The organism is Gammaproteobacteria bacterium (assembly GCA_013003425.1).
In the GTDB taxonomy this organism is placed as follows: domain Bacteria; phylum Pseudomonadota; class Gammaproteobacteria; order Steroidobacterales; family JABDKV01; genus JABDJB01.
The window spans coordinates 115,343-156,960 of the sequence record JABDJB010000078.1 but is presented as its reverse complement, the minus strand read 5'-3'; the positions used below and the strand labels follow the sequence as shown (position 1 = coordinate 156,960).

The window sequence follows — 41,618 nt, the reverse complement described above, 5'->3', positions numbered from 1 at the left end:
GCCGTCGATGGCCTGAATCCCACTGCCGTCGATGGCCTGAATCCCACTGCCGTCGATGGCCTGAATCCCACTGCCGTCGATGGCCTGAATCCCGCTACCGTCGATGGCCTGAATGCCAAAAGCCTGTTGCGAAATAGCAGCGAGCAACAAAACGCCAATTTGTCGAGCTCTCACTCGTGTTTGCATGTTGAATCCCCCAGGAAATCATGCAGTGCCGAGGTTCCTTGATTTAGCTATTCATCAGGCTCCATCGGCTCATCGAAAAAATAAAGTCCTACGCCAGTCTTGGTAAGTGTGTTTCTTCCTTGCTCCGTAGACTCACGTCCCGTCAACCAATCATCCAGCTTTTCCAAAAACTTTTGGCCTTCAGATGCAACGAAAAGTTGAAATTCCTCTGCATCGTGCTTCTCTATGCCCTGTGTTGTGTAAACCCGCCGTTCAAACTTTGCGCTCTTATCTCGCTTTGGATCCAAGTTAAAAGCAATTGTTGCTCCAAGGTCATGTAGCGTCATACCAAGTCGTTCTACGCTTTCCCTGTCGAGTTCGAAGGGAATATAGACGCGACTCAAAACAGTGAATGCTCCATCCTCATCTTCTCTTACGGCGGCAACTCTAAGAAGTTCCTCAAGCATTGCGCGGGCGGGCATATCGCCGCTATAACGTCGAACAAGCTCCGTGAACGATGGCGAGGTCTTACTCTCAAACGGCAGTTGTAATGGCGCGCCTTCTTGGCTTGTAAACCGCGGATCGCTATACCACCCTGCTAAGACTCGTCCTGCTCTACTGAGATTACTTCGAGTGCTCGGTTGTCCTTTTGTTGCCTGATCGATGAGCCGCTTTACCTCTTTCCGGGTCAGCCCGGTGAGAATCGCTATTCGCGATCCGGAAGACTTACGCCCGGGTAGGGCAAAATCTTCCGCAGCGGTCTCGACGAATACAGTCTTGGCTACCTCCGCAAATTCTCCGTATGCAATGCCGTGCCGGATCAGGATCCGTACCAACGGCCGTAACAAACGCCGAAACGCAGCCAGGAGGCCTTGCTTGAGTCCTCGATCCGTTCCCGGATCTTGTGCCTGAGCGGGTTTCACTGACTGCTACCCTTGCTTAACCCTTGGAATTCTTTGGGAAATATATCCCATCGATCCTGAGGGTCAAGCCAGTTGACATAAGTAGTATCCGATAACTGGCAGAAAAGGAAGTGCAGTCCTTTAACTAGCTCACCTAAGTAACCGGGTACCCGACTGTTCCGGGTCATTTGCGGCTCTCCCAATTGCTCGAAAAACCACCAAAATCCCACCTTCCCTGGCATGGGCAGGGTGACATAATGCAATGAATCTCTTGTCATTTTCGCATATTAAGTCAAGTTATCCGACTTGTGTCCTGGCCATTACAGGACCGGGCTGAGCTACGGGCGTCCGGTCGGAAGATCTTTATGGCCACTTTGGCCAGATAGGCGCCTTGATCCTGAGCGTCTGCGCAAATCTGGCGGACAAAAAAAAGCCGGCTTCCGTGCCGGCTTAAAATGCCTCATCGTTGGGGGATTCTGAGGTTGGTGAGTCAGGCTTCGAGACGGAAGCCAAGACTCGGGACTCAGGGTAATGAGATCACCCCAACTGATCTGTGACGCGTGTCACGTAATGCGTAATCAGACGTGTCAATTCGTCAATTATTGGTAAGTCCGTACCTTGGCCGACTCCCGTAATCCCTCAACCAGGCTCTGGATTTCCTGCTGCTGTAGCTCGCGCTCCAGTTCCTGACCGACGGCCCCAAGCTGTGGCGGAGGGGTCTCACGCTGGCCTTCCTTAAAAATAATGTGCCAACCGTATTGTGTCTGCACCGGTGCCGCGGAGTGGGCGCCATCGTTCAACGCTACAACTGCATCGGCAAATTCAGGCACCATCTGCTGCCGGGTAAACCAACCCAGATCGCCGCCGCTGTTTGCTGACGGGCCGGTCGAATATTTCGCAGCCAGTGTTACAAAATCGCCACCGGCTTCCAGTTCGCTGATTACCTGCCGTGCGGTGTTGGGAGAGTCCACCAGGATGTGTCGGGCTTTGTATTCAGTCATGGGCTTGTTGCCATACCTGGTGTCATACAACGCCTGCAACTTGTCAGGTGATACCGGTTGGTCTTCCAGATGTTTCTGCAGGTAAGTCTGCGCCAGGAAAGAAAGCTCCTGCAGCTGCAATTTTGCCGCCACCTCCGGATCTGACTGCACTTTTTTGCGACGAGCCTCTGTGCCAACGGCGACGAGCTTTATCAACTCCTCAGTGAGCAGCTCGCGATCCTGATCAGTCAACTCTGCGACCGGCTTCTGGGTGCGGCTGCTCACAAAGGCCGTAAACATCTCCTCGGTAATCTCGACGTTGTTTACCTTTGCCATCGGCCGCGCCTCGGCGGTAGCAGCAACAGTCAACAGGGCGGCGAAACTGGCAATTAAAAAAGATTTCATTAGTTGTCCTCATCAGGGCCGGCTTCGGCCGGCGTCAGCGTGCTGATACTCAAAGCGTGGATCTCGCTTTGCATTAAACTTCCAAGAGCTTGATAGACCATGCGGTGGCGGCTTAGTTTCGATTCATCGGCAAAACAATCTGCAACAATTCGAACCCGGAAGTGTCCGCGTCCGTCTCTGGCGCCGGGATGGCCCTCGTGGAGATGTGAGTCGTCCTCGATTTCCACGCATACCGGGTGCAATGATTGCAGCCGCTCGCGAATCTGCTCAACCCGCACGTTCATTCGGCCGAATTATTATCAGACGAATCGGTCAGTTCTTCCGGCGGCATCTTGCGCGCGATCCAGAAGCCCTGTAACAGGGCAAATGCCACTGTCAGCCCCAGCATGCCAAACAGCTTGAAATTGACCCAGGCATCCTCGGAAAAGTTATACACGACGAATACATTGACGATGCCGAGAAAAATGAAAAACAACGCCCACATCGTATTGAGCGTGCGCCAGTGTTTTGCCTCGAGGTCTACGCTGGCGTCAAGCATGCGCTGGATAATCGGCTTTTCGCCAATGTACTGGCTGGCAAGGAAGACCAGGCCAAAAAGCACATTGAGGACAGTGGGTTTCCACTGGATAAATATCTCGTTGCGCAGCGCCAGCGTGATGCCTCCGAATACGAGCACCAGAGCCGCACTGATCGAGTGCATGCGGCTGATGGTGCGGGTGCGCAGCCAATGGATGAGCACCTGCAGCAGCACGGCAACGATGATTACGCCGGTAGCGACGTAGATGTCGTACAGTTTGTAGGCGGCAAAGAACGCGATCACCGGAAAGAAGTCGTAGAATATCTGCATATCTAATTGTCGGGCAGGAGCCTTTGAGCCAGTTTCTTCAAATTCATCCGCGTAATCCGCAACCACGGCTAATCAGTCGTGTTGTTGACATAATCAGGGGCGGCGGCGTAATCGTCTATCCAACCGATTCCTGCTACGCGCTCGGCTGCCATGTTGGCAACAAAGCGGCAATGGAGCGCGTGCGCAGGATCCGCCAGGCCGGACGAGACCATAATTTTACTCTGGTCTGCAACAATTTGGCAGAAATTTCGTCCTATGCCCGGGTCGATAATGCCACCTACCGGTTGCTTCGGTCGCTTACGCCCGGCCCGTATACCTTTATTTTGCAGGCGACACGGGAAGTACCCAAGCGGCTGCAGAACCCGAAGCGAAAGACCATCGGCATACGCATCCCGGATCATCCGGTTGCGCTGGCGCTGCTCGAAAGCCTCGGCCAGCCCATCATGAGTTCGACCTTATTGTTGCCCGGAGATGATATGCCGCTGAACGATACGGATGAATTTGAAGAGCGCCTGGGTAACCTGGTCGACGCGGTTGTCGACAGCGGTAATTGCGGGATCGAGCCAACCACGGTTATTGACCTTGTCGGCAGCCAGCCCGAAATTGTCAGGGTCGGTAAGGGCAGTGTCGAAGCGGTTGCGCGTTGAGCTGTCGCGCCAGCGTATAATCCGGTCATGCAGAGCTTCACACTGGTCCAGAAAATCGTTCTCTTTGCGCCGCCAATGTTACTGGCGATAACGCTGCACGAGGTTGCGCACGGTGCAGTGGCGCGTTACTTCGGCGACCGCACTGCCGAGATGCTGGGCCGGCTCACAATCAATCCGCTAAAACATATAGACCCTATGGGCACGGTGGCTGTGCCACTGGCGATGATTGTCATGGGCGTACCGTTTATTTTCGGCTGGGCGAAGCCGGTGCCGGTGGCGACGCGCAATCTGCGCAATCCGCGTCGGGATATGATGTTTGTTGCGGCCGCAGGCCCTGCCGCAAACCTGCTTATGGCATTAGGCTGGGCGGTGATACTGAAGCTGGGCTTCGTCCTGCAGGTGGCTGCCACACCGGGCTTCCGGGCTGTTGCTGTGATGGCAACTTTCGGTATCACTATCAACGTGTTCCTTGCAGTCCTTAATATGCTTCCGATACCGCCGCTGGATGGTGGGCGCGTCGCCAGCGGGCTATTACCGCCGCGCCTGTCAGATACTCTCGATCGCGTTGAGCCGTACGGGTTCCTGATTCTGCTCGGGCTCATGTTCGCCGGCGTCCTCTGGCCGATTATGATGCCGTTGGTCAATGGCACCACCGGTCTGATTGAGTTACTTGCAGGGCTCTGATTGATTTATGGGTTCAGATAAAGAAGCGGCCGGCGGCCGCATCCTCTCCGGCATGCGTTCGTCGGGCAGCATGCACCTCGGGCACTACCACGGCGTGCTCAAAAACTGGCTCCAGCTGCAGCACAAATACGAGTGCTACTTCTTTGTGGCCGACTGGCACGCACTGACCACCCACTATGACGACACATCGGGGCTGGAAGATCAGATGTGGAACATGGTCGTCGACTGGCTCGCAGTTGGCATCAACCCGAAGATAGCTACTCTCTTTGTCCAGTCCAAAGTGCCGGAGCACGCTGAGCTGTTTCTGTTGTTGTCCATGATTACGCCCCTTGGCTGGCTCGAGCGCGTTCCGACCTACAAGGAACAGCAGGAGAAGCTGAAGGAAAAAGATCTCGCCACCTACGGCTTCCTGGGTTATCCGCTGCTGCAGTCAGCCGACATTCTCATGTACAAGGCAGACGCGGTGCCGGTCGGCGAAGACCAGGTAGTGCATGTGGAACTTACTCGCGAGATTGCCCGTCGCTTTAACCACGTGTTTGGTCGTGAGCCGGAATTTGAAGCGAAAGCTGGCCGGGCAGTCACCAAGCTTGGCGGCAAGAAGCGCAGAATTTATGAGGATGCCCGGCTGCGCTACCAGGAGCAGGGCGACACCGAAGCGCTGGCCGCCGGGCGCGAGGTAGTCGAATCACACCCGAATCTTACGGTTGCCGACAAGGAACGGCTGCTTGGTTACATCGAGGGTAGTGGCCGGATAATACTGAACGAGCCGCAGGCCTTATTGACCGAGGTGCCCAAGCTGCCGGGACTCGACGGGCAGAAAATGTCCAAGTCATACGGCAACACAATCCCGCTGCGTGAAGAAACCGATGTGGTGGCAAAGAAAATTCGCCAGATGCCCACTGACCCGGCGCGCGTAAGACGTACGGACCCGGGCGAGCCGGAGAAGTGCCCGGTTTGGGAGTTTCACAAGATCTATTCGGATGACCAGCGCCAGGAGTGGGTGCAGGAAGGCTGCCGCTCAGCCGGGATCGGCTGCATCGAATGTAAACAACCGATAATCGATGCGGTGGTCGCCGAGCTGGAGCCAATCCAGCAGCGCGGCGCCGAATTCGAGGCCAATCCGGACATGGTGCGCGGTATCATTAAGGAAGGCAGCGAACGCGCGCGCGATACTGCGCGGGAAACTATGGACGAAGTCCGTCACGCCATGGGGCTGAATTACCGCTGAGCATGAGTACAGAAACAGAAAATCAGCCGGCCGGCAGCGAGACTGCACAAGCCAATCGCCCGGTGCAGGCCGAAATGCCGTTTGCCGTGGTCGAGGGGGAGCCTGTTACCCAGCTGCCGGTTGATCTTTATATACCGCCGCAGGCGCTGGAAGTGTTCCTGGAGGCCTTTGAGGGCCCACTCGACCTGCTGCTCTACCTGATCAAGCGGCAGAATCTCGACGTCCTCGATATTCCGATTGCGGAGATAACCCGGCAATACACCCGTTACATCGACATGATGCAGGAACTGCAGCTGGAGCTGGCGGGTGAGTACCTGGTCATGGCGGCCATGCTCGCCGAGATCAAATCGCGCATGCTGTTGCCGCGGCCGATCGAAGCAGACGACGACGAAGACGATCCGCGTGCCGAGCTGGTACGACGACTGCAGGAATACGAACGATTCAAGAATGCGGCACAGGATATTGATTCGCTGCCGCGGCTCGAGCGCGACGTTGTGGTTGCCGAAGGACACGTGGTCGAGCGCAAAGTAGTACAGAAACTGCCGGATGTTGCACTGAAAGAAGTGCTGCTTGCGTTCCGCGACGTTATGCAGCGTGCCGAAATGTATGCACATCACCACGTGCAGCGCGAAGCGCTGTCGGTACGTCAGCGGATGACGGAGATTCTCACCAGCCTCCAGGATGTCGAGTTCCGTGAGTTTACGGCGCTGTTTGATCCGCGCGAAGGACGTATCGGGGTGGTCGTTACTTTTATTGCGATCCTCGAGCTTATCCGCGAATCGATACTCGAAATCGTGCAGGCTGAGTCCTTTGGCCCGATTCATGTAAAGGCGACCGGACGCAGTACGCAGTCGGCATTCGAACAACCAGAACAACCAGAAGACGAAACCAGCGAAACAAATGAACAATGATCTGCTGAAAAATATAATCGAGTCAGCGCTGCTGGCCTCCGGGCGCCCGCTGTCGCTGGGCGAGTTACGAGACCTGTTTGCTTTCAGGAAGCGGCCGGAGCGAGCCGAGATCCGCAAAGCGATAAAGGCGCTGCAGGCGGACTACGAAGATCGCGGCATCGAGCTGATCGAAGTCGCTACCGGTTTTCGCATCCAGGTGCGGCCAAAAATGACCGAGTGGCTGACGAAGTTGTGGGAAGAGCGCCCCCCGCGCTATTCGCGCGCGTTGTTGGAGACACTGGCGCTTATTGCCTATCGTCAGCCGATAACACGCGGCGATATCGAGGACGTGCGTGGTGTGGCGGTCAGTACCAACATCATGAGGACGCTGCTGGAACGTAGCTGGATAAAGGTTGTAGGTCACCGCGAGGTGCCGGGGCGACCGGCACTCTATGCAACCACCCCGCAGTTCCTGGAATACTTCAGCCTGAAGAAACTGGAAGACCTCCCGCCGCTGCAGGATATTGCTGACATCGATTCGGTTGTTCCGCAGCTGGAGCTGGAGATGGCGGAAGAGGTCGGGACCTCTCTGCGGGTAGTGGCGGGCAGCGATCATGACGCCCAGGAAATCGCAGCCGACGAGTCAACGGATGATGATCCGGCTGACGAAATCGCGCAGGCAGAACACGAAGACGGCAGCGAAGAGCGCCACGCTACCGCAGTCGACGAGTCAACAGATGACGATGCGGCTGACGAAGTCGCGCAGGCAGAATACGAGGACGGCAGCAAAGACCTCCGCGCTACCGCAGCCGACGAGTCAACAGATGACGATGCGGCTGACGAAGTCGCGCATACACAATATGAAGATGGCAGCGAAGACCTCGACGCCACCGCGGCAGAGCAGGATCCCGAAGAGGCCATTACAGAACAGGAAGCCGAGGATACCGCCGCTGTGACGGCGCGTACGGTTGACTGAGCCACCGCAGCGGCTGCAAAAAGCCCTTGCCGCTACCGGTGTGGCGTCACGACGCAAGATAGAAAGCTGGATCAGCGCGGGCAGGATTACCGTCAATGGCGAGGTGGCCGTGCTGGGCAGCAAGGTCACGCGCGCCGACCGTATTGCCATCGATGGCAAGCCGGTAGAACTTGCTGCTGCAGCCCGTCCCCGTGTCCTGGCATATCACAAACCCGTCGGACAAATCTGCTCACGTGATGATCCTGAAGGACGGACAACCGTCTTTTCCCGTCTGCCACGGCCTGCATCAGGGCGCTGGATCAATGTCGGGCGCCTGGATATCAACAGCTCCGGGCTCTTGTTGTTTACTACGGATGGCGCGCTGGCCAATGCCCTGATGCGACCGGCCAGTGAGGTCGCGCGCGAGTACCGGGTGCGGGTACTTGGCGAGGTAAGCGAGCAGAAACTGCGGCAACTGCGCCGCGGTGTTCAGCTCGATGATGGCAAGGCGCGATTCACCGCCGTAACGCGACAGGAAAGTGCCGGCGGTGCCAACACCTGGTTCCTCTGCCGCCTGGCGGAAGGTCGCAATCGCGAAGTGCGCCGGCTGTGGGAGGCAGTTGGCTGCAAGGTCAACCGGCTCATTCGCACGCGTTACGGCAGTGTCACATTGCAGCGCAATCTGGCGGCCGGCGAACACCGTGAGCTTGATGGCCGGGAGCTGACGCGTCTTTACCGCTGTTGCGGTTTGGCGGCACCGGCGCCCTGAGCGTCGAATGACCGGCCGCTGATGCCGGCACTGTCAGGACCCAGCAGGTACAGGTAGGCATTCACCAGTGTTTCCGGTTCGGCCGGGTTCTTTGGGTCTTCACCAGGGAAGGCGGCGGCGCGCATGGACGTTCGAGTCGGGCCAGGATTGATGCAGTTGATGCGCATGCCCGTCATCTCGTCGGCCAGCACCTGCATAAAGCCTTCGGTTGCGAACTTGGAAACTGCGTAGGCGCCCCAGAAGGCGCGACCGCTGCGTCCGACGCCACTTGAGGTAAACAAAATCGCCGGATCAGGTGATTGTTTGAGCAAATCGAGCGTTGCGCGCGTCAGCAGGAATGCAGCGCCAACGTTTACGTGCATCACGCGATGCCAGGTCATCGGGTCGTAGTGTTCGATGGGCGCCCGATCGCCCAGAATGCTTGCGTTGTGCAGTAGCCCGTCAAGCCGGCCGAATTCGTTTTTCAACGCTTCGGCCAGTGCCAGGTATTCGTCCCAGGTCAGTTTCTCCAGATCCGCTTCGAGTATTGCCGGCTGCGGTGCTCCGCTGCTTACAATTTCGTCGCTGACTTTTGCAAGTTTGTCGCCGGTGCGACCCAACAGGACAACCGTTGCGCCCTGATGCGCCAGTGCCAGAGACACCGCGCGGCCAATGCCGTCGCCGGCGCCGGTAATCAGCACGGTTCGATCGTGCATCAGTTGCGGTGCAGGTGAATAGTCAATTGTCTCAATCATGGTCGCAGCAGCTTACGGGCTTCGCGCCAGCTGTGCCACAACAGCGCCAGCGGTGACAGGGCCGCTTTATCCGCGTTGTATCCGGCGGCCTCAAGTCGTCGCAGCTGTCGTCGGTATAACGCGCCCTGCAGGTAGACAGGCATCGCTTCGTGTCGGAGCGACAGATCGGCTGCGGAAAAATGCTCATGCGCCAGCCGCGGGAGGTCACGCACATCCGGAGGCCCGGCACCGTGATCACGAACGAAGCGGGCCAGCGCAATGCCGGTACCGAGACTGCCCGCCGCATCGATACTCGTTTTGCCTGATGTGGGCATCACTGCCGCGAGCAGCGCCTGCTGGGTTGCCGCCCGGTGGGCAGCGGGGAGCAATTCCTGCAGGGCAGTGGCCGGCGGCTGGGCGGCTTCGGTCATCATGGCTTGGACCAGTTCCCGCATCGACTCAGGCCAGCGTTCATGCGGACACAGTCGAAGCAGTTCCGCCGTCAGTGGATGACGCGGGGTACCGGCGATCACCATTTCGACCTCTTGTGCGAACCAGTGCAGCTTCAGCTGTCGAATTTGTGGTTCGCCCGGCTGCATTGCGACGTTGCGTATCACTTTCGCCAGAGCGATGCCGGTCCTGGTCAGCTCACGCAGCCGGGCCGGCGTCATTAACGCTACGTAGTAGTCGATAGATCCGGGCGGGATCGCAGCGCTGATGTAAGTGGCGGCAGGCGTAGCCGGCTCAGCCGGCATCTTTTGGCACCGGTTTGGCTACCGGCTCGGCCTGGGCGGCCGGCTCGCGCGCAGACTTGTCTATCGGTTCGACGCTGGCAAGTTTTTTGCGCTCGGTAATTCCCAATTCGGTAAAACGCCGGGCGCTCGGCAATACCTGGCGCTCCAGTGAACCAACCGCGCGGTTGTAGGTGTCTACGCTCTTGCCCAGCGAACTGCCCAGGGCTGCAATATGCTCACTGAAGCCGGCCAGCCGTTTGTAAAGCTCTTCTGCCAGGTCACGGATCTTCTCGGCGTTGTCGGTCAATACTGACTGGCGCCAGCCGTAGGCAATAGATTTGAGCAGCGCAATCAGGCTTGTTGGTGTAACCAGCAAGATGCGTTGCTTCAACGCATCTTCGAGTAGCGCGGGATCGTGATTGAGGGCCGCGCCGAGGAACTGGTCACCAGGGATGAACATCACAACGAAGTCAGGGCTGTTCCTGAACTGGCTCCAGTAATTTTTCGCCGCCAGCTCGCGCACGCGGCGCCGCAGGTTCCTGGCGTGACGCTGCAAGGCTTCCTTGCGTGCCACATCATCGGTGGCATGTGCGGCAGCCAGATAGCCCTCCAGTGGCGTCTTTGCATCGACAATGATTTCGCCGCGGTCGGGTAGCCGCACCACCAGGTCAGGCCTTAGTTGGCCGGTGTCGGTATTGACCGAGCCTTGCTCGACAAAATCGCAGTGCTCGACCATTCCGGCCAGCTCTACCAGGCGGCGCAGGGTAATCTCGCCCCACTGGCCGCCGACATCAGGACGTTGCAGCGCATTGACAAGCTTGTTGGTTTCCAGCTGCAGCATATCGTGCGACGAGCGCACACTTTTCAGTTGTTCGTCGATCGCTCCAAACGCGGCCTGGCGTTCCCGCTCGGCCCGATGCAGTTCCTTTTGTGTGGTCGAGAGGGTGTCGGCAATCGGTTTGACGATTTCACTGATTGCCTGCTGGCGTGCGGTGAGATCGGCACTGGCCTTCGTCTGGAACTGGCCGAGCTTTTCCTGTGCCAGTAGCAGAAAGGTCTCGCTGTTGCTGCTAAGGCTCTCGCGTGCAAGTTCATCGAAAGCAAGTCGCAGGCCGCGGGTGGCATCTTCGAGAGCACCGGCACGTTCCTGCGCCAGCTGTTCTTCATTTTTGAAACTGGCACGCAACACCTCGCGCTCGGCTTCCAGGCGGGCAAGCCGGCGCAGGTACAGCACCATGCTGGCCAGGCCGCCCAGAACGATACCCAGCAGCAGGCTGGCGCCGGCGACGATCAGTAATTCAGTGCTAACGGGCAGTTGCAACGGTCAGCCACTCCTTCAGGTCCTGCAGACGGGACAGGCTGCCGTCAGCATTCCATGTTTCCGGTGTCTCGTGCGACTCGATATAGCCATAGCTTGCCACCAGGGTGACCATGCCTGCGGCACGGCCTGCCTGTATATCCCGTTCGGCATCGCCAACGTAGATACAGTTCCGTGGATCCTGGCCGAGCAACTTAGCTGCGTGGTGTAACGGGGCGGGGTGCGGCTTGCGCTGTTCCAGCGTGTCGCCGGATACCACGCAACCGGCACGCTGCTGCAGTTCAAGAGCCTCCAGCACCGGTTGCGTCAGCCAGCCGGGTTTGTTGGTGACAATTCCCCAGGGAGTGCCGGCATTCTCAAGCGCGTCGAGCACTTCTGCAGCACCTTCAAACGGTGTTGTATTTACCGCCAGCGCGCCGGCGTAGATCTCCAGGAAGCGTTGGGTCAGACCGGGTAATTGTTCCGGGTCCAGGTCGGCGCCAAAGCCTGCCCGGAGCAGGCCAAGCGAACCGTGCGAAACAACCGGGCGTAATCGTTCGAAGGGCAGTTCAGCTCGGTCTTGCTCCAGCAACAGCCGGTTGAGCGCTGCCGCCATGTCGGGTGCGGTATCGAGCAATGTGCCGTCGAGATCGAACAGAACGGCGTCGATTTGGTGCCTGGCTGTCACCGGGAGGGGGAGGCGGGCTTGTGCAGGTGCATCAGATAGTTGACGTCTACGTTGCTGCCAAGAGTATACCGTCGGGTCAACGGGTTGTAATGCAGCCCGGTAATATCGCGCAGTTCAAGCCCCGCGGCGCGTGCCCACGCTTCGAGCTCTGACGGGCGGATAAAGCGCGTGTAGTCATGGGTTCCACGCGGAATCATATTCAGTACGTATTCGGCGCCAACGACTGCAAGCAACCAGGCTTTGGGATTGCGGTTAATGGTCGAGAAAAAAACATTCCCGCCGGGCTTTGCCAGCGTTACACACGCCTGAACGATTCCCGCCGGATCAGGGACGTGCTCGAGCATCTCCAGACAGGTCACCACGTCATAGCCTGATGGCTGTTCGGCCGCCGCCTGTTCGGCGGTTGTTTCCTGATAATCGATTGTCAGCCCGCCGGCGGCAGCATGCTGCCTGGCCACTGCCAGGGCGGTGCCGGACATATCGATACCGGTTGCGATCGCGCCAAGCCGGCTGACCGATTCGCACAACAGCCCGCCGCCACAGCCGATATCGATCAGGCGTGAGCCGGCCAGCTCCGCGCGCTCGGCGATGTAACCGGTGCGTAGCGGATTAATCGCGTGGAGCGGGGCGAATTCGCCCTCGGGTTCCCACCATCGGCCCGCGACCTGTTCGAAGTTGGAGATTTCCTGTGGATCGACGTTCATTGAGTTTGCCAGTGAGCTGCCGGCTTTCCCGGCCCACCGACATGATGCATTCAGGCGCTGGCAGTGACCAGTACTGACCCTTGTGGGGAGTGAAAAAGGTCCTCGAAACCGGCCCTCTGTGGTATCCTTTGGGGATAGTTTTACGCCCTCGGGCGGCAGCAAAAACACAGGGGATTTGGCGTCCTTCCAGCACTGGGGAACGGCCCGGCGCAACACGACGAGCAGCAAGGGATTGCACCCTCGGTCGGCGGTTGCAGCAGCGGGCAAATTCAGCGAATAAACAGGCACTCAGCGTGAACCCGGCCGGGCTCACGAGGGGGAGAGATTGATCGATGACTGATGCAGCACGCGAATTACTGCAGGTAAATCTCGAAGACGAGATGAAGCAGTCCTACCTCGATTACGCGATGAGCGTGATCGTGGGGCGGGCTTTGCCGGACGTTCGTGACGGTCTCAAGCCGGTACATCGCCGCATCCTGTTCTCCATGCATGAGAACAACAATGCCTGGAACCGTCCTTACGTGAAGTGCGCTCGCGTCGTCGGTGACGTCCTGGGTAAATACCATCCGCACGGAGACGGCGCCACGTACGATGCGCTGGTGCGCATGGCGCAGGACTTTTCGATGCGTTACACGCTGATCGACGGCCAGGGCAACTTCGGCTCGATCGATGGCGATCCGCCGGCAGCCTATCGCTATACCGAATGCCGGATGACCAGGCTGGCCTCGGAACTGCTGGCCGACATCGACAAGGAAACAGTCGACTTTGTCCCCAATTACGATGCCAGGGAGCAGGAACCGACAGTTCTGCCCACCCGTATCCCCAGCCTGCTGGTCAATGGCTCATCGGGCATCGCAGTTGGCATGGCCACCAACGTCCCGCCGCACAATCTGCGGGAAGTCATCGATGCGACGCTGGCGCTGCTGGAGAACCCGGACATCGGCCTGCCCGAACTGATGCAGCACCTGCCGGGTCCGGATTTTCCAACCGCCGGCATCATTAACGGCGCGCGTGGCATCGTCGAGGCATACAAGACCGGGCGCGGCCGCATCTACGTCCGGGCACGGACGGAAATCGAAGAGCGCAAGAACAACCGTCAGGCAATCATTGTCAACGAGCTGCCGTACCAGGTTAACAAAGCCCGGTTGCTGGAGAAGATTGCCGAGCTGGTGCGCGAGAAGCGACTCGATGGTATTTCTGACCTGCGCGACGAGTCGGACAAGGACGGCATGCGCATGGTGATCGAGCTCAAGCGTGGCGAGGTTGCCGATGTCGTACTGAACAACCTGTACAAGCAGACGATGATGCAGAGCGTATTCGGCATCAACATCGTAGCGCTGAGTCATGGGCAGCCACGACTGCTAAATCTGAAAGAAGTGCTCGATGCGTTTCTGCAGCACCGTCGTGAGGTGGTCACCCGGCGTACCATTTATGACCTGCGCAAGGCGCGCGATCGCGCCCACGTGCTGGAGGGGCTGGCGGTAGCGCTGGCCAATATCGACCCGGTCATCGCTTTGATCAAGAAGTCGAAGACACCGGCCGATGCCAGGGTAGCGCTGGTTGCCGCCAGCTGGCAGCCGGGTGTAGTAACGGACATGCTCAAGCGTGCGGGCCAGGAGCTCACGCGACCGGAAAATTCAGTCGGCGACTGGGGGCTGCAGGGCGACCAGTACAAGCTTTCCGAGACTCAGGCCCAGGCGATCCTGGAATTGCGACTGCACCGGCTGACCGGCCTTGAGCAGAACAAGCTGGTCGAAGAGTATCGCAACATTATCGCCACGATCGAGAACCTGACTGACATTCTCGACAGCCCGGATCGGCTTACCAGCGTGATAAGCGAGGAGTTAGCGGAAGCGCGCGAGAGCTACTCGGACGAGCGTCGTACCGAAATCGTCGAAACACAATCGGACCTGACCATTGAGGATCTGATCACCGAGGAAGACGTGGTGGTAACGCTGTCGCATGCCGGCTATGCCAAGGCGCAGCCGCTTGGGACCTACCAGGCCCAGCGACGTGGCGGTCGTGGCAAAGCAGCGACGCAGGTCAAGGATGAGGATTTTGTCGACAAGCTGTTCGTTGCCAACACCCACGACACGTTGTTGTGTTTTTCGACGCGTGGAAAGTTGTACTGGCTGAAGGTTTACCAGGTGCCGCAGGCCAGCCGGGGCGCACGCGGTCGTCCGATAGTGAATCTGTTGCCACTGGAAGCCGATGAACGAATCACCGCGGTGCTGCCGATTCGCGATTATGAGCCAGACCGCTTTATCACGATGGCGACCAGCAAGGGCACGGTCAAGAAAACCGAGTTGCAGGCATTCTCGCGACCGCGAACCAACGGAATTATTGCCGTGGCATTGCGCGAAGACGATGCGCTGGTCGATGTCGAAATTACCGAGGGCAATCAGCAGATCATGCTTTTTGCCAGCAACGGCAAGGCGATCAGGTTTGATGCTGGCGATGTGCGACCAATGGGCCGTAATGCTGCTGGTGTGCGCGGCATACGTCTCGACGGCGATGATCGGGTAATTTCGCTGATTGTTGTCGAGCCGGACGCTGACGAGGGCGAGATACTTATCGCCACGGCAAAAGGCTACGGAAAACGCACGCTTGTTACCGATTTTCCGTCACACCGCCGCGGCGGTCAGGGCGTGATTGCGATCCAGACAACGGAGCGCAACGGGGTTCTGGTCGGTGCAGTGCATGTGAGCGATGACGATGAAGTGATGCTGATCAGCGCAGGCGGCACCCTCGTGCGGACCGAGGTGGCCGGTATTTCCCGCATGGGTCGCAACACACAGGGCGTGCGCCTGATCCGGGTGCAGGGTGACGATGCCCTCGTTGGCATGGAGCGTATCGACGGGCTGAATGGCGACAGCATAGAGCCCGCCACTAACGATTCGACCCAGGAATAATCGGAGGGCTGGATGGCTCGAGTTTTTAATTTCAGTGCCGGGCCGTCAGCGCTGCCGCTGGCGGTTTTGCAGCAAGTGCGTGACGATCTCACTGACTGGCAGGGTGGCGGAATGTCGGTGATGGAAATGAGTCATCGCAGTGCCGGCTTCAGCGAGATCGCGCAACAGGCGGAAGCCGACCTGCGTGAGCTGCTGGCCATCCCCGACAATTACAAGGTGCTCTTCCTGCAGGGTGGTGCAACCTTGCAGTTTGCCGCAGTGCCTCTGAATCTTTCCGCGCCCGGCCAGCGTCTCGATTACGTAATTACGGGCAGCTGGGGCAAGAAAGCGCACAAGGAAGGCGGACGATATGGCGCTGCAGTCGCCGTGGCCGATGCAGCCGGCACCAATTACACCTCGATACCGGACGAGAGCGCCTGGGCGGTCGCAGCCGATGCAGCTTTCCTGCACTACACGCCAAACGAAACGATTGGCGGTGTCGAGTTTCACAACATTCCGGACAGCGGCGGCGTGCCGCTGGTTGCCGATATGTCATCGACAATTTTGTCGCGCCCGGTTGATATCAGCCGTTTTGGTGTGATTTACGCTGGCGCCCAGAAAAACATCGGCCCGGCGGGGCTGACGGTCGTTATTGTTCGCGATGACCTGATTGGGCATGCCCGGCCCGAAACACCTGCCATGTTGAACTACCAGGTCCATGCTGACAGTGGTTCGATGTCAAATACGCCGGCTACATTTTCCTGGTATGTCGCCGGGCTGGTTTTCAAGTGGCTCAGGAGCCTGGGTGGCCTGCCGGCAATCGCGGAAATCAACCGGCGCAAGAAGGACAAGCTTTACGGCTTTATTGACGCCTCCGGTTTTTATGCCAATCCGGTCGACCCGGACTGCCGGTCCTGGATGAACATCCCCTTCACGCTGGCAGACCCGGCGCTTGACCCGGTATTTCTCAAGACTGCAACGGCAGCCGGCCTGGCCAACCTCAAAGGCCATCGCTCGGTAGGCGGGATGCGTGCAAGCATCTACAACGCAATGCCCGAGGAGGGCGTCGATGCGCTAATCGACGTCATGCGCGATTTTGAAAAGAAACACGGTTAAAAACACATGAGCTTCAAAGTTCTGACACTGAACAATATTTCACTGGTTGGCCTGGAACGCCTGCCACGCGACCGGTTTGAAGTGGCGTCTGAAATTGGTCACCCGGACGCGATTCTGCTGCGTTCACACAAGATGCATGACATGGAGCTGCCGGATTCGGTCAAAGTAATCGGCCGTGCGGGCGCCGGGGTAAACAATATCCCTGTCGATGCGATGACCAAACGCGGCATTCCAGTGCTGAATGCGCCGGGTGCCAATGCCAATGCCGTAAAAGAACTGGTCATTGCCGGGATGCTGCTGGGCGCGCGCAACCTGTGCCAGGCATGGCACTACGTCCAGGGGCTCGAGGGAGACGATGCAGCACTGCACAAGGCTGTCGAGTCAGGCAAAAAGAAATTTCGCGGCATCGAGCTTCCCGGACGCACGCTTGGTGTTATCGGTCTTGGCGCCATCGGTGTCGAGGTTGCCAATGCTGCGTTGTCACTGGGTATGGAAGTTATCGGCTTCGATCCGCATATAACTGTGCATCGCGCCTGGCAATTGTCCAGCGGAGTGGAGCAGGCGGACAGCCTCGATCAACTGTGTCGCCGTGCCGAGTTTCTCACCCTGCATGTGCCACTGGTCGAAGGCACACGCAACCTCATTGATGCTGACAAGATCGGCCAGTTTCGCGAAGGGGCCATCCTGCTCAACTTTGCACGCGGCGGAATCGTCGACGAAACCGCCTTGCGCGAAGCCCTCGATAAGGAGCAGGTCGGCATGTACGTCACGGACTTCCCGACCAACGAGCTGAAATCCCACCCGCGGGTGACAGCGCTGCCACACCTGGGTGCTTCCACCGGCGAGGCAGAAGATAATTGTGCAGTCATGGTGGCGCAGAATGTTCGGGATTTTCTCGAAAACGGCAACGTGCGGCATTCGGTGAACTTTCCGGCGGCGATACTGCCGCGGACCGAAGGCTATCGGCTGGCCATTGCCAATGCGAACGTGCCAAACATGCTTGGCCAGATATCGACCTGTCTGGCTGATTCCAATCTCAATATCGTCGACATGTTGAACAAGTCGCGCGGTGACGTCGCCTACACCCTTGTCGATGTTGAGGCAGAGGTTTCCGCGACTACGATCGGGGCTCTTGAGGGCATCGACGGCGTCCTCAACGTGCGTGCACTATGAGTGATAACGAAAAAACGCCTGCGCTCGAGGCGATTCGCAACAAGATCGATGAGCTCGATACCCGTATCCAGGAGCTGATCAGTGAACGTGCCCGCATTGCAAAGCACGCGGGTCTGACCAAGGGTTCGGGGCGAAAAACCGTCGACTACTACCGTCCCGAGCGTGAGGCGCAGATCCTTCGCCGGGTAATCGATCGCAATGACGGGCCTTTGCGTGACGAAGAGATGGTGCGACTGTTCCGCGAAGTGATGTCAGCATGCCTGGCGCAGCAGGAGCCGCTCAAGGTGGCGTTCCTCGGGCCGGAAGGCACCTTTACACAGGCAGCGGTGCTGAAACATTTTGGCCACTCGGTCCGTGCCTTGTCACTGGCAACTATAGAAGAAGTTTTTCACGAAGTTGAAGGAGGCGTTGCCGACTTTGGCGTAGTGCCAGTGGAGAACTCAACCGAAGGCACGGTTACCAATACGCTGGATATGTTCGTAACCTCACCGCTTAATATTTGCGGCGAGGTAGAGCTGCGTATCCGCCAGCACCTGCTATCAAACGTCGACGATATCTGCAAAATACAAAAGGTATATTCCCATCGGCACTCGCTGGCGCAATGTCGCTCATGGCTGGACGAATACCTGCCCGGAATCGAACGAATTGCGGTCAGCAGCAACGCCGAGGGCGCACGGCGGGCAAAAGATGAGGCTGGTGCGGCCGCCGTGGCCGGCGATGCCGCTGCCGAGGTTTACGGGCTCGAATGCCTGGTTTCCAACATTGAAGATCGGCCAGACAACACAACCCGCTTCCTGGTTATCGGCCGTGACCTGTTCCCGCCCAGTGGGCACGACAAGACTTCATTGCTCATGTCAGCGGGTCATACGCCGGGGTCACTGCAGCAGCTGTTGTATCCAATGGCGACCCATGACATTAACATGACGCGTATCGAGTCCCGCCCATCACGCCGGCAAAAGTGGGACTACGTGTTTTTTGTCGATGTCGAAGGCCATGCAGACGACGAAAAAGTCGCGGCGGCACTGGCCGAGCTCGAAAAAGTAACGTCGTTGTTCCGGGTTCTGGGGTCGTATCCCAGCGCAGTGGTCTGAGTCAGGTAACCGGCAAATGAACTGGGTCTGCCGTCGTGGCGACGTTGCGGGCACGCTCGCGTTGCCTGGCGACAAGTCAGTTTCTCATCGTTCGGTCATGCTCGGCGCGATAGCCGAGGGAATCACCGAAGTCACCGGATTTCTTCCCGGCGAGGACTGCCTCGCTACAGTGGCGGCGATGCGCAGGCTCGGAGCAACTATCGATTGCCCCGCGTCCGACCGGCTTGTGATACACGGCACGGGTGTAGACGGGCTGCAGGAATCCGGCGACGAAATCTACCTTGGCAACTCTGGCACCGGGATGCGGTTGCTGGCCGGGTTGCTGGCCGGGATGCCCTTCGACAGCGTGCTGACTGGCGACAGGTCTCTTTCCTCGCGACCGATGGGCCGTATTGCAGAGCCTCTGGAGCAAATGGGCGCGGCGATAACGACCACGGCGGGTCATGCGCCGCTGCGAATTTCCGGCCGCCGGCTGCACGGCATCGACTACACGTTGCAAATTCCCAGCGCACAGGTGAAGTCGGCGATATTACTTGCTGCGCTGCAGGCTGATGGCGTGACGACGCTGCACGAGACCGCCACAACCCGCGATCACACCGAGCGAATGCTGCGTTGGTTTGGTGCCGAGCTCACTCAACGTGACAAGACCCTGCAGCTGGCGGGGAGGCAAAGCCTGACAGGGCGCAGCCTTGAGGTTCCTGGTGATTTTTCTGCCGCTGCTTTTTTCATCGTTGCGGCGCTCATTGCGGGCGCTGAGCCATTACGGTTGACCGGGGTGGGCGTCAACCCGACCAGGATCGGTTTGCTCGAGCTGCTGGCGATGATGGGGGCAGACATAAACGTCAGTGAAGTGGTGTCACGCTGTGGCGAACCGGTCGCTGACATAGAGGTACGGCGCAGCGACCTGCGTGGCATTGATGTCCCGCCGGAACTGGTGTCGCTGGCAATAGACGAGTTTCCGGTATTCTTTATTGCTGCGGCGTTTGCTTCCGGTACCACGACCCTGACCGGTGCTGCCGAGTTGCGTCTGAAAGAAAGCGACCGGATTGCTGTAATGGCGGACGGCCTGAAGCGGTTGGGTGTTACCGCAACCCCTGCAACTGACGGCATCAGTATTACCGGCGGCACGATTGGCGGTGGCAGCATCGAATCCCGTGGCGACCATCGTATTGCGATGGCGTTTGCCGTTGCGTCGCTGGCGGCGTGCGAAGAAATCCGGATAAACGAAACTGATAATGTCGCTACCTCATTCCCGTCCTTTGTCGACGTGGCAAATTCCGTTGGCTTTAGTATCACCTGTGATGACTCTTATGGACGCACCACCAGTAATTGCAATTGATGGCCCCGGTGGTGCCGGCAAGGGCACCGTGAGCCGACTTGTGGCCACGGCCCTGAGCTGGCATTACCTCGACAGCGGTGCCTTGTACCGGATGGCAGGCCTGGCGGTGCAGGAGGCGCGCATTGGGCTGGGCGAGGCTGAGGCGGTCGGCGAGTTTGTGGCGGGCCTCGAAATCGGCTTCGCCGCCGGAGCCGATGGCGCCGAGCAGGCCCTGCTCAATGGCCGTGATGTTGCCGCCGGGATCCGAACCGAATCGGCCGGCAAGGCTGCGTCAGCAATCGCTGCGGTGCCACAGGTCCGCAAGGCATTGATTGATATACAGCATGGCTTCAGGCAGCCGCCCGGCCTGGTCGCCGACGGACGGGACATGGGAACCGTGCTGTTTCCCGATGCCGGGCTCAAAATCTACCTGACCGCAAGTGCCGCAGAAAGAGCCCGAAGGCGGCATAAGCAGTTGAAGGACAAGGGGATGGATGTTAGCCTAGCCGCCCTTTTGACGGACATCACCGAGCGGGATCGCCGTGATGCCCAGCGCGCGGTAGCGCCGCTGAAGCCGGCTTTCGATGCGGTTTGCATCGACACCACCGGTGTTTCCATTGAGGATGTCGTCAATCAGGTACTTGCGCTCGCCGGACAGGTTTTTGGCAGTGCAACAAACGAAGAGTAGGGGAGTCGCTGCGGACAGGAGGTCCCGGCACATTTTTTTTGGACCCACGCTGTTTGCGGATGAAACAGGTGGTTATTTTTGAGTCGGCCGTAGTGGCCGTGGATATACACAACCATGTCAGAGAGTTTTGCCGAGCTTTTCGAAGAGAGCATCGCCAGTCAGCGGATCAAGCCAGGGACCATTCTAAAAGCCAGCGTCGTTGATGTCGGTCCCGATATTGTCGTAGTCAATGCCGGCCTCAAGTCAGAGGCGGTCATTCCAGTCAGCCAGTTCACCGATGAAAACGGTCATCTGGAAGTCGAAATCGGCGATGAGGTCGAAGTCGCGCTGGATGCCGTTGAAGACGGGTTTGGCGAGACACGTCTTTCCCGGGAAAAAGCCAAGCGGGCACGCACCTGGACACGCCTCGAGGAGGCGTTTGAAAACCAGGACATTGTTAACGGCGTGATCAATGGCCGCGTGAAGGGCGGTTTTACCGTGGATATTCAGAATGTCCGCGCATTCCTGCCCGGTTCGCTGGTAGATATCCGGCCGGTACGGGATCCCAGCTACCTGGAAGGCAAAGACCTGGAGTTCAAGGTCATCAAGCTCGACCAGCGTCGCAACAACGTTGTTGTTTCGCGTCGCGCTGTCGTGGAGAAAGAATTCAGTGCCGAGCGCGAAGAGCTGCTCGAAAACCTGCAGGAAGGCGCGGTAATCAAGGGCGTGGTGAAGAACCTCACCGACTACGGTGCCTTTGTTGACCTGGGCGGCATCGACGGGCTGCTGCACGTTACTGATATGTCATGGAAGCGCGTCAAGCACCCGGGTGAAGTTGTAAACGTCGGCGACGAAATAGACGTCAAGGTGCTCAAGTTCGACCGTGAGCGCAATCGGGTTTCTCTGGGCATCAAACAGCTTGGCGACGATCCTTGGGAGAAGCTGCAGCGCCGTTATCCGCCGCAGACCCGTCTGTTTGGTCGCGTGACCAACCTGGCAGACTACGGCTGTTTCGTCGAAATCGAGGAAGGCGTCGAGGGCCTGGTGCACGTCAGCGAGATGGACTGGACGAACAAGAACGTCAGTCCGTCGAAGATCGTCCAGGTGGGCGATGAAGTCGAAGTCATGGTGCTCGACATAGATGAAGAGCGCCGGCGCGTTTCGCTCGGCATGAAACAATGTACGTCGAACCCGTGGGCTGAATTTGCGGTTAACTTTAATAAGGGCGACAAGGTTTCCGGTACGATCAAGTCGATTACGGACTTCGGTATCTTTATCGGGCTGTCGGGTGAAATCGACGGACTTGTACACTTGTCCGACCTGTCCTGGGACCTGCCGGGCGAAGAGGCCGTGCGCAAATACCGCAAGGGCGAAGAAGTCGAAGCCGTGGTACTGGCTATCGACCCCGAGCGCGAGCGAATCTCGCTTGGTGTGAAGCAGATGGACAAGGATCCGTTCGGTGCCTGGTTGTCTGAACATCCCAAGGGCAGCCTGGTGAAGGGAACGGTGCTGGAAGTCGATGCCCGTGGCGCACGAATTCAGCTGGAAGGCGAAATCGAGGGCCAGCTGCGTGCATCGGAGCTGTCTCGTGACCGCGTCGAGGATGCACGTGCAGTGCTGAAAGCCGGTGAAGAGGTCGAAGCCAAATTCATCGGACTTGATCGCAAGAGTCGTACTATCAACCTGTCAATCAAAGCACGCGAAGCGCACGAAGAAGCCGCCACGATGCAGGAGTACAAAGCCGGGACAAGTGCCGCCGGTGGTACCAGCCTGGGCGATATCCTGAAAGAGAAAATTACCGGCAAGGATGACTCCTGAGGGGAGTCTGGCCGTAAACGTACTGACTAATTTGCAAGTGGGGCGCCTCGTATGACGAAATCGGAACTGATCGAGTCCATTGCTCGCAAGCAGAAACACCTGCCGGGAAAAGACGTAGAGCTGGCAGTGAAGCATCTGCTCGAACTGATGAGCGAAGCGCTGGCCGAGGGCAAGCGTATCGAGATACGCGGATTCGGCAGTTTCTCACTGCATTACCGGCCGCCTCGGCTGGGGAGAAATCCTAAGACGGGCGAAGCCGTGGCGCTGTCAGGCAAGTACGTTCCACATTTCAAGCCTGGCAAGGATCTGCGCGAGAGAGTCAACAAGGGCCGTCATAACGCTATCAAGAGCTGAGGCTCCGCCTCGAGGTCATCGTGATACGCACTCTGCTGTTTATTCTGCTGCTGCTTGCCGTGGTGCTGCTGGCCGCTGCATTCGCCTGGCTGAATCCGGGAGCGGTTCAGCTCAATCTTGCTTTCGGCGAGTTTGAAATAGAAAAGGCACAGGCTTTCGCGCTTACCCTGGCCATTGGCTGGGTGTTCGGTGCTCTCAGCGCTACTGTATTAGTGCTCAAGTTGTTACGCGACAGGCGCAAACTGAGAAAAGAAGTGCGACTCGCCGAGGCAGAGGCAGATAATCTGCGCAGCCTGCCTCTGCGTGATGACAGCTGACACAATTTTCCTGGCCGTACTGTTCGTCCTTGCCGCCGCAGGTGGCTGGCTGGCTGCACGCCTGACTTCCCGGCCGCGCCGGGGGAAAACAAAGCAGACTGTACCGCCGGCGGAAATCTATCGTGGTCTGAACCACATTCTGCACGACGAGACTGACCGCGCGCTCACGCTGTTGAAGAACCTGGCGCAGTCAGACAGCGCGACCGCCGAGGTTCATTTTGCACTGGGCACACTGTTTCGACAGCGCGGCGAAACTGATCGCGCCATCAAAGTGCACCAGAATCTGCTGGCGCGCCCCGACCTTGCCCGTCGCCATCGTGAACAGGCATTGTTTGCATTGGCTGAGGACTATCTGAAGGCCGGGCTGTACGACCGGGCCGAGGCGTTGTTCCTGCAGCTGGTTGAGCAGGAGGTGCGGCTGGAGCGGTCGCTGCAGCTACTGGTTGGTATATACGAGCGACAGCAGGACTGGGAACAGGCAGTTCAGTGGCGCCGGCGACTCGCGCGGCTGACACAGGCGCCGCAAAACGAGATCATTGCGCACTATTACTGCGAGCTTGCGCAGCAGGCGCGTGACGACAACGATCTGGCCGGGATGCGCGCTGCCCTGAAAAAAGCACAGCAGTCCAGTCGCGGTACTGTTCGCGGTGCCCTGATGCGCGCAGACCTTGCGTCACTCACGGATGACCTGAAAACTGCCATGCGGCTATATCGCCGGGTGCTGGAGTCTGCGCCCGAATTTGCCGCGGTTGTATTGCGCCGGCTACACGGCTGTCACAAACCGGATGCACCTGAGCTTTCCAGGACGCTGCAGATGGCCCTGAAGCGCCAGCCGGAGCTGGCGGGACACCTGGCGCATGCGGCACTTGCCACCGGTCTTGGTGAAAACAGTGTCGTTGCAGAAACTACGGCGCAATTTATAAAAGATCATCGCGCCCTGGCTGACCTGAGCAGCCACTATGAGGGTAGCCACACCGAGGTGACGGCGTTACTTCGCAGCCTGGGTCTTGCTCATCTGCATTACCGATGTGGTCAGTGCGGTTACCTCGCTGCCGAGCTTAACTGGCAATGCCCCGCCTGCCAGTCCTGGGGTTCGGCCCGCCCGGAGATAGCGCTCACCGCGTGAATCGGTACGAATAGACCGATTAATCACATTGGCTACCGGGACGGGGCAGGCCACACTAGCCGGACTGCAATCGAGCAGTGGCAATGCAAGGAGCACCCCATGAAATGGATTTTATGGCTTTGTCTGCTGGCGTGTACGGGCATCGCGGGCGCCGGGCCGGTCAACATCAATAAGGCGGATGCCGAAACACTGGCGCAGGAGCTCAATGGTGTCGGTCATAGCCGCGCGCAGGCTATCGTCGCCTGGCGTGAGAAGAACGGTCCCTTCAGGTCAGTAGACGAGCTGCAAAACGTCAAGGGCATCGGGTCCCGCGTTCTGCAGAAAAACCGCGGTGATATTCTGCTCGCCGACCCCCGGGCCGAAGCAGACTGACCTGCCGCGTTGTTGAGGCAGGCGGCATCGGGCTGCCTGCCTTTCTTTTTATGTGACGTAATACGCTGTTCGGCCCTCAGAGGCTTGCGGTATAGTAGCCGCCTATTTGCAATTGATGACCTGAATTGTGGCTCAAAAGATACAAACGGCTGTATTCCCCGTAGCCGGCCGCGGAACGCGCTTTCTGCCGGCTACCAAGGCCAGCCCGAAGGAAATGCTGCCGATCGTCGACAAGCCGCTCATTCAGTATGCGGTTGAGGAGGCCCTGTCGGCCGGCGCCGAACGGCTGATTTTTGTAACTGGCAGTGCCAAGCGAGCGATAGAAGACCATTTCGATTCCAACCGCGAGCTGGAAAAGGAACTGGAGGCTGCCGGCAAGCATGATTTGCTGGAGGCTGTGCGCGAAATTGCCCCCGGGCGCGCCACCTGTATCTACATCAGGCAGAGTGCACCACTGGGTCTCGGGCATGCTGTGCTGTGTGCCCGCAAGATTGTGGGTGACGAGTATTTCTATGTGCACCTGGCAGATGACCTGATCGATGCAAACGTGCCGTGTCTGCGGCAAATGCGCGATGTTGCCGAGAAACGCCAGGGCAGCGTCATTGGCGTGCAGGAGATACCGGCTGACGAGACCGACAAGTACGGTATCGTAAAAGTGGAGGAGATGACTGACCGTGTCGGTCAATTGAATGCGATCGTTGAAAAGCCAAAACCGGCCGAGGCACCATCCCGGCTGGGTGTCGTGGGCCGCTACGTTCTGTCACCACGCACCTTTGAGATGCTCAGCCAGACCGGGCGTGGCGCAGGCGGCGAGATCCAGCTGACCGACGGCATAGCCATGCTGCTGCGTGAGGAACCGGTTTTCGCCTATGAATTTGAAGGTGTGCGATACGATTGCGGCAGCAAGCTGGGATATCTGAAGGCGACTGTGGATTACGCCCTCAATCATGATGCACTGGGATCTGAGTTTGCAGACTATATTTTGGAAGTAGCGGATCAACTGAACCAGAAACAGCGTGCCAGTCGCTAGCAATCATCGAGCCGCATAAAAAAAGGCGCCCTGGTGGCGCCTTTTTTGTTGCAGGGTATTTCCGGCGTATTCAGCTCAGCCACGAAGGAGGTGGCGGACCTGGTGCATAGTTATCCTGCTGCTGCGCATCTGAGTTTTCAGGCATTGGCTCTTCATGCGCATGATCATCTGCGCGATGATCCAGCGGTTGATCTATTACAACTGTCTTGATGTGATCTTCGCTCATTGCCCAGTGGTTCCTGTTTCGAGTGGACGCCAGTGTAGGGATTGCTTTTGCAGTCTGCCGTGATGATGATCACAATGTGTGAAAAACTCATAAAGAAAGTTTTATGTCAATGAGGGTTTTCAGAATCGGAAACGCAGGCCCACTTCATACCAGGTGAAATCAAAACCAGCGGTGTCATCAATTCGTGTTACCAGCGCAACGTTTGAACCGATTTGCGTGAGCAGTTCCCCGGTAAGTCGCGTGTCGCTGCCGTCCAGGTCAAACCAGCCGAAGCGAAGTGAACCGCTGAAACGCTGGTCAAAAATATGTTGAATACCAACACTTACGCCACTGCCGGACTCGATATCGCCTGCCAGTTCGACGCCCTGGTATGAAAGCTCCAGATCGAGCCTGGTTTTGCTGCCGACCGGATGAACATAAGCGACACCTGCCTCACGCCAGTTGCCAAATGGCAGGCCACGCAGTTCGCGTATCGGCAGATCGACGAAATCAGTATCTGCGGTATTGTAGGTACCACGAATGCGCAGTTTGTCGGTTACCAGCCAGGCACCGGATAGCCGCAGCCCGGTGGCGTTTTCACGAAGTTCCCAGTCCGGGTTATAAAGTGAACCCGCCAGTTCGAAGTAGCCGCGTGCTGTCTCGGCGCCGGCGCCCATGCTGTAAAGCAGCGCAGACAGGACGGCAATATGTTTAATTGACCTGAAATCCACGCGCTGACCTTAGCTACGTCGCGGCGATAGCACAAGGAAATTGACACTCCGTGCGCGCCTCATCCAAGATGGTTGGAAGGGGACGGCTTGCAGCCTGCAGGCTGAAAATAAGACGCAATGGTTTGAGCTGACCAGCTGCGCGGAGGATGTATATGAATTTCTGGTTACGCCTGTGTGCGGCATTATTTTCAGTATCGCTTCCGGTCAGCGCCGTAGCTGTTGGAGACTACAGCTCGGAGGTGAGAACTACATCGTACGGCATCAGCCACATCAAGGCAGATGACTGGGGGAGTGTTGGTTATGGGTATGGCTACGTTTACGCCAGCCACAATATCTGTGTTCTGGCCAGAGAGGTGGTTGAGGCCAACGGCCGGCAGGCATTCCACTTCGGCGACAGCCCCGGGCGTGTCGACCAGGATTTTTTCTACACCCTGGTAAACAATGAAGATTTCATAGATCAATTCTATGCTGCAGCAAGCCAGCAGGGTCGGGAGTTGGCCGCGGGTTATGCCGACGGCTACAACCGCTACCTGGCCGATACCGGACTGGCCAATCTGCCTGCAGACTGTCGTGATCAGGGATGGGTACGGCCAATCACCGCACGTGACATGCTCAAGGTGTTCTACAAGCTGATCCTGCGTGGCAGCGCAGGGGAGCTGGTTTCGCTCATTCGTTCGGCTGAACCACCCGGGGCGCAAAGATCAAAGGCTGGTGAAAAGCGTTACGAAAGATCGCTGAAGCAGGCGATTGAAAAAGCAGATTTTTCCATGTTCGCGGGCATGCGTCGCCTGTCGGATCTCGGATCGAATATGTATGCCCTTGGCAGCACTGCGACACAAAGCGGCAGGGGCATGGTGCTGGGTAATCCGCACTTTCCCTGGGACGGCCCGCTGCGCTGGTACCAGATCCACCTGACCATTCCCGGTGAGCTGGATGTAATGGGCGCATCGCTGCATGGAGTGCCCTATGTCAATATCGGGTTCAATAAGGATGTAGCCTGGAGTCATACCGTTTCTCCGGCCTGGCGCTTTACCTTGTTCGACGTGCCGCTTGTCCCTGGTAACCCGACACAATACCTGTACAACGGCAAGGCAATGGAGCTCGAACAGCACCCGGTGAGTATCGAGGTAACCACTGCCACTGGCGTCGAAGTCCGCGATCACACTTTCTACCGTTCGGTTCATGGCTGGATACTGGATTTCACGCCCGTGCTCGGCGCCTCTATCTGGGCGCTGGGGGCAAACATCTTTGCCGTGGGTGATGCCAACGCAGACAACCTGCGTGCGATTGAGCAGTTTCGGCTGATGAACCAGGCCAGTTCCCTGGACGAATTCATCAATGTCCTCAACGATAATCTTGGCCTGCCATGGGTGCATACCGTCGCGGCAGACAGCGCCGGGAATGCCTTTTATGGTGATATTTCCGTAGTGCCCAATGTCAGCAGCGACAAGCTTGCCAGTTGTACGCCTTCGTTCACGGGTGGCCAGATTGCTTCCCTGACCGGGCTGATTGTGCTCGACGGCAGTAGCACAGCCTGTCGCTGGGATGTCGATCCCAGTGCGCCGCAGGCGGGCATTATCGGCAGCGATAACCTGCCCTCGCTGCAGAACCAGACCTACGTTACCAACTCGAATGACAATCACTGGGTGACTAATCCGGCGACGCCGTTAACCGGTTTTTCGCCACTGTTTGATACGGAGGAGTCAGCACGCAGCCTGCGCACGAGACTTGGCCTGAAAATGGTCGAAGAGCGACTGGCTGGAAGTGACGGGCTTGGCGCGCCAGGCTTTACCCTCAGTACGCTCCAGGATGTGATGTTTGGCAGTCGTAATTACGGTGCCGAGCTGTTGCTGGATGACCTTGTGGCACTTTGCCAGGCTGACGGGCCGATGGTGGATCTGGGCGACGGCTTAATTGTTGATGTCGGGCTGGCTTGCAATACGCTGGCAAACTGGGACAGGAAGCAGAATGCTGACAGCGTCGGCCCGCAAATCTGGGCCGAGTTTCTCGTGACGATTTTTGCTCAAGACAGCGATCCGCTGTTTCTTTCTCTGTTCGAAACGCCGTTCGACCCGGCGGACCCGGTCAACACGCCGCGTGATCTGGCCGATACCGACCCTGCAATTCGTGACCAGCTGATGCAGTACCTGGCGACCGGCGTCCAGCGTCTTAACGACAATGGCATTGCGGTGGATGCAGTGTGGGGCGACATCCACTTTGACGAAAGGAACGCCGTACGTTATCCGATACATGGCGGGGCTGACGGGTCCGGCATGTTCAGTACTATTGAGGCAGACCTGCAGAGCGGCGTTGGTTATTCGCCGATTAATTACGGCAACAGCTATATGCAGACAGTGACCTGGAATGACGACGGCGTGGTAGCTGATGCGCTGCTGAGCTACTCGCAGTCAAGCGACCCGGAGAATCCGAATTATGCTGACCAGACTGCGCTGTACGCCAACAAGCAATGGGTGCGGCTGCCATTCACCGATGCGGAAATTGAAGCAGACCTCAACTACAGTACCGTTACGCTGACCGGGCCACGCTCCATTGACTCGGATAATGACGGCGTTCTGGACAGCACTGACAACTGCACCGAGGTCGCCAATCCCGCTCAGCGTGACACTGACGGCGACGGCTTTGGCAATTTTTGCGACGGAGATCTGAACCAGGACATGTTTGTCGACCTGCAGGACCTGGCGCTTCTGCGCGAGGTGTTCCTGACCACAGATCAGGATGGAGATTTCAACGGCGATGGCACGGTTGACCTGCAGGACCTGGCGCTGATGCGTCAGATGTTCCTGCTGCCGCCGGGGCCCGCTTGTCCGGTTCTGTAGCCGGCAGCAAGAAGCATAAAAAAGGGGGAATGCAACAGCATTCCCCCTCTTACTGAACCTGGCTCCCCGGGTCGGACTCGAACCAACGACCTAGTGATTAACAGTCACCCGCTCTACCAACTGAGCTACCGGGGAAGCGCGAAGCGCGTCATTCTGTCTGTGCGATCAGGGCAAGTCAAGGAACCGCTGGCGGTCAGCCAAGCGCCACCTTGAGCCTGTCCATGGCGGTTTCCAGCTTGGTCAGGGCAGTTGCGTAGGAAATACGCACAAAGCCCGGCGCGCCGAAGGCCGATCCCCCAACCAGCGCAACCCCGGCTTCGTCGAGCAGGTGGCGCGTCAGCTCCAGGTCGTCTTCCATTTCGAGACGGCGTATCAGGCGCCGCATGTCCGGGAAAAGATAGAATGTTCCGCCGGCCGGCTCGCAGTGCACATCGGGAATGGACTCGAGCTGCTGCAATACATAATCGTGCCGTTCCCTGAATTCAGCAGTCATCGCCGCTACGCATTGCTGTTCTCCCTGCAGCGCTGCCACAGCCGCAGCCTGGCTGACCGATGCCGCATTGGTAGTGCTCTGGCCCTGCACCTTTTTCATGGCGGCGACCAGTTCAACTGGTCCGGCAGCGTAACCAATACGCCAGCCGGTCATTGCATAGGCCTTGGACACACCATTGATGACAACGGTGCGGTCACGCAACGCCGGATTGGCTGTGGCAAAACTGCAGAAAGGCTCGTCAGCCCAGCAGATATGCTCGTAAATATCGTCGGTTGCCACGACAACTTGTTCGTGTTCCAGCAGCACCTCGCCCAGCGCGGCCAGTTCATCGCGGGTATAGACAGCCCCGGTGGGATTGCACGGGCTGTTCAGCAGCACCAGGCGCGTGCGATCACTTATGGATGCAGCCAGCTGATCTGGCGTTATACGAAAGTGTTGTCCCGGGCCGGCAAACATTTCGGTGACTCGTGCACCACAAAGACGCGGGATGTCGTGATACGAGACCCAGTAAGGCGCTGGCACGATTACCTCGTCACCATCGTCGAGCAGAATCTGGCACAGGTTAAAAATGCACTGCTTGGCGCCCGCCGATACGATTATCTGGTCGGGTACGTACTGCAAGTCGTTGTCGCGGGCATACTTGTCGATGACGGCCTGCTTGAGTTCTGCCGTGCCTCCGACCTCAGTGTATTTGGTATGCCCGTCGCGGATGGCCTGCATTGCTGCTTCCTTGATATGCGATGGCGTGTCAAAGTCCGGTTCTCCTGCGCCCAGTCCAATGACATCCTTGCCCTCGGCGCGCAACTGTGCAGCAAGCGCTGTAACCGCCATGGTGGCGGAAGCTTTGATGCGGTTGATCCTCCGCGACAGGTCTATGCTCACGTCAGGCTCCGATTGTCAGTTGCGATGCGAGCGGGGTATCTTAAGCCAGACAACCATGGCTCACCACCAGTTCAAATTGCAGGCGGACTTCGCGCCGGCCGGCGACCAGCCGGCTGCGATAGCCGGGCTGCTCGAAGGCATTGAAAACGGGCTTGCACGGCAGACCCTGCTGGGTGTAACCGGCTCCGGCAAGACGTTCACCATGGCCAACATCATTCAGGCACAGCAGCGCCCGGCATTGATCATGGCGCATAACAAGACGCTTGCTGCGCAGCTCTACGGTGAGATGCGGGAGTTTTTCCCGCAAAACGCCGTGGAGTACTTTGTTTCCTATTACGACTACTACCAGCCGGAAGCCTACGTACCATCGACCGATACATTTATCGAGAAAGATGCCTCGATAAACTCGCATATCGAGCAGATGCGGCTGTCGGCGACAAAGGCGTTGCTGGAGCGCCCGGACGTCATCATTGTGGCGACAGTGTCAGCGATCTACGGGCTGGGCGATCCGGAGATGTATTTCCGCATGGTGTTGCACCTGTCGCGTGGCGAGATTATCGACCAGCGGGAAATTTTGCGGTCATTGGCCGAGATGCAGTACAAGCGTAATGAGATAGAGCTGCGCCCGGGCACTTACCGCGTCCGTGGCGACCTGATTGATGTATTCCCGGCAGAAAACGAACGGGAGGCATTGCGGATAGAGCTGTTCGACGAGGAAGTGGAGTCACTGAGCCTGTTTGACCCGCTGACCGGCGAGGTCGTGCGCAAGATACCGCGGTTCACTATCTTCCCTGGTACGCACTACGTTACGCCGCGCGAAACGATGTTGCGTGCTGTTGATCAGATCAAGGATGAGCTGCGCATTCGACTGGACCAACTGCGTAGCGCAAACAAGCTGCTTGAGGCGCAGCGGCTGGCTCAGCGCACGTTGTATGACATCGAAATGATCAATGAGCTCGGGTACTGCTCGGGCATCGAAAACTACTCGCGCTACCTGTCCGGCCGCGCGGAAGGTCAACCGCCACCTACATTGTACGACTACCTGCCTGACGACGCCTTGCTGATAGTCGACGAAAGTCACGCCACGGTGCCCCAGCTTGGCGCGATGTTTCGCGGCGACCGTTCGCGTAAGGAAACGCTGGTCGAATTTGGCTTCCGCTTGCCATCGGCGCTCGACAACCGGCCCCTACGCTTCGATGAGTGGGAACGCCTGGCGCCGCAGACCATTTTTGTGTCGGCCACGCCCGGCCAGTACGAGCGCGAGCATGCCGACAATACCGTCGAGCAGGTGGTGCGGCCCACCGGGCTGGTTGATCCCGTCGTGGAGGTGCGCCCGGTCTCGTCGCAGGTGGACGATGCGCTGTCCGAAATCAATGCGACAGTCGAAAATGGCGAGCGGGTGCTGATAACGACACTGACCAAGCGCATGGCGGAGGATTTGACCGAATACCTGCGTGAACATGGCGTGCGGGTACGTTATCTGCACTCGGACATTGATACCGTTGAGCGCACAGAGATTATCCGTGACCTCCGTCTGGGTAAATTTGATGTGCTGGTCGGCATAAATCTGCTCCGCGAAGGCCTGGATATGCCGGAAGTATCACTGGTTGCGATCCTCGATGCCGACAAGGAAGGGTTCCTGCGTTCGGATCGCTCACTGATTCAGACGGTCGGTCGGGCGGCGCGCAACATAAATGGCCGGGCGATCATGTATGCCGACAGGATGACCGGGTCGATGCAGAGGGCCATCGACGAGACTGACAGGCGGCGCAAAAGGCAGGTGGCGCATAACAAGGAGCATGGCATCACGCCGCAGTCCATCAACAAGGCGGTGGCCGACATAATGGAGGGTGCGCACGCTGCGCATGATCCCCGACGGCGCACCCCGCGCAAGGTGGCCGAGGAAATGGCCCGTTACCAGCGCATGAGTGCGGGTGAGCTGAAGCAGCACATCGACGGGCTGGAACAGCAGATGTACAAGCACGCCAGCGACCTGGAGTTCGAGGATGCCGCAAGGCTGCGGGATGAAATAGAACGGGTGCGCCGCTACGGCCTGGGCTTGCCCGGCGGCACAGCCGGCAGCCCCACCCGGCGGCAGGCCAAAACCGGTACCGGCTGAGGACGGCAGCGGCCACTTGCCGCCGAACGGGGGCTTCCGGTATCTTGTACCGCCCTTGAGGCGCGTAGCTCAGTGGTAGAGCACTACCTTGACATGGTAGTGGTCGGTGGTTCGATCCCGCCCGCGCCTACCAGGTTCACCGTGGGGCGCTGTTGCGCCCCTTAGTTTTTGCGCCATTACAGACCAATCCCATGCCGGTACTGACACTGCCTGACGGCAGCAAAAGAAGTTTCGATACACCGGTGTCTGTCGCAGACCTGGCCGCAGACATTGGTCCCGGGCTGGCGCGCGCGGCGCTTGCCGGCCGCGTCGATGGACAGCTTGTCGATACCTCGCACGTCATCGACGAAGACTCCGAAGTGGCAATCGTCACCGCGAAGGACGAGGACGGGCTGGAAGTACTGCGGCATTCAACTGCGCACCTGCTGGCACAGGCGGTAAAGGAGTTGTTTCCGTCGGCGCAGATCACCATCGGCCCGGTAATCGACGATGGCTTTTATTACGATTTTTCGTTTGAACGCCCGTTTACACCGGAAGACCTGGAAAAGATCGAGGCGCGGATGAAGAAACTTGCCGCGGCAGATTTGCCCGTACAGCGGGAAGTCCTGGCACGCGACGAGGCGATCGCGTACTTCCGCAGTGAGGGTGAGCATTACAAGGCGGAAATAATCGAGGCGATCCCTGCAGATGAGGAGATTGGCCTCTACCGGCAAGGCGACTGGAAAGATCTGTGTCGCGGGCCACATGTGCCGAGCACCGGAAGAATAAAAGCCTTCAAGCTGACAAAGCTTGCCGGCGCCTACTGGCGCGGTGATTCGAACAACGAAATGCTGCAGCGGATTTACGGTACGGCCTGGCCGAACAAGGATGCGCTGAAGGCCTATCTGCACCGTCTGGAAGAGGCCGAGAAGCGCGACCATCGGCGCTTTGGCAAGCTGCTCGACCTGTTTCATACCCAGCCCGAGGCCCCGGGGATGGTGTTCTGGCACGACAAGGGTTGGCGGCTTTACCGGACAATCCAGGACTACCTGCGTACCCGGCTGGAGGAGGCCGGCTACCAGGAAGTACACACGCCACAAATCCTCGACCGCAGCCTGTGGGAAAAATCAGGGCATTGGGGCAAGTACGGCGAGAACATGTTCACCACCGGTTCGGAAAACCGGCAGTACGCCATCAAGCCGATGAACTGCCCGTGCCACGTGCAGATATTCAACCAGCACCTGCACAGCTACCGCGACCTGCCAATCCGCATGGCGGAATTTGGTTCGTGTCATCGAAACGAGGCCAGCGGCACGCTGCACGGGCTGATGCGGGTGCGCAATTTCACCCAGGATGATGCGCATATCTTCTGCACCGAGGGCCAGATCCAGCAGGAGGTTGCCGGGTTTATCGAGCTGCTGATGAGCGTCTATGCCGATTTTGGCTTCGACGACGTCTCGGTGGCCCTGTCCACCCGCCCGGAAAAGCGGGTCGGTGAGGACGCGCTTTGGGACAAGGCGGAGCAGGCGCTGGCTCAGGCCCTCGAGCAGATTGGCCTGGAACACCGGGTCGAGGAGGGCGAGGGGGCCTTCTACGGGCCGAAAATCGATTTTTTCATGCATGACAGCATTGGCCGGGTCTGGCAGCTGGGCACGGTGCAGCTGGACTTCTCCATGCCGGCCCGGCTGGGGGCCAAATACGTCGACCGGGACAGCTCACACCAGGTGCCGGTCATGCTGCACCGGGCGATTCTGGGCTCACTGGAGCGCTTTATTGGCGTATTGATCGAGCATTTCGCCGGTTCACTGCCTCCCTGGCTGGCTCCGGTGCAGGCGGTGGTCCTGACCATTACCGACCGCCAGGCAGCCTATGCTGAAGAAGTGGCGCAATCCCTGAAAAAACAGGGTTTTCAAGTCGAAACTGACTTGAGAAACGAAAAAATCGGGCTTAAAATCCGCGAGCACACGATACAACGCGTCCCCTATCTGCTGGTCGTTGGCGACCGGGAGCAGGCGGACAAAGTCGTGGCCGTGCGCACGCGCAGTGGCGAGGACCTTGGCGGCATGTCGACAGACAAGTTTGCCGGGCGCCTGGCCGAAGATTGCGCGCGCCGCGGCCGCATTAGTTTGGAGGACTGAAACATAGCAGCACCTAAAGCCAAGAGAGCAAAACGTAACCAGGAAATTACTTCGCCGAGTGTGCGTGTAATTAGCTCTGACGGAGAGCAGGCGGGCGTTATGACTATCGAAGAGGCCCGTGACTTGGCGAAAAGTGCCGCGATGGATCTGGTAGAAGTTTCACCGAATGCGGAACCACCGGTTTGCCGCATCATGGACTACGGCAAGTACCTCTTCGAAGAATCGAAGAAGGCGCAGGTAGCACGCAAGAAACAGAAGCAGATTCACGTCAAGGAAGTTAAGTTTCGCCCGGGAACGGACGACGGTGATTACAAGGTAAAGCTGAAGAACCTGACAAAGTTCCTGAGCAGTGGAGACAAGGCCAAGGTTACGTTACGTTTCCGCGGTCGCGAGATGGCGCACCAGGATCTGGGGCGGGCCATGCTCGATAGGGTCCAGAAAGATCTCGAAGATCTTGGCACCGTCGAGCAGTATCCAAAAATGGAAGGCCGCCAGCTGGTCATGGTGATAGCGCCAAAGAAAAAGTAAGCGCAGCTACGGCTGCGTTTCGCCCGTCACGCATAGGTTGTCGTGCCGCGGCTAATTGAAGGAGCACGAAAATGCCGAAGATGAAGACCAATCGCGGGGCCGCGAAGCGGTTCCGTCGCACTGGTTCTGGTGGCTACAAGCGCAAGCAGTCGCACCTGAACCATATTCTTACCAAGAAAAAGCCAAAGCGTAAGCGCCAGTTGCGTGCCACCCTGCAGGTGGCAGAGAGCGACGTCAAAGCCGTACGCCGCATGCTGCCGTACAGCTAGGGGGAACAGACATGGCACGAGTAAAACGTGGTGTCGTTGCCAAGGCACGTCACAAGAAAGTACTGGACAAGGCAAAGGGTTACTACGGTGCGCGCCGCAAGGTCTACCGTGTAGCAAAGCAGGCAGTCATCAAGGCCGGGCAGTACGCCTACCGCGACCGACGCCAGCGCAAGCGCCAGTTTCGCCAGCTGTGGATCACCCGTATCAACGCCGCTGCGCGTGGGCACGGTCTTTCATACAGCCGCCTGATCAATGGCCTGAAAAAAGCCGATATCGAGATCGACCGCAAGGTGCTCGCGGATATCGCGGTGCATGACCCGGAGGCATTCGGGGCAATCGCCGAGCAGGCCAAGGCAAGCCTGGCTGGCTGAATCGGGCCGCGCCGGCCAGCGTGGCCGGCTTTTTGGGGATAGCGGTGAACGATCTTGCGGGCCTGGTCGAGCAGGCAAAGCAGTCAATAGCGTCCGTAACCGACCTGGCGGAACTCGACCAGGTCCGGGTACGGCTGCTCGGCCGCAAGGGCGAGCTGACCGCGCAGCTGAAACAGCTCGGCAAACTGCCGGCGGCAGAACGCCCGGCGGCAGGTGAGCAGATCAACCAGGCAAAACGGGAGATTGCGACGCTGATTGAAGCGCGTCGCCACGAGCTCGAAGCTGCCGTCCTGGAGAAAAAGCTGGAGACCGACCGCGTAGACGTAACACTGCCGGGTCGTGGCCAGCCGGGTGGCGGTCCGCATCCTGTGATGCGGACCATGCGGCGTATCGAGCGGATATTCAGCGGGATCGGCTTCAATATCCACGAAGGGCCGGAAATCGAGGATGAGTTCCATAACTTCGAGGCGCTGAATATTCCGGCGCACCATCCGGCTCGTGCCTCACATGACACTTTCTATTTCCCCTCCGGCCTGCTGTTACGCACGCATACCTCGCCGGTGCAGATACGAGCGATGCAGGCGGGCGAGTTGCCGCTGAAGCTGATCGCACCGGGGCGTGTTTATCGGTGCGACTCGGACCTGACTCACACGCCGATGTTTCACCAGGTTGAAGGACTGCTGGTCGACGAGAACGTCAGTTTCGCAAACCTGAAGGCGATCCTGCACGGTTTTGCCCAACGGTTTTTTGAACGTGACCTGAAGATGCGGTTACGTCCGTCGTATTTTCCTTTTACCGAGCCATCGGCCGAAGTCGACATTGAATGCGTGATGTGTTCCGGCAGCGGTTGCCGTATTTGCTCCAGGACCGGCTGGCTGGAAATTCTCGGCTGCGGCATGGTGCACCCGAAAGTATTCGAGCATGTCGGCGTGGATGCTGAAAAATACACGGGCTATGCCTTCGGCATGGGCGTCGAACGACTCGCCATGTTGCGTTACCAGGTTAACGACCTGCGCCTGTTTTTCGATAACGACCTGCGTTTCCTGGAGCAGTTCTGATGCGCATCAGCGAAGCCTGGCTGCGCGAATGGGTGGATCCGCCAGTCGATACCACGGAGCTGGCCGCGCAACTGACCATGGCAGGGCTCGAGGTAGCCGCCATTGATCCTGCTGCGCCGGACTTCAGCGGGGTGGTGCTGGGTCGTGTGAAAGCCGTCGCACCACACCCGGATGCCGACAAGCTGCGCGTTTGTGAGGTCGATACAGGCGACGCGACTGTGAATATCGTTTGTGGCGCGGCAAATGTCGCGGCAGGCCAGCTGGTACCGGTGGCTATTGTGGGAGCAAAGCTTCCGGGCGACCTGAAAATTCGTAAGGCGAAGCTGCGCGGCGTGGAGTCGAACGGCATGATCTGTTCGGCGCGGGAATTGGGCCTGGGTGATGACGCCGATGGCATCATGGTGCTGGCCGGCAAGGGCAGGCCCGGGGATCCGTTCCGCGACTACCTGAAGCTCGACGACAACATTATAGAAGTGGAGCTGACACCGAACCGGGGCGATTGCCTCGGCATGGCCGGCATCGCCCGCGAAGTGGGCGTCATCAATCGTCTGGATGTTACCGCTATCAGTACGCCTGCCGTTCCACAGGCGGTGGATGATGTGTTTCCGGTCACGCTTGCCGAGGGCGCCGGTTGCCCGATATTTGCCGGCCGGATCATTCGCGGGATCGATCCGGCGGCGAGCACGCCTGCGTGGCTGCAGGAAAGGCTCCGGCGGGGTGGCATCCGGCCGATTTCGCCGGTGGTGGATGTCACCAACTATGTGATGCTCGAGTCCGGTCAGCCGATGCACGGCTACGACTTGCGCACGCTCGATGGTGGTATCAACGTACGACGCGCACAGCCCGGTGAAAAGCTCACCTTGCTGGACGGGCGCGATGTAAAGCTGGACGAGGACGTGCTGGTCATTGCCGACGCCTCCGGCGTGAAAGGCCTGGCAGGAATCATGGGCGGAGAGGACACCGGGGTGCGCGATGACACCGTCGATGTCTTTTTTGAAGCGGCTTTTTTCGAACCGCTGATTATCGCGGGTCGGGCACGACGATTCGGCCTGCACACCGACGCTTCGCACCGGTTTGAACGCGGCGTCATGCCGGGTGGCCAGCTGGCTGCGGTCGAGCGCGCCACCGAATTGTTGCTGGAAATAGCCGGTGGAAAACCCGGGCCTGCCGAATTAACCGACACGGGTGGCGAGATGGCACGAGACGCTGTCTCATTGCGCCGCTCACAGCTGCACCGCCTGCTGGGTATCGACGTACCTGACAGCGACGTGAGCGAAATACTGCAGCGCCTCGAAATGACCGTCGAAGAATACGCAGAGGGCTGGCATGCGACCCCGCCGGCATTTCGCTTCGACATTGAAATTGAAGCTGACCTGATCGAAGAGGTCGCGCGTATCTACGGTTACGACAGGATCCCCGAGACCGATGCCACAGAGCAGCTGCCGGCCCGACCCGATAGCGAAACGCGGGTACCGGAACGCGAGCTTGAGTCACTGCTGATGGCGCGGGGTTTCCGCGAGGTGGTGACCTACAGTTTTATCGATCCGCGGTTGCAGACCTTGCTGGATCCCGGTGCCGACGCGCTTGCCCTGAGTAATCCGATTTCGTCGGAACAGTCAGTCATGCGCACGTCGCTGTTGCCCGGCCTGCTGGATACGCTGAGGCGAAACCTGAGCCGGCAGCAGGAGCGTGCACGTATATTTGAGATTGGTTTGAGATATATCCCACAAGACACGGAAATTAAACAGGAAAAGTGCCTGGCTGGTCTTGTTTATGGCACGCGCTACCCGGAGCAGTGGGGCGCGGGCGGCGAGGAGGTCGACTACTTTGATGCCAAGGGCGAGGTCGAGGCGCTGCTGCAGCTGACCGGCGAGCCTGGCGCGTTCGCTTTCGAGGCGGCCAGCCATCCGACCCTGCACCCAGGTCAGGCGGCCCGCATCACCCGCGGTGATGCTGTTGTGGGTTGGCTTGGAGCGCTGCATCCGGCACACCAGCACGCGCTGGAGCTGGCCAAACCGCCATTTCTGTTCGAGATTTTGGTGGACGACGCATTCCGTGCGAAGATTCCGGTCAGTGGGGGGATTTCACGGTATCCAGCGGTCCGACGCGACATTTCTCTGTTTCTGGACGAGTCTGTCAGCGCCGCATCCGTGCTGGCGTGTGTGAAAAAGCATGCGCCCGAGGTATTACGTCAAATCAAAATATTCGATGTTTATCGCGATCAAGGAGTAGATTCCGGGCTAAAAAGTGTCGCTTTAGGCTTGATTCTACAGGACTATTGCAGCACTCTAACTGACGGGGAGGCGGACTCGGCTGTAGCAGCAGTGAGTACCGGCCTGGTCAAGGACCTTAACGCAAAAATAAGAGACTGACGATGGCGCTGACTAAAGCAGACATGGCCGAATCGTTGTTCAACGAACTTGGGTTGAACAAGCGCGAGGCCAGAGAACTGGTGAACTGTTTCTTTGAAGATTTGCGCGTCGCCCTGGCGAGCGGCGAGCAGATCAAGCTGTCTGGGTTCGGCAACTTTGATTTGCGCGATAAAAACGAACGACCCGGGAGGAACCCGAAAACCGGCGAGGAGATACCCATTACGGCCCGCCGTGTCGTCACCTTCCGTCCTGGTCAAAAACTTAAAGCGCGAGTAGAGGCATATGCTGGAACCCGGGAACAATAGCGAACTACCACCAATCCCCGGCAAGCGGTATTTCACCATCGGGGAAGTTAGCGAGCTCTGCGGGGTAAAGCCCCACGTGCTGCGCTACTGGGAGCAGGAGTTCCCGCAGCTCAAACCGGTCAAGCGGCGTGGAAACCGGCGCTATTACCAGCGACAGGATGTACTGATCATCCGCCAGATCCGCAGCCTGCTCTACGACGAGGGCTTTACGATCGGTGGCGCACGACAGCGGCTGACGGGGGAAGAGGCCCGCGAAGACCTCAACCAGAGCCAGCAGATCATCCGCCAGGTAAGGTCGGAGCTCGAAGAGATCCTCAAGATTCTCCGTCGATAAACTTTTTCCAGGGGTCGTTTGCTGAATTGTCGCGTGCGGCGAATGGGTGGACGGTTCCCGTCGGGGCGTAGCGCAGCCTGGTAGCGCACCTGCATGGGGCGCAGGAGGTCGGAGGTTCAAATCCTCTCGCCCCGACCAATTGTTTATCCGCCGCTGCAACTCCGTTGCAGCGGCTTTTTTCTGTGTCGGGGCTCGGGATTGCCGGTGCGGCGCAGAGCGCCGCCCGCTCGCGGCGCGCGAGGTCCATTGGGACCTCGCTTCTTCCGCCGCTCGCCCTCTCGCCCCGACCGAATTTGCGCGTATTCTGACGCGCAAATTAAGAAGGTCGCGCGAAGCGACCGCAACGCCTGCGAGGCCAACGGCCAAGCCCCTGCGCGTATTCTGACGCGCAAATTAAGGTCGCGATACAGCAGTGTTTTTGCACCGCGCAAACCGGAGAGGGCGGCTTTTAGTAAACTGCCGCACCCATGACTACTTCAAGCAGCAATCTTTCTGCCGAACGGAGCTGGAGCTCCGGTTTTGGCTTCATTATGGCCACCGTGGGTGGCGCCATTGGCCTGGGTAATATCTGGCGTTTTCCCTATGCGGTGGGGAATAACGGCGGCAGCGCGTTTGTACTTGCCTACCTGGCAGCTCTGCTGCTGATCGCCTTGCCGCTGCTGTTGGCGGAAATGTCCGTCGGCCGGGCTGGTGGCATGAGTGCGCCGAACTCATTGCGCAAACTGGCGCGGGAATCAGGCAGCTCTTCTGCCTGGGTCGGGCTCGGCTGGCTGAACATGCTGACGCTGTTCCTGGTGCTGTCCTTCTACAGTGTCATTGCAGGGTGGACCCTGGCTTACGTTATCAAGTTGGGTAGCGGCATGCTCAGCGGGCTCGAAATCTCGCAGGTCGAGGCTGCATTTACCGGGCATCTCGGCAAACCGGCGCAGCTGCTTGGCTGGCACGTTGTCACTATGGTGCTCACGATGTTTATCGTGTCACGCGGCGTAAGCAGCGGCATCGAACGCGTGACCAGCGTCCTGATGCCGCTCTTTTTCACGGTGCTGGTCGGCCTGGTGATCTATGCACTGCGTGTTGGCGATGTTGCCGCGGCGTTGAAATACCTGTTCGAACCGG

General features: G+C 58.6%; 42 protein-coding genes and 3 tRNA genes (1 of these 45 cut by a window edge). 31 read left to right on the top strand and 14 right to left on the bottom strand.

Features of this window, described 5'->3' with window-relative positions:
• The 5 genes from HKN06_11485 to HKN06_11465 form a co-directional block, all read right to left on the bottom strand.
• On the bottom strand, positions 1–186 hold a 186-nt coding region (locus tag HKN06_11485), incomplete at its 3' end, for a hypothetical protein (GenBank protein ID NNF61933.1).
• A gap of 47 nt (positions 187–233) precedes the next feature.
• Positions 234–1,088: a hypothetical protein gene (locus HKN06_11480; GenBank protein NNF61932.1), complete on the bottom strand. Its 855-nt coding sequence runs from the start codon at positions 1,086–1,088 to the stop codon at positions 234–236.
• A 578-nt stretch (positions 1,089–1,666) separates the two neighbouring features.
• Positions 1,667–2,452, bottom strand: a complete 786-nt coding sequence (locus HKN06_11475) for a peptidylprolyl isomerase (protein NNF61931.1) — start codon at positions 2,450–2,452, stop codon at positions 1,667–1,669.
• The gene (locus HKN06_11470) at positions 2,452–2,736 is read right to left on the bottom strand and encodes a BolA family transcriptional regulator (protein ID NNF61930.1); all 285 of its coding nucleotides are present in this window, start codon (positions 2,734–2,736) and stop codon (positions 2,452–2,454) included. The genes HKN06_11475 and HKN06_11470 overlap by 1 nt, the downstream gene beginning before the upstream one ends.
• A complete protein-coding gene (locus HKN06_11465; GenBank protein NNF61929.1) occupies positions 2,733–3,299 on the bottom strand; it encodes a septation protein A in 567 nt (188 codons plus the stop codon). Before HKN06_11465 ends, HKN06_11470 begins: the two co-directional genes overlap by 4 nt.
• 23 nt (positions 3,300–3,322) lie before the next feature.
• Here HKN06_11465 and HKN06_11460 point away from each other — a divergent pair, with 23 nt between their 5' ends.
• Genes HKN06_11460 through HKN06_11435 form a run of 6 tightly spaced genes read left to right on the top strand, consistent with a single transcriptional unit; the run spans position 3,323 to position 8,472 of the window.
• Entirely contained in the window at positions 3,323–3,946 is a 624-nt protein-coding gene (locus HKN06_11460) for a threonylcarbamoyl-AMP synthase (protein NNF61928.1), read from the top strand.
• 27 nt (positions 3,947–3,973) lie between these two features.
• Complete coding sequence (locus HKN06_11455; protein ID NNF61927.1) at positions 3,974–4,630, top strand: site-2 protease family protein; 657 nt, start codon at positions 3,974–3,976, stop codon at positions 4,628–4,630.
• A 40-nt stretch (positions 4,631–4,670) separates the two neighbouring features.
• A complete protein-coding gene (locus tag HKN06_11450) occupies positions 4,671–5,858 on the top strand; it encodes a tryptophan--tRNA ligase (GenBank protein NNF61926.1) in 1,188 nt (395 codons plus the stop codon).
• Positions 5,859–5,860: 2 nt separating this feature from the next.
• Positions 5,861–6,769, top strand: coding sequence for a segregation/condensation protein A (locus tag HKN06_11445; protein ID NNF61925.1), 909 nt, complete (start codon positions 5,861–5,863; stop codon positions 6,767–6,769).
• Positions 6,759–7,724: an SMC-Scp complex subunit ScpB gene (gene scpB / locus HKN06_11440; protein ID NNF61924.1), complete on the top strand. Its 966-nt coding sequence runs from the start codon at positions 6,759–6,761 to the stop codon at positions 7,722–7,724. The genes HKN06_11445 and scpB overlap by 11 nt, the downstream gene beginning before the upstream one ends.
• Before the next feature lie 13 nt (positions 7,725–7,737).
• A complete protein-coding gene (locus tag HKN06_11435) occupies positions 7,738–8,472 on the top strand; it encodes an rRNA pseudouridine synthase (GenBank protein NNF61923.1) in 735 nt (244 codons plus the stop codon).
• On the opposite strand, the gene HKN06_11430 is transcribed toward HKN06_11435, so the two are convergent.
• The 5 genes from HKN06_11430 to ubiG form a co-directional block, all read right to left on the bottom strand.
• The gene (locus HKN06_11430) at positions 8,436–9,206 is read right to left on the bottom strand and encodes a YciK family oxidoreductase (GenBank protein NNF61922.1); all 771 of its coding nucleotides are present in this window, start codon (positions 9,204–9,206) and stop codon (positions 8,436–8,438) included. The two genes, HKN06_11435 and HKN06_11430, sit on opposite strands and share 37 nt — an antisense overlap.
• Complete coding sequence (locus HKN06_11425) at positions 9,203–9,940, bottom strand: squalene/phytoene synthase family protein (GenBank protein ID NNF61921.1); 738 nt, start codon at positions 9,938–9,940, stop codon at positions 9,203–9,205. The genes HKN06_11430 and HKN06_11425 overlap by 4 nt, the downstream gene beginning before the upstream one ends.
• The gene (rmuC, locus tag HKN06_11420) at positions 9,930–11,156 is read right to left on the bottom strand and encodes a DNA recombination protein RmuC (protein ID NNF61920.1); all 1,227 of its coding nucleotides are present in this window, start codon (positions 11,154–11,156) and stop codon (positions 9,930–9,932) included. The genes HKN06_11425 and rmuC overlap by 11 nt, the downstream gene beginning before the upstream one ends.
• A gap of 67 nt (positions 11,157–11,223) precedes the next feature.
• Entirely contained in the window at positions 11,224–11,904 is a 681-nt protein-coding gene (gene gph / locus HKN06_11415) for a phosphoglycolate phosphatase (GenBank protein NNF61919.1), read from the bottom strand.
• A complete protein-coding gene (gene ubiG, locus HKN06_11410) occupies positions 11,901–12,608 on the bottom strand; it encodes a bifunctional 2-polyprenyl-6-hydroxyphenol methylase/3-demethylubiquinol 3-O-methyltransferase UbiG (GenBank protein NNF61918.1) in 708 nt (235 codons plus the stop codon). Before ubiG ends, gph begins: the two co-directional genes overlap by 4 nt.
• Before the next feature lie 332 nt (positions 12,609–12,940).
• Here ubiG and gyrA point away from each other — a divergent pair, with 332 nt between their 5' ends.
• The 12 genes from gyrA to galU all read left to right on the top strand — a co-directional run bounded on the left by gyrA (position 12,941) and on the right by galU (position 25,881).
• Positions 12,941–15,520, top strand: a complete 2,580-nt coding sequence (gene gyrA, locus HKN06_11405; protein ID NNF61917.1) for a DNA gyrase subunit A — start codon at positions 12,941–12,943, stop codon at positions 15,518–15,520.
• 12 nt (positions 15,521–15,532) lie between these two features.
• Positions 15,533–16,615 (top strand): 3-phosphoserine/phosphohydroxythreonine transaminase, encoded by a 1,083-nt coding sequence (gene serC, locus HKN06_11400; protein ID NNF61916.1) that lies wholly within the window; start codon positions 15,533–15,535, stop codon positions 16,613–16,615.
• A 6-nt stretch (positions 16,616–16,621) separates the two neighbouring features.
• A complete protein-coding gene (locus HKN06_11395; GenBank protein ID NNF61915.1) occupies positions 16,622–17,788 on the top strand; it encodes a phosphoglycerate dehydrogenase in 1,167 nt (388 codons plus the stop codon).
• Positions 17,785–18,879 carry a prephenate dehydratase gene (gene pheA, locus HKN06_11390; GenBank protein ID NNF61914.1) on the top strand — a complete coding sequence of 365 codons (1,095 nt, stop codon included), beginning with the start codon at positions 17,785–17,787 and terminating at the stop codon, positions 18,877–18,879. Before HKN06_11395 ends, pheA begins: the two co-directional genes overlap by 4 nt.
• A gap of 16 nt (positions 18,880–18,895) precedes the next feature.
• Complete coding sequence (gene aroA, locus HKN06_11385; GenBank protein NNF61913.1) at positions 18,896–20,218, top strand: 3-phosphoshikimate 1-carboxyvinyltransferase; 1,323 nt, start codon at positions 18,896–18,898, stop codon at positions 20,216–20,218.
• Positions 20,190–20,885, top strand: a complete 696-nt coding sequence (locus tag HKN06_11380; protein ID NNF61912.1) for a (d)CMP kinase — start codon at positions 20,190–20,192, stop codon at positions 20,883–20,885. Before aroA ends, HKN06_11380 begins: the two co-directional genes overlap by 29 nt.
• 114 nt (positions 20,886–20,999) lie before the next feature.
• Entirely contained in the window at positions 21,000–22,682 is a 1,683-nt protein-coding gene (gene rpsA, locus HKN06_11375; GenBank protein ID NNF61911.1) for a 30S ribosomal protein S1, read from the top strand.
• A 51-nt stretch (positions 22,683–22,733) separates the two neighbouring features.
• Entirely contained in the window at positions 22,734–23,036 is a 303-nt protein-coding gene (locus HKN06_11370) for an integration host factor subunit beta (GenBank protein NNF61910.1), read from the top strand.
• A gap of 20 nt (positions 23,037–23,056) precedes the next feature.
• Complete coding sequence (locus tag HKN06_11365) at positions 23,057–23,353, top strand: LapA family protein (GenBank protein NNF61909.1); 297 nt, start codon at positions 23,057–23,059, stop codon at positions 23,351–23,353.
• Positions 23,343–24,479, top strand: a complete 1,137-nt coding sequence (locus HKN06_11360) for a tetratricopeptide repeat protein (GenBank protein NNF61908.1) — start codon at positions 23,343–23,345, stop codon at positions 24,477–24,479. Before HKN06_11365 ends, HKN06_11360 begins: the two co-directional genes overlap by 11 nt.
• A gap of 99 nt (positions 24,480–24,578) precedes the next feature.
• Complete coding sequence (locus HKN06_11355; protein ID NNF61907.1) at positions 24,579–24,851, top strand: ComEA family DNA-binding protein; 273 nt, start codon at positions 24,579–24,581, stop codon at positions 24,849–24,851.
• A 127-nt stretch (positions 24,852–24,978) separates the two neighbouring features.
• On the top strand, positions 24,979–25,881 hold the full coding sequence (gene galU / locus HKN06_11350; protein ID NNF61906.1) for a UTP--glucose-1-phosphate uridylyltransferase GalU: 903 nt from the start codon (positions 24,979–24,981) through the stop codon (positions 25,879–25,881).
• Between the two features lie 70 nt (positions 25,882–25,951).
• Here galU and HKN06_11345 read toward each other — a convergent pair whose 3' ends face one another.
• Both HKN06_11345 and HKN06_11340 read right to left on the bottom strand, forming a co-directional pair.
• A complete protein-coding gene (locus HKN06_11345; GenBank protein ID NNF61905.1) occupies positions 25,952–26,107 on the bottom strand; it encodes a hypothetical protein in 156 nt (51 codons plus the stop codon).
• Positions 26,108–26,226: 119 nt separating this feature from the next.
• Positions 26,227–26,817: a hypothetical protein gene (locus tag HKN06_11340; GenBank protein ID NNF61904.1), complete on the bottom strand. Its 591-nt coding sequence runs from the start codon at positions 26,815–26,817 to the stop codon at positions 26,227–26,229.
• Positions 26,818–27,056: 239 nt separating this feature from the next.
• Here HKN06_11340 and HKN06_11335 point away from each other — a divergent pair, with 239 nt between their 5' ends.
• Positions 27,057–29,654 (top strand): hypothetical protein, encoded by a 2,598-nt coding sequence (locus HKN06_11335; GenBank protein ID NNF61903.1) that lies wholly within the window; start codon positions 27,057–27,059, stop codon positions 29,652–29,654.
• Between the two features lie 59 nt (positions 29,655–29,713).
• Here the strand turns inward: HKN06_11335 and HKN06_11330 are convergent.
• Together HKN06_11330 and HKN06_11325 are read right to left on the bottom strand one after the other, a co-directional pair.
• Positions 29,714–29,789 (bottom strand) — tRNA-Asn (locus HKN06_11330).
• A gap of 58 nt (positions 29,790–29,847) precedes the next feature.
• Positions 29,848–31,029: a pyridoxal phosphate-dependent aminotransferase gene (locus HKN06_11325; protein ID NNF61902.1), complete on the bottom strand. Its 1,182-nt coding sequence runs from the start codon at positions 31,027–31,029 to the stop codon at positions 29,848–29,850.
• On the opposite strand from HKN06_11325, the gene uvrB reads away from it, so the two are divergent.
• From uvrB to HKN06_11265, 12 genes are all read left to right on the top strand, one after another.
• Positions 31,022–33,148 carry an excinuclease ABC subunit UvrB gene (uvrB, locus tag HKN06_11320; GenBank protein ID NNF61901.1) on the top strand — a complete coding sequence of 709 codons (2,127 nt, stop codon included), beginning with the start codon at positions 31,022–31,024 and terminating at the stop codon, positions 33,146–33,148. The two genes, HKN06_11325 and uvrB, sit on opposite strands and share 8 nt — an antisense overlap.
• A 58-nt stretch (positions 33,149–33,206) precedes the next feature.
• Positions 33,207–33,281, top strand: a tRNA-Val gene (locus tag HKN06_11315).
• A gap of 58 nt (positions 33,282–33,339) precedes the next feature.
• Positions 33,340–35,265: a threonine--tRNA ligase gene (gene thrS / locus HKN06_11310; GenBank protein NNF61900.1), complete on the top strand. Its 1,926-nt coding sequence runs from the start codon at positions 33,340–33,342 to the stop codon at positions 35,263–35,265.
• A 3-nt stretch (positions 35,266–35,268) separates the two neighbouring features.
• On the top strand, positions 35,269–35,793 hold the full coding sequence (gene infC, locus HKN06_11305) for a translation initiation factor IF-3 (protein ID NNF61899.1): 525 nt from the start codon (positions 35,269–35,271) through the stop codon (positions 35,791–35,793).
• Between the two features lie 71 nt (positions 35,794–35,864).
• The gene (gene rpmI / locus HKN06_11300) at positions 35,865–36,062 is read left to right on the top strand and encodes a 50S ribosomal protein L35 (GenBank protein ID NNF61898.1); all 198 of its coding nucleotides are present in this window, start codon (positions 35,865–35,867) and stop codon (positions 36,060–36,062) included.
• 11 nt (positions 36,063–36,073) lie between these two features.
• Entirely contained in the window at positions 36,074–36,433 is a 360-nt protein-coding gene (gene rplT / locus HKN06_11295; protein ID NNF61897.1) for a 50S ribosomal protein L20, read from the top strand.
• A 44-nt stretch (positions 36,434–36,477) separates the two neighbouring features.
• Positions 36,478–37,491, top strand: a complete 1,014-nt coding sequence (pheS, locus tag HKN06_11290) for a phenylalanine--tRNA ligase subunit alpha (GenBank protein NNF61896.1) — start codon at positions 36,478–36,480, stop codon at positions 37,489–37,491.
• Complete coding sequence (gene pheT / locus HKN06_11285) at positions 37,491–39,863, top strand: phenylalanine--tRNA ligase subunit beta (GenBank protein ID NNF61895.1); 2,373 nt, start codon at positions 37,491–37,493, stop codon at positions 39,861–39,863. Before pheS ends, pheT begins: the two co-directional genes overlap by 1 nt.
• Positions 39,864–39,865: 2 nt before the next feature.
• Positions 39,866–40,168 carry an integration host factor subunit alpha gene (ihfA, locus tag HKN06_11280; GenBank protein ID NNF61894.1) on the top strand — a complete coding sequence of 101 codons (303 nt, stop codon included), beginning with the start codon at positions 39,866–39,868 and terminating at the stop codon, positions 40,166–40,168.
• A complete protein-coding gene (locus tag HKN06_11275) occupies positions 40,146–40,502 on the top strand; it encodes a MerR family transcriptional regulator (GenBank protein NNF61893.1) in 357 nt (118 codons plus the stop codon). The genes ihfA and HKN06_11275 overlap by 23 nt, the downstream gene beginning before the upstream one ends.
• 61 nt (positions 40,503–40,563) lie before the next feature.
• Positions 40,564–40,640 (top strand) — tRNA-Pro (locus HKN06_11270).
• A 329-nt stretch (positions 40,641–40,969) separates the two neighbouring features.
• Positions 40,970–41,618, top strand: the 5' end (the start) of a protein-coding gene (locus tag HKN06_11265; GenBank protein NNF61892.1) for a sodium-dependent transporter. 719 nt of this gene lie beyond the right edge of the window; 649 of the gene's 1,368 nt are visible here — the first part of the coding sequence; the start codon lies at positions 40,970–40,972; the stop codon falls past the right edge of the window.

What these genes read in the sequence shown, in the direction of transcription:
- HKN06_11475 (NNF61931.1), bottom strand. Translation starts at nt 2,452, where the DNA reads ATGAAATCTTTTTTAATTGCCAGTTTCGCCGCCCTGTTGACTGTTGCT.
- HKN06_11470 (NNF61930.1), bottom strand. Translation starts at nt 2,736, where the DNA reads ATGAACGTGCGGGTTGAGCAGATTCGCGAGCGGCTGCAATCATTGCAC.
- HKN06_11465 (NNF61929.1), bottom strand. Translation starts at nt 3,299, where the DNA reads ATGCAGATATTCTACGACTTCTTTCCGGTGATCGCGTTCTTTGCCGCC.
- HKN06_11455 (NNF61927.1), top strand. Translation starts at nt 3,974, where the DNA reads ATGCAGAGCTTCACACTGGTCCAGAAAATCGTTCTCTTTGCGCCGCCA.
- HKN06_11445 (NNF61925.1), top strand. Translation starts at nt 5,861, where the DNA reads ATGAGTACAGAAACAGAAAATCAGCCGGCCGGCAGCGAGACTGCACAA.
- scpB (NNF61924.1), top strand. Translation starts at nt 6,759, where the DNA reads ATGAACAATGATCTGCTGAAAAATATAATCGAGTCAGCGCTGCTGGCC.
- HKN06_11430 (NNF61922.1), bottom strand. Translation starts at nt 9,206, where the DNA reads ATGATTGAGACAATTGACTATTCACCTGCACCGCAACTGATGCACGAT.
- HKN06_11425 (NNF61921.1), bottom strand. Translation starts at nt 9,940, where the DNA reads ATGCCGGCTGAGCCGGCTACGCCTGCCGCCACTTACATCAGCGCTGCG.
- rmuC (NNF61920.1), bottom strand. Translation starts at nt 11,156, where the DNA reads ATGGTGCTGTACCTGCGCCGGCTTGCCCGCCTGGAAGCCGAGCGCGAG.
- ubiG (NNF61918.1), bottom strand. Translation starts at nt 12,608, where the DNA reads ATGAACGTCGATCCACAGGAAATCTCCAACTTCGAACAGGTCGCGGGC.
- gyrA (NNF61917.1), top strand. Translation starts at nt 12,941, where the DNA reads ATGACTGATGCAGCACGCGAATTACTGCAGGTAAATCTCGAAGACGAG.
- serC (NNF61916.1), top strand. Translation starts at nt 15,533, where the DNA reads ATGGCTCGAGTTTTTAATTTCAGTGCCGGGCCGTCAGCGCTGCCGCTG.
- HKN06_11395 (NNF61915.1), top strand. Translation starts at nt 16,622, where the DNA reads ATGAGCTTCAAAGTTCTGACACTGAACAATATTTCACTGGTTGGCCTG.
- pheA (NNF61914.1), top strand. Translation starts at nt 17,785, where the DNA reads ATGAGTGATAACGAAAAAACGCCTGCGCTCGAGGCGATTCGCAACAAG.
- aroA (NNF61913.1), top strand. Translation starts at nt 18,896, where the DNA reads ATGAACTGGGTCTGCCGTCGTGGCGACGTTGCGGGCACGCTCGCGTTG.
- HKN06_11380 (NNF61912.1), top strand. Translation starts at nt 20,190, where the DNA reads ATGGACGCACCACCAGTAATTGCAATTGATGGCCCCGGTGGTGCCGGC.
- rpsA (NNF61911.1), top strand. Translation starts at nt 21,000, where the DNA reads ATGTCAGAGAGTTTTGCCGAGCTTTTCGAAGAGAGCATCGCCAGTCAG.
- HKN06_11370 (NNF61910.1), top strand. Translation starts at nt 22,734, where the DNA reads ATGACGAAATCGGAACTGATCGAGTCCATTGCTCGCAAGCAGAAACAC.
- HKN06_11360 (NNF61908.1), top strand. Translation starts at nt 23,343, where the DNA reads ATGACAGCTGACACAATTTTCCTGGCCGTACTGTTCGTCCTTGCCGCC.
- HKN06_11355 (NNF61907.1), top strand. Translation starts at nt 24,579, where the DNA reads ATGAAATGGATTTTATGGCTTTGTCTGCTGGCGTGTACGGGCATCGCG.
- HKN06_11345 (NNF61905.1), bottom strand. Translation starts at nt 26,107, where the DNA reads ATGAGCGAAGATCACATCAAGACAGTTGTAATAGATCAACCGCTGGAT.
- uvrB (NNF61901.1), top strand. Translation starts at nt 31,022, where the DNA reads ATGCTCACGTCAGGCTCCGATTGTCAGTTGCGATGCGAGCGGGGTATC.
- thrS (NNF61900.1), top strand. Translation starts at nt 33,340, where the DNA reads ATGCCGGTACTGACACTGCCTGACGGCAGCAAAAGAAGTTTCGATACA.
- rpmI (NNF61898.1), top strand. Translation starts at nt 35,865, where the DNA reads ATGCCGAAGATGAAGACCAATCGCGGGGCCGCGAAGCGGTTCCGTCGC.
- rplT (NNF61897.1), top strand. Translation starts at nt 36,074, where the DNA reads ATGGCACGAGTAAAACGTGGTGTCGTTGCCAAGGCACGTCACAAGAAA.
- pheT (NNF61895.1), top strand. Translation starts at nt 37,491, where the DNA reads ATGCGCATCAGCGAAGCCTGGCTGCGCGAATGGGTGGATCCGCCAGTC.
- ihfA (NNF61894.1), top strand. Translation starts at nt 39,866, where the DNA reads ATGGCGCTGACTAAAGCAGACATGGCCGAATCGTTGTTCAACGAACTT.
- HKN06_11275 (NNF61893.1), top strand. Translation starts at nt 40,146, where the DNA reads ATGCTGGAACCCGGGAACAATAGCGAACTACCACCAATCCCCGGCAAG.